General features: G+C 61.7%; 38 protein-coding genes. 21 read left to right on the forward strand and 17 right to left on the reverse strand.

What is annotated here, in order from left to right:
• The 4 genes from AACR77_RS20350 to AACR77_RS20365 form a co-directional block, all read left to right on the forward strand.
• A partial coding sequence (locus tag AACR77_RS20350; protein WP_042881095.1) for an IMP dehydrogenase occupies positions 1–595 on the forward strand: 595 nt, incomplete at its 5' end.
• 84 nt (positions 596–679) lie between these two features.
• The gene (guaA, locus tag AACR77_RS20355; protein ID WP_042863789.1) at positions 680–2269 is read left to right on the forward strand and encodes a glutamine-hydrolyzing GMP synthase; all 1590 of its coding nucleotides are present in this window, start codon (positions 680–682) and stop codon (positions 2267–2269) included.
• Between the two features lie 739 nt (positions 2270–3008).
• Complete coding sequence (locus AACR77_RS20360) at positions 3009–3491, forward strand: hypothetical protein (protein ID WP_139739438.1); 483 nt, start codon at positions 3009–3011, stop codon at positions 3489–3491.
• A gap of 133 nt (positions 3492–3624) precedes the next feature.
• Complete coding sequence (locus tag AACR77_RS20365) at positions 3625–4143, forward strand: hypothetical protein (protein ID WP_139739436.1); 519 nt, start codon at positions 3625–3627, stop codon at positions 4141–4143.
• A 191-nt stretch (positions 4144–4334) separates the two neighbouring features.
• Here AACR77_RS20365 and AACR77_RS20370 read toward each other — a convergent pair whose 3' ends face one another.
• The 6 genes from AACR77_RS20370 to AACR77_RS20395 all read right to left on the reverse strand — a co-directional run bounded on the left by AACR77_RS20370 (position 4335) and on the right by AACR77_RS20395 (position 8338).
• Positions 4335–4604: a hypothetical protein gene (locus tag AACR77_RS20370; RefSeq protein WP_139739435.1), complete on the reverse strand. Its 270-nt coding sequence runs from the start codon at positions 4602–4604 to the stop codon at positions 4335–4337.
• Positions 4597–5424 carry a bifunctional transcriptional activator/DNA repair enzyme AdaA gene (locus AACR77_RS20375; RefSeq protein ID WP_042881097.1) on the reverse strand — a complete coding sequence of 276 codons (828 nt, stop codon included), beginning with the start codon at positions 5422–5424 and terminating at the stop codon, positions 4597–4599. The genes AACR77_RS20370 and AACR77_RS20375 overlap by 8 nt, the downstream gene beginning before the upstream one ends.
• Positions 5425–5475: 51 nt before the next feature.
• Positions 5476–6240: an SDR family oxidoreductase gene (locus AACR77_RS20380; RefSeq protein WP_042881099.1), complete on the reverse strand. Its 765-nt coding sequence runs from the start codon at positions 6238–6240 to the stop codon at positions 5476–5478.
• Positions 6241–6660: 420 nt separating this feature from the next.
• Positions 6661–7032, reverse strand: coding sequence for a DUF6616 family protein (locus AACR77_RS20385; RefSeq protein WP_042881101.1), 372 nt, complete (start codon positions 7030–7032; stop codon positions 6661–6663).
• Positions 7029–7811 (reverse strand): HEAT repeat domain-containing protein, encoded by a 783-nt coding sequence (locus tag AACR77_RS20390; protein WP_042881103.1) that lies wholly within the window; start codon positions 7809–7811, stop codon positions 7029–7031. Before AACR77_RS20390 ends, AACR77_RS20385 begins: the two co-directional genes overlap by 4 nt.
• Positions 7808–8338, reverse strand: coding sequence for a MarR family winged helix-turn-helix transcriptional regulator (locus AACR77_RS20395; protein WP_042881105.1), 531 nt, complete (start codon positions 8336–8338; stop codon positions 7808–7810). Before AACR77_RS20395 ends, AACR77_RS20390 begins: the two co-directional genes overlap by 4 nt.
• 259 nt (positions 8339–8597) lie before the next feature.
• On the opposite strand from AACR77_RS20395, the gene AACR77_RS20400 reads away from it, so the two are divergent.
• The gene (locus tag AACR77_RS20400) at positions 8598–9968 is read left to right on the forward strand and encodes a leucine-rich repeat-containing protein kinase family protein (RefSeq protein WP_042881106.1); all 1371 of its coding nucleotides are present in this window, start codon (positions 8598–8600) and stop codon (positions 9966–9968) included.
• A gap of 110 nt (positions 9969–10078) precedes the next feature.
• Complete coding sequence (locus tag AACR77_RS20405) at positions 10079–10726, forward strand: thiopurine S-methyltransferase (RefSeq protein ID WP_042016094.1); 648 nt, start codon at positions 10079–10081, stop codon at positions 10724–10726.
• A gap of 284 nt (positions 10727–11010) precedes the next feature.
• Here the strand turns inward: AACR77_RS20405 and AACR77_RS20410 are convergent, their stop codons facing one another.
• Complete coding sequence (locus AACR77_RS20410) at positions 11011–13785, reverse strand: insulinase family protein (RefSeq protein WP_042881109.1); 2775 nt, start codon at positions 13783–13785, stop codon at positions 11011–11013.
• Between the two features lie 162 nt (positions 13786–13947).
• Here AACR77_RS20410 and sixA point away from each other — a divergent pair, with 162 nt between their 5' ends.
• From sixA to AACR77_RS20425, 3 genes are all read left to right on the forward strand, one after another.
• Positions 13948–14415 (forward strand): phosphohistidine phosphatase SixA, encoded by a 468-nt coding sequence (gene sixA / locus AACR77_RS20415; RefSeq protein WP_042863795.1) that lies wholly within the window; start codon positions 13948–13950, stop codon positions 14413–14415.
• Positions 14416–14548: 133 nt separating this feature from the next.
• Entirely contained in the window at positions 14549–14755 is a 207-nt protein-coding gene (locus tag AACR77_RS20420; protein WP_005324080.1) for a DUF1107 domain-containing protein, read from the forward strand.
• Positions 14756–14940: 185 nt separating this feature from the next.
• Positions 14941–15861 (forward strand): DMT family transporter, encoded by a 921-nt coding sequence (locus AACR77_RS20425; protein WP_041215261.1) that lies wholly within the window; start codon positions 14941–14943, stop codon positions 15859–15861.
• A gap of 50 nt (positions 15862–15911) precedes the next feature.
• On the opposite strand, the gene AACR77_RS20430 is transcribed toward AACR77_RS20425, so the two are convergent.
• A complete protein-coding gene (locus AACR77_RS20430) occupies positions 15912–17528 on the reverse strand; it encodes a peptide ABC transporter substrate-binding protein (protein WP_042881110.1) in 1617 nt (538 codons plus the stop codon).
• Between the two features lie 143 nt (positions 17529–17671).
• On the opposite strand from AACR77_RS20430, the gene AACR77_RS20435 reads away from it, so the two are divergent.
• Positions 17672–17914: a hypothetical protein gene (locus AACR77_RS20435; protein ID WP_139739434.1), complete on the forward strand. Its 243-nt coding sequence runs from the start codon at positions 17672–17674 to the stop codon at positions 17912–17914.
• Positions 17902–18936, forward strand: coding sequence for a class 1 fructose-bisphosphatase (fbp, locus tag AACR77_RS20440; RefSeq protein WP_029314452.1), 1035 nt, complete (start codon positions 17902–17904; stop codon positions 18934–18936). Before AACR77_RS20435 ends, fbp begins: the two co-directional genes overlap by 13 nt.
• A 492-nt stretch (positions 18937–19428) precedes the next feature.
• Here fbp and mfd read toward each other — a convergent pair whose 3' ends face one another.
• Positions 19429–22893, reverse strand: coding sequence for a transcription-repair coupling factor (gene mfd / locus AACR77_RS20445; protein WP_042881111.1), 3465 nt, complete (start codon positions 22891–22893; stop codon positions 19429–19431).
• A gap of 42 nt (positions 22894–22935) precedes the next feature.
• On the reverse strand, positions 22936–23511 hold the full coding sequence (locus AACR77_RS20450) for a PilZ domain-containing protein (RefSeq protein ID WP_042881113.1): 576 nt from the start codon (positions 23509–23511) through the stop codon (positions 22936–22938).
• A gap of 76 nt (positions 23512–23587) precedes the next feature.
• Between AACR77_RS20450 and AACR77_RS20455 the strand changes: the two genes are divergently transcribed.
• Genes AACR77_RS20455 through lolE form a run of 3 tightly spaced genes read left to right on the forward strand, consistent with a single transcriptional unit; the run spans position 23588 to position 26803 of the window.
• A complete protein-coding gene (locus tag AACR77_RS20455; protein WP_010674566.1) occupies positions 23588–24823 on the forward strand; it encodes a lipoprotein-releasing ABC transporter permease subunit in 1236 nt (411 codons plus the stop codon).
• Positions 24824–24863: 40 nt separating this feature from the next.
• Positions 24864–25562: a lipoprotein-releasing ABC transporter ATP-binding protein LolD gene (gene lolD, locus AACR77_RS20460; protein ID WP_039039044.1), complete on the forward strand. Its 699-nt coding sequence runs from the start codon at positions 24864–24866 to the stop codon at positions 25560–25562.
• Positions 25562–26803 carry a lipoprotein-releasing ABC transporter permease subunit LolE gene (gene lolE, locus AACR77_RS20465; RefSeq protein WP_039039045.1) on the forward strand — a complete coding sequence of 414 codons (1242 nt, stop codon included), beginning with the start codon at positions 25562–25564 and terminating at the stop codon, positions 26801–26803. Before lolD ends, lolE begins: the two co-directional genes overlap by 1 nt.
• A 130-nt stretch (positions 26804–26933) precedes the next feature.
• On the opposite strand, the gene yfbR is transcribed toward lolE, so the two are convergent.
• Both yfbR and AACR77_RS20475 read right to left on the reverse strand, forming a co-directional pair.
• Positions 26934–27524, reverse strand: a complete 591-nt coding sequence (gene yfbR / locus AACR77_RS20470; protein WP_042881115.1) for a 5'-deoxynucleotidase — start codon at positions 27522–27524, stop codon at positions 26934–26936.
• A gap of 84 nt (positions 27525–27608) precedes the next feature.
• Positions 27609–28043: a YccF domain-containing protein gene (locus tag AACR77_RS20475; RefSeq protein WP_039039046.1), complete on the reverse strand. Its 435-nt coding sequence runs from the start codon at positions 28041–28043 to the stop codon at positions 27609–27611.
• A 430-nt stretch (positions 28044–28473) separates the two neighbouring features.
• Between AACR77_RS20475 and tig the strand changes: the two genes are divergently transcribed.
• The 6 genes from tig to ppiD all read left to right on the forward strand — a co-directional run bounded on the left by tig (position 28474) and on the right by ppiD (position 36909).
• A complete protein-coding gene (gene tig, locus AACR77_RS20480; RefSeq protein ID WP_010674572.1) occupies positions 28474–29784 on the forward strand; it encodes a trigger factor in 1311 nt (436 codons plus the stop codon).
• 86 nt (positions 29785–29870) lie between these two features.
• Entirely contained in the window at positions 29871–30494 is a 624-nt protein-coding gene (gene clpP / locus AACR77_RS20485) for an ATP-dependent Clp endopeptidase proteolytic subunit ClpP (protein ID WP_005324106.1), read from the forward strand.
• 70 nt (positions 30495–30564) lie between these two features.
• Positions 30565–31839 carry an ATP-dependent protease ATP-binding subunit ClpX gene (clpX, locus tag AACR77_RS20490; RefSeq protein WP_010674573.1) on the forward strand — a complete coding sequence of 425 codons (1275 nt, stop codon included), beginning with the start codon at positions 30565–30567 and terminating at the stop codon, positions 31837–31839.
• A gap of 139 nt (positions 31840–31978) precedes the next feature.
• Positions 31979–34333: an endopeptidase La gene (lon, locus tag AACR77_RS20495; RefSeq protein ID WP_010674574.1), complete on the forward strand. Its 2355-nt coding sequence runs from the start codon at positions 31979–31981 to the stop codon at positions 34331–34333.
• Positions 34334–34573: 240 nt separating this feature from the next.
• A complete protein-coding gene (hupB, locus tag AACR77_RS20500; RefSeq protein WP_005315375.1) occupies positions 34574–34846 on the forward strand; it encodes a nucleoid-associated protein HU-beta in 273 nt (90 codons plus the stop codon).
• A 149-nt stretch (positions 34847–34995) separates the two neighbouring features.
• Entirely contained in the window at positions 34996–36909 is a 1914-nt protein-coding gene (gene ppiD, locus AACR77_RS20505; protein ID WP_042016078.1) for a peptidylprolyl isomerase, read from the forward strand.
• A gap of 283 nt (positions 36910–37192) precedes the next feature.
• Here ppiD and AACR77_RS20510 read toward each other — a convergent pair whose 3' ends face one another.
• The 5 genes from AACR77_RS20510 to AACR77_RS20530 all read right to left on the reverse strand — a co-directional run bounded on the left by AACR77_RS20510 (position 37193) and on the right by AACR77_RS20530 (position 43483).
• Positions 37193–38785, reverse strand: a complete 1593-nt coding sequence (locus tag AACR77_RS20510) for an ABC-F family ATPase (protein ID WP_010674576.1) — start codon at positions 38783–38785, stop codon at positions 37193–37195.
• A gap of 210 nt (positions 38786–38995) precedes the next feature.
• Positions 38996–40651, reverse strand: a complete 1656-nt coding sequence (locus tag AACR77_RS20515; protein ID WP_042881119.1) for a cation acetate symporter — start codon at positions 40649–40651, stop codon at positions 38996–38998.
• Positions 40648–40959 (reverse strand): DUF485 domain-containing protein, encoded by a 312-nt coding sequence (locus AACR77_RS20520; protein WP_039039049.1) that lies wholly within the window; start codon positions 40957–40959, stop codon positions 40648–40650. The genes AACR77_RS20515 and AACR77_RS20520 overlap by 4 nt, the downstream gene beginning before the upstream one ends.
• A 107-nt stretch (positions 40960–41066) precedes the next feature.
• Positions 41067–41693 carry a 3'-5' exonuclease gene (locus tag AACR77_RS20525; protein ID WP_042881121.1) on the reverse strand — a complete coding sequence of 209 codons (627 nt, stop codon included), beginning with the start codon at positions 41691–41693 and terminating at the stop codon, positions 41067–41069.
• 2 nt (positions 41694–41695) lie between these two features.
• A complete protein-coding gene (locus tag AACR77_RS20530) occupies positions 41696–43483 on the reverse strand; it encodes a putative nucleotidyltransferase substrate binding domain-containing protein (RefSeq protein WP_042881122.1) in 1788 nt (595 codons plus the stop codon).
• A gap of 157 nt (positions 43484–43640) precedes the next feature.
• Here AACR77_RS20530 and AACR77_RS20535 point away from each other — a divergent pair.
• The coding region (locus AACR77_RS20535) for a crotonase/enoyl-CoA hydratase family protein (RefSeq protein WP_042881124.1) at positions 43641–44383 on the forward strand (743 nt) is incomplete at its 3' end.

Genomic DNA, 44383 nt, shown 5'->3' on the forward strand with positions numbered 1-44383 from the left:
GGGTGTCAACGCCGTCAAGGTCGGTATCGGCCCGGGCTCCATCTGTACTACCCGTATCGTGACCGGCGTGGGCGTGCCCCAGATCACCGCCATCTCCGACGCCGTCGACGCCCTGGAAGGCACCGGCGTGCCGGTGATTGCCGATGGCGGCATCCGCTTCTCCGGCGACGTGGCCAAGGCCATCGCCGCGGGCGCAAGCTGCGTCATGGTGGGCTCCATGTTTGCCGGTACCGAAGAGGCGCCGGGCGAGATCGAGCTCTATCAGGGCCGCTCCTTCAAGTCCTACCGCGGCATGGGCTCTCTGGGTGCCATGTCCAAGGGCTCCAGCGACCGTTACTTCCAGACCGACAACGCCGCCGACAAGCTGGTGCCGGAAGGGATCGAAGGGCGCGTGCCGTACAAGGGCCGCCTCAAAGAGATCATCCACCAGCAGATGGGCGGCCTGCGCTCCTCCATGGGTCTGACCGGCAGCGCGACCATCGACGACATGCGCACCAAGGCCGAGTTCGTGCGCATCTCGGGCGCCGGGATGAAAGAGTCCCATGTTCACGACGTGACCATTACCAAAGAAGCCCCCAACTACCGGATGGGCTGATGAAACGGGGCTCTGCGCCCCGTTTTTCCACCTTTTTTTTATCCCGTGCTTTTTGTGACAACATCAGCCTGATGCAGGAATAAAATGACTAAAGACATTCACGCCCACCGTATCCTTATCCTGGATTTCGGTTCCCAGTACACCCAGCTCATCGCCCGTCGCGTCCGTGAAATCGGCGTCTACTGCGAGCTGTGGGCCTGGGACGTAACCGAAGAGCAGATCCGCGAGTTCAACCCGAGCGGCATCATCCTCTCCGGCGGCCCGGAATCCGTGACCGAGGCGGGCAGCCCGCGCGCCCCCGAGTACGTCTTCAACGCCGGCGTGCCGGTGTTCGGTATCTGCTACGGCATGCAGACCATGTCCGAGCAGCTCGGCGGCAAGGTGCAGTCCTCCAACCTGCGTGAATTCGGCTACGCCCAGGTCGAAGTGCTGGGCCAGTCCGGCAAGACCAGCGCCCTCTTGCGCAACATCGAAGACGCCATTGCCGACAACGGCAATGCCCTGCTGGATGTCTGGATGAGCCACGGCGACAAGGTCACCGAGATCCCTGCCGGCTTCACCACCATCGCCCAGACCGCGACCTGCCCCCACGCCGCCATGGCCGACGAAGCCAAGCGCTTCTACGGCGTGCAGTTCCACCCGGAAGTGACCCACACCCGTCAGGGTGCCCGCATGCTGGAGCACTTCGTCAAGGACATCTGCGGCTGCGAGTGCCTCTGGACCCCGGCCACCATCATCGACGACGCCGTTGCCCGCATCCGCGAGCAGGTGGGTGACGACGAGGTGATCCTGGGCCTCTCCGGCGGCGTGGACTCCTCCGTGGTCGCCATGCTGGTGCACCGCGCCATCGGCGATCGCCTGACCTGTGTCTTCGTCGACAACGGCCTGCTGCGCCTGAACGAAGGCCAGCAGGTGATGGACATGTTCGGCGATCACTTCGGCCTGAACATCATCAAGGTCGACGCCGAAGAGCGCTTCCTCTCCGCCCTCGCGGGCATTGACGAGCCGGAAGCCAAGCGCAAGACCATCGGCCGCGTCTTCGTCGACGTGTTCGACGACGAGTCCAAGAAGCTCAAGAACGCCAAGTGGCTGGCCCAGGGCACCATCTACCCGGACGTCATCGAATCCGCTGCCAGCAAGACCGGCAAGGCCCACGTCATCAAGTCCCACCACAACGTCGGCGGTCTGCCGGAAGAGATGAAGATGGGTCTGGTGGAGCCGCTGCGCGAGCTGTTCAAAGACGAAGTGCGCCGTGTCGGCCTCGAACTCGGCCTGCCCTACGACATGCTCTACCGTCACCCCTTCCCGGGTCCGGGTCTGGGCGTGCGCGTGCTTGGCGAAGTGAAGAAAGAGTACTGCGACCTGCTGCGCAAGGCTGACGCCATCTTTATCGAAGAGCTGCGCAAGGCAGACCTCTACAACCAGGTCAGCCAGGCGTTCGCCGTCTTCCTGCCGGTGCGCTCCGTCGGCGTCATGGGCGATGGCCGCAAGTACGACTGGGTTATTGCGCTGCGCGCCGTCGAGACCATCGACTTCATGACCGCCCACTGGGCCCACCTGCCGTACGACTTCCTCGGCCACGTGTCGAACCGCATCATCAACGAGATCAACGGCATCTCCCGCGTGGTGTACGACGTCTCCGGCAAGCCGCCCGCAACCATTGAGTGGGAATAAAAGGCGTGAGAATAAGCGGTTAACGCCTCTCTCCCAGCGGTAACGCAAAACCGTCAAAAAGGCGCCCTTGAGGCGCCTTTTCTTTTTCCAATCGTTTGCGAGAAAATTTTGCTCCTGGCGAAGGGGGTGAGACTCTGTTGCCAACGTTGTCGTGGTGAGTTCCGGAGTCGATCGGAAGAGCATCATCCATCGCGTCCACACAAGGCGGCAGGCTGTGGTTTCTCCGGGCAGGGGAGGGGGAGTAATCCTTGTCCGCCAGGTGCCATGCGGACAATAGAGCCGGATCTCCGCTGCTTGGATGCCCCATCTTGATGCGCGGTGGTGATGCGACCTGCTGATGCGCCCCCAAGATGGGGTAATTTCTTGATCTGGCTTGAGAAACGCCCATCTTCCGCTTTTTCTTGTCGCTCTCGCTCGCTAGGATAGTCGTCTGGGTATGGCCTCTTTGGAGTCGCCGATGCAGCAGACCAGAGACACCGAGTGGGTTAAAGGCAGCAAACTGGAGGCTGCCGTATGGTAGCTTGGCAGTTATTCGGGAATGGGGTGAATAAGGGGGGTGTCAGTTGGAGTTCAGTAAATGGAAGCGAATGCGGCCAGACACCTGTTGAAGATCGGTAATGCAATGATTTTAAATAAATTTTTTTGGATGTTATGAGGATGGAGCGATATTATACGGAAGGCTCTGGCATCGGATTAGTACCGCCTTCCATCTAATTACTGTTTGGTTTCAGGAGTATAAGTGGAATATTTCCAAACAATTTTAATAAGTGTTTTCTCTGGTGTCTTGACTGCGCTCTTTCTTTATATTGCTTCGCTTTTCATCAAGGAGGTTCTTATACCAAGATATCAAAAGGCAATTTATAAAGGTATTGACGTATCTGGTGATTGGGAGGGCGCCCATGACATGGGTAATATAGGGTTCACCATTAAGCTAGTTTTAAGTCAAAATGCTCATGATTTAAAAGGTAGAGTGACTTTTATTAAGTACTCACAAGATAACAATATCAAAAAAGTGACAGATATGTTGGTTTCAGGTGAAGTATGGGAAGGCTTTGTTTCACTAAAATGCAGAACAGTAAGTAACAAAAATCTATCCTTTGGTTCTATGTTGTGTAAAGTAGGTGATCATTCTCTAAGTGGAAAATATATCTTTCGTAATCTTGCTGGTGACTCTTCTGGAATCAAGGATGTAGATGTTTATCTTCATCGAAAAGAAGCCTAACAATTTTTTAAAGTGGATCTGCAACGCATGGCATTTTCACTATGTGTCGCGTTTGGTGTTTAAGGTGATTTGTAGCGGCTTCAGTATTTCATTGCTCATATCTTAACAGGGCGTTATGACAAGGAGATATAGGTTGAAATCAACTCTTCCCCATCGTGATAGTGACCCTGTTATGATGCTCTATGCTCACTATTTTTTGGCAAGTGAGCTCATGCAAAAAAATTATCGAAAGCTCGAAGAAAAAAGAAATAAGAACAATAGGCTTAGTCGGAATGATCGGGTAAATCTCTCAATATATTTTTGTACATGGCTTGGATTTCTAGCAGTAACTTGTGAAGGATTCAAAAAGTTGAGGGCACATATTTTGATCCAAAATGAACGCCCTCAAGATTTTATCGAGTTACTTCCTAAAATTAATCGGCTCGGCTCATTGATGAAGATGCATAGTGACCCACTAAGAAAGTTCAGAAATGATATATTCCACCTGCGAGATAACCATGGGGAGTTAGAGCGTTTTTTGAATGGTCAGCATAATCGGTTGGAATGGGCAGAAGAACTTCAAACTGCCCTCTGTGATTTTTTCTCAGAATACAGAGTGTGCTGCCAAGTCCATTACGCAATTGAAGGGCGAAAAGATGAGTTCATAATGTAATAAGTATAGGCGCCATTATTAATTGAGAACGCAAATACTTAAATCGGTTGAAGATAAATGCCAGCTTCATTTCATTCCAACCTGTGGCCTCCACTAGAATTATAATAAATATAACAAGTCGTTCGTTTTGCTCGGAACGCACATAAAGCTGCGAGCCCTGTAACTAAAATGTTAGGCTACATAAATAAGAATTATGGGAGTACAAGGTGTTCATGATTTTGGATCAGGCGTACTGTATTGACTTTTCTTTCAACATCTTTGTGTTCGCGGAATAGGCTGAACACAACCATGCCCCATGATAAAACAACAGAAGGGGCGTTCTCCTCCTTCAATACCCTATCACTCCCCCAGATATCGCCGGGCGACTGTCCGGGGATATCTGATGGTCTGTTTCTTTTCGGCCAAGTTGGCTCGATTTTACCCATAGCAAGCAGCGCATAAAGGGCAAGGAGTTTACTCATACCTTGCCGCTTCCCAGGCGTGTATCGCCTGTTTGCGGGTCTCGCCCCAGTGATAGCCGCCGAGTTTGCCGTTTTGCTGAATAACTCTGTGGCAGGGGATCATCAAGGCGACGGGGTTGGCGCCTACCGCCAGCCCCACGGCGCGGGCGGCCTTGGGATTGCCGACGGCGCTTGCCACCTGGGCGTAGCTCACCACCTTGGCAGGCGGGATCTCGAGCAGCGCCCGCCAGACACTGATCTGAAAGTTGGTGCCGCTCACGTGCAAGGAGATGGGGCGATCCGGCGCCTTGCTGCTGTCAAACATGGTGTGGATGACGCTTTGGGTGCGTGAGGGCGCTTCTCGCAGTTCTGCCTCAGGCCAACGCTGGGCGAGGGCACTCAGCGGCGTTTGTGGGGCTTGGTCATCGAGAAACGAGAAGTTGCACACCCCCCGTTGGGTCAGGGCGACAAATGCCTGGCCGAAGGGAGTGTCGTGCACCCCGTGATCGATCACCAGCCCGGCCCCGCGCTGCTTGTATTCGCCCGGCGTCACCGCCTCGAGCTGCACGAAGTGATCGTAGAGCCGCGAGCCGCTGCTAAGGCCCAGGGTGTCGGCTACCTCCAGCAGCGGGCGCGACTCCTGCAACAGCGCCTTGGCCCGCTCCAGGGTCAGCACCTGCAAGTAGCGTTTGGGTGTCACTCCGGCCCAGCGGCTGAAGAGCCGCTGGAAGTGAAAGGGGCTTAGGTGAACGTGCGCAGCTATCTCGTCCAGGGTGGGCTGGCGCGCCACCTGGCTTGCGATAAAACGGATGGCATCGGCGATGCGGGCGTAATCAGACATAGGGCGCTCTCACGATAGGTTTGCAGCCGCAGGATCTTGGGTGCGACAAGGTCATGTGCGACAAATAGATACCCCACCATCGGCCAGCAGGGCAATGCCGGTGGTAAAGCTGGATGCATCGGACGCGAGATAGAGGGCCGAGCGGGCGATCTCCTCCGGTTGGGCCAGCCGTTTGAGGGCGTGGAGTTGTTGCACAAAGGCGAGACTCTCCGGTGTATCGGTAAAGGCCCGCCCCATGGGGGTGTCGGTGCCCCCCGGCAGCAGGGCGTTGACCCGCACCCCTTGTGCCCCATATTCGGCGGCCAGCACCTGGGTCAGACCGATGAGGCCCGCCTTGCTCGCAGCATAGGCCGCCATGCCGGGCAACCCCAGGGTATGGCCGACGAAGGTGGAGGTAAAGATAAGGGAGCCACCCCCGCGCGCCTGCATGGCGGGGATCTGGTACTTGGCCCCCACAAAGGCGCTGGTGAGGTTGGTATCCAGGGTCTCTTGCCACTGCGCCAGTTCAAGCCCCGGCACGCTGCCCGGTGTCCCCGTGGTGCCGGCGTTGTTGAAGGCGATATCGAGTCCGCCGAAACGGGTCAGCGCGAGATCCACCAGGGCGCGGGCATAGGTTTCGCTTTTCACATCTCCCGCCAGGCTCACCGCCTGCCCCCCCTCATGGCGGATCTCCTCCACCAGCAGATCCAGCTCAGGCTGGCGGCGGGCGCCGACGACGACGCTGGCTCCCTCCCTTGCAAACAGGATGGCGCTGGCGCGACCGATACCGGAGCTGGCTCCCGTGATGATGGCGACCTTGTTGGACAGTAATGACATGGCAGTTCCCTCGCGAGATGTGCATGGCGCCGGGTGGTGACGCTCATGCAGGGTTGGCAGACAAGTGGATGGGTTCACCCCCCTCCTGGTTCAAACCTCCTTTGGTTCAACCCTCCTTTGGTTCAAAGCTTTGGGGGGGTCGAAAGCACTGTTGGTTTGAAAGCACTATGGCGGCGAACCTTTGTCACGACGACCCGGATCTTGCTCACTTGTGCCATCGGCGATGGGCCATCACGGCATCAGGAGATATCAGCGTTTTATGAAGGGAGTGGGAAGGAAGTGGGAAGGGAGCGGGGCTGTGGCGCCGCTTTCCCAGGTGGTGGTGACCTGGGTTTGCAAGGGCAGTGCATGGAAAACAGTGCCACCGGTGTCGGCGGCACTGACGCAAAGCCTGGTGGGATAACGCTCTTTTAGGGGTTATCAGGCCAGGGTGGGGCTGGATGTGGCGGCGCAGGGCAGGGCGGCCAACTGTGCAAGGTGCTCGCCCAGGGAGACCCCGGCGCCGGTGGCGTTGACCGTCTCGAAGTAGTCGTGCCAGCCCGATGCGGCTATTCCCTGGACGAGGGCCTCGATGGCTGCGGCATCCGGCCCGCGCCAGATGGCGAAGAAGGGGTGGGGCGTACCATGGAGGGTGGCAGCATCGGTCTCGCCCAGCGCTATGGGCTCCACCCCGAGGGCGGCGAGGTTGGCCATGCCTGTGCCAATGGCCTCGAAGAACTGCTGACGGGCCGTCTGGCTCAGTGCCAGCCAGGCGGGAGTGGGGGTGTAGAGCTCTGCCAGATAGTGGGTCATAGGGGTTCCTTCGGGAGTTTGCCCTTGCGCAAGGTGCGCAAGGCGCGTTGACAAATCCGGGTTGTCGCGGGGCTGGGGCTTTCGCGAGACCAGCGCGCGCAGAGGTCAGTGACCCACTGTGGCCTGTCTTTGCTCGCATCGTTCAGCCAGTTGGCGACGGAGTCCTGCACATAGGGGGCGGGATCGGCCTTGAGGGGTTCGAGCAGCATCAGGGCCTGCTCCGGCGCTTGTCGCAGGGACGCAAGATGGGTACACCAGACGCCGCGGGGCCGGGTCGCTTCGCTGGCAAAGCGTCGCAGCCGCTCGGACGGCTCCACCGTCCAGGGCACCAGGGCGGCAATGGCCGCCTCGAGCTGCGCAGCAATGGTCGTTCGCATTGCGAGCCAGGCCCACTCGCGCACCCCAAAGTGCGGGTCATCGGCGAGGGGGCGAATGAGGGCCAGGCGGTCGCTGAGCGACAGCCCCTCGCTCGCGCCCACCATGAAACAGGCCCAGCCCCGCACGGTATCGGAGGGATGACGGCTGAGCGCCGCAAGATCCCTCGTGCCGCTCTCGGTCAGGAGCAGCCTGGCGGCCAGAGCCATGCGCCGGGTAATGCCCTCCCCGGATGCGGCGTGCATCGATGCCAGCGCCTGGGGCCCGAGCGAAAGCAGGGTGCACTGCATCAGGGCGGCAAAATCCACCGCCAGACATTCGGTCAGGTTGCTAGCCTCAGCCTCTCCCCGGTTGAGCTGGGCGAGGCGTGAGGGGGCGATATCCGTGATGCGGCTGCGTGTCATGGGTGCTCCTCTGTGGCGGCCTCTGTGCAGCCTGCACGGGATGAGATGACGTTGAGCCAGGCCCGCTTGAGCAGGGTACTCAGGGTCTCTCGCTCTGCCTGATCGAACCCGGCAAACAGGGAGCCTATCCACTGGCTGTGCTCATCGAGCAGGTGCTGTGCCAGGGCCTGGCCCAGCTCAGTCAGGCGCACCGAGATCTTTCGCCTGTCCTGGCTGTCGCTGTGGCGAGCCAACAGGCCGTCCCGTTGCAGCCCGTCGAGCAGGCCGGTGATGGTGGCCCGTGTGACCCCCGCCTTGTCGGCAAGCTCGTGGGGGGCCAGCCCTTGTGGCAGGTCGCGCAGCAAAAACAGCAGCACGAACTTGCCTTCGGAGAGGCGGTGGGGAGCCAGGCGCGCCGCGCACGCCTGATCGATGGCAGCGGCGAGGGTCAACACCTCAAAGCAGACGCGCATGTTTTGGGTGTCCGCGTGTCCGCGGCGCTCTGCATCCTCGAGCAGGGCGAGGTGTTTCTGTTCCAGCGTGATCATGATGGTGAGTCTCGAATGTCTTTGTATGGTGCCATACTATATGGCGCCAACCAAATGATCAACCTCCCAAGCGCGCGACCGGAATGGTTCATGGCAGCGAGGAGCGGGAGTGTGGCGATGGGGGGCCTTTGCAAGAGCAGGCGTTGCAATAAAATCGGCCATCTTTGGCCGTCATTCCCTATAATGCCCCTCCTGTGTGGTCTGGGGGGAGTGCCCGCAGTGAGCCACCGCAAGCCCGAATGTTGATAGAGACGATCCCATGCATACCCTGGAACAGCTTCGCGCAGGCGAACTCTGCGGCGCCCGCCACCTCAAACTTGTTGAAAACCTCGCGGTGTTCCCTCCCGAGATCCTGAGCCTCAAGGAGACCCTGGAGGTGCTGGATCTCACCGGCAACCAGCTGAGCGAGTTGCCTGACGAGCTGGCCGAATGCAAGAAGCTGCGCATCCTCTTCTGCTCCGAGAACAACTTCACCGAACTGCCCGAGGTGCTGGGGCGCTGCCCTGCGCTCACCATGGTGGGCTTCAAGGCCAACCGCATCGCGAGCGTCCCGGCCGCCTCCCTGCCCGCCAGATTGCGCTGGTTGATCCTGACCGACAACGAGATAGAGACACTGCCCGGAGAATTGGGGCGCTGCATTGATCTGCAAAAGCTGATGCTCTCTGGCAACCGGCTACATGAGCTTCCCGAGACGCTTGCCGGTTGCCACCGTTTGGAGCTTTTGCGCATCGCCGCCAACCGCCTGCCAGCGCTGCCGAGTTGGCTGCCCTCGATGCCGCGTCTGTCCTGGCTGGCCTTTGCGGGCAACCCTTTCTGTGATGAGCAGGCGTGTTTGAACGGCACATCGGAGTTCACTACCGAGATCCCCTGGCAGGCGCTCTCACTGGGGGATGTGCTCGGGGAGGGAGCATCCGGCGTCATTTATCGCGCCGAGTGGGCGAGTGCCAAAGGGCCCGGGGCGGTGGCGGTCAAGCTCTTCAAGGGGGCCGTCACCAGCGATGGCTTGCCCCTGAGCGAGATGGCTGCGTCCCTGGCCGCCGGTCGTCATCCAAACCTGGTCGGTGTGATGGGGAGAGTGAGCGATCATCCCTCCGGCATCCCGGCACTGGTGATGCCCCTGATAGACCCCGCCTTCGCCACCCTGGCGGGCCCCCCGAGCCTGGACTCCTGCACCCGGGATGTCTATGGGGCGGATCTGCACTTCACCCCGGCCCAGGTGATGGCCATGGTGCAGGGGGTGGCTGCGGCCGCCCGGCACCTGCACGAGCGGGGCATCCTCCACGGCGATCTCTACGCACACAACCTGCTGTACTCCTTGCAGCCCGCGATGCCTCACTCGTCGCAGGAGGCGCCGGGCCGGGTGCTGCTCGGTGACTTTGGCGCAGCCTCCTGTTACGACCGCGCCGATGACGTGCTGGCCGGGCGGCTGGAGCGCCTGGAAGTGCGGGCCTTTGGCTGCCTGCTGGCCGAGCTGCTGGCGCGCTGTGATGGGGGGGACGCCGACCTCGACCCCCTTCATCGACTGGCCGGGGAGTGCGGCTTTGAGGTGCCTTCCCGGCGACCCACCTTCGCGCAGATCCTGACCCGGCTGGCAGCGATGGCGACAAGCCTGCCTGGGGTCGTGGCCTGAGGCCTGCCCATCGTGGGCCTTCTCGTGCACAGGGGCGGGATCATGGGGCTTGCGCCACTTCGGTGAAGTTGTGATAGTGATGCACCATTGCAGATGACGAGAGGAAGATGATGGAAGCGGCATTTTGGCACCAGAAGTGGAAAGAGAACCGGATTGGCTTTCATCAGGCAGATTTCAACCGCTGGCTGCAATCCTGGTGGTCGGCCCAGCAAGGGAGCGACCCCGTGCTGGTGCCCCTTTGCGGCAAGTCCCGGGACATGCTCTGGCTGCGTGAGCAGGGGCATCCGGTGGATGGCTTCGAGCTCTCCGAGCTCGCCATTACCCAGTTTTTTGACGAGAACAACCTGAGTGCAGAGAGAAGCGAGGTGGGTCCCTATCAGTGCCACCGGCACGCCGATCTGCGCATCTATCAGGGGGACTTCTTCGCCGCTCCGGAGCTTGGTCAGCGTTATCGCCTGGTCTATGACAGGGCGGCCCTCATCGCCTTGCCGGGCGCCATGCGCCGCCAGTATGCCGCCCTGATGAGCCGCCTGGTGGAGGCGGGAGGGCAGGTGTTGCTGGTGACCCTCGAGTATCAGCCCGAGCAGCAGCTACAGCCGCCGTTCTCGGTGGGGGAGATGGAGGTGCGCACCCTGTTTGAGCGCGACTTTGGTGTCGAGGTGCTGGGCCGGGGGGCTGAGCTGGATCACCCCAGGGTGCTCTCGGGGCAGCTCTCCTATTTCGACGAGGTAGCTTACCGGCTGATCCGCCGGGGTTGAGAGGGCGCGAGGCCGCTGCCAAGGATGGAAGTGGCGCTTGTTTTACCTCCTTTGACATAGATCAACGTGGAAAATCAGGGAAATGCCTAAGATGAGGCTGTTTCTCAATCACTGCTGGTGCCGACCGATGAGCTCTGGTTTGAACGCCGGTCGAACATCAACCCAGTGTCTGATTTTCACGCTCATGTTCACTTTTGGCGGCTCTGGTCGCAATTGATTATGGTTTTTCCAGCCGACCCCACAGGGTCGGCTTTTTATTGCCTGCGCGTTGCCAACAGGGGAGGTCAGCCTTCGAAGGTGGCGGCGTTGAGCCGAAACGCCCTGGGATCGTCGACAAACTGGCCGGTGATCCGCTCGTCGTGCTCGTGGCCCAGGCCATAGCTGCAGAGGATGAGGCGATCCGAGGTACGGGATCTCAGCTGGGTGATGAAGCGCACCAGATCGGCACGGCTGAGCCTGCCCACCTCCTCGCGTACCCGTTCGCGCTGATCAAAACCCAGATCCTTGTTGCCGATGCTGACCCAGAGCCGCTGGCCGCGGCTGCGCAGGTTGGCATCTCGCTCGCTGAGCTGGGCCTGCAACCCCGCCTTGCTCTCCTGCCACTGCTGCTCGGTGAACTCCAACATGGCCAGCGGGAAGAGATCGATGAACTCCTCCACCGCATCCAGCAGGATCTGCGGCCCCGCTACCGGCGACTGGATATAGAAGATGAGACCGGGATGGCGGTTGAGGGGCAGGTTGCCGGCTCCCACCACGTAACCGAGCTGCTGGCGGGTGCGCAGCTCGTGGAAGAAGGTGGATGACATGATGTGGTTGGCCAGGGTGAAGCAGGCGAGATCCCGCGCCCGGGTGGTGCGCGACTGGTAGTAGACCAGCAGCGCCGAGTCCTCGTGATCGCACCCCTGTTCGCGAATGAGGGTGCCTCTGTCCTGGATGGAGATGAGGGGGCGGCGGGTCTCGGCGCTGGGCTGGCTGTTGGCACCGAGGTGGCGCTCCAGCAGGGCAGCGAGTTCGAGGGCCTCGGCGGCCGTCCAGTCTCCGTGTACCAGGGCCTCCAGATGCACCCTGGCAAAGAGCTCGGAGACGAAGCCGGGCATCTCCCCGAGTTCGACGGTGCGCAGGTGGCGCAACAGCTGCTCGAAGGGCGGGTTGTTGGGTTGCAGCAAACTGGTGAGCTGGTTGAACAACTGGGAGATGGGGCGGGTCTTGGACTGGTTCTCCCAGTTGCGGATAAGCTGCTCCTTGATCTCGCTAAAGCGGGCCGGATCCGGATACCCCAGGGTGCGGTTGCCGAGGATCATGTCGAGCAGCAGCGGTTGCTTGTCGGCAAAGCCGCTGAGGTTGATGGTAAAGCCCCCCTGATGGGCATAAATCTGGTAGCCAAGGCCCGCGAGCTCCGCCGGGTAGGTGAGGGCGTTGAGGTGATCCGTGAGCAGTTCCACGGCCAGACGCGCCATGGCGATGTGACGCGGGCTCTTGACCGCATGTTCGCTGTCGACGGAGATGTAAAGGCTGCCCTTGGGCACGCTGAACTGATGCTCGTGCAGGTGCCAGAGCCGGAAACCGGGCCTGTCGATGAGGCAGGACGGCATGTCGGCGGGCAGCGCCGGCAGACGGGCGTCGAGGCGGGTGCTGATGAAGGGGTTGGGCGCCGGCAGGTGCAGGGCGGGATCCGGTTCACTCTGCTGCCAGCGGATCTTCTCGGCTTCGCTGATGATCTGGACGCTGTAGGGTGTCTGGTACCAGCGGGCGAGGCGATCCGTGCTCGCTTCCGGGGCCTGGATGGTCACCCGCAGGTTGTGGGGCGTCAGCTTGGCGAGGAAGCGCCGGATCAGCGGCTCATCGAACTCGCGCATCATGTAGTCGCCATAGAGCAGGTCGTCCGGCCCGTAGCTGAACAGGTTGAGCACGAGGCCGGAGACGGTGTCGAGGGCCCGGCCCCGCTCCTGGAAGCGGAAGGCGGATTCCAGCACGCTGCGCTTCTCCTCATAGCGCCAGGCCTGCACCCCGCCCCGCTCGATGAGCTTCAGATAGCCAAACAGGGCGGCGATGATCTCGTCCACATGCTCAAGCCCAAGGGGGGTGAGGCCAAAGCTCACGCCAAAGTCCTTGAAGTTGGCGCCGCTGATGCCGCCGCCGGCGGCGAGCTGATTGACCCAGCCTCGTCCCTTGAGCAGAGAGAGCAGGCTGCCTTCCCCCTCATAGCCGATGAGGTGGCTCAGGAAGGTGAGGGGTTTTTTGTCGTAATACTCATCCACGCACGGCAGCGGGAAGGTCAGCGCCAGCTTGCGGGTCTCCTTGACCGGGGTCAGCTGGATGCGAATGCCGAGATCATCGAGTCGGTAGAGAGGATGGCTCAGTACCGGAGGGCCGAGGCGGCGATCCGGAATGGCACCAAAGAAGCGATCACACCAGGCCAGCTGGATCTCGATGGGGGCCGGTGAAAGCATGACCAGCGCCATGCGATCCGCACTGTAGTGGGTTTCGTAGAACGCAATGAGGTCCGAGCGCAGATCCCGGCCGGGGAGATCCGCCAGGGTGTCGAGGTTGCCCACCGAGAATTTGGAGAAGGGGTGGTCCGGATTGACCGTCTCCTTGTGCACCTGGTAGCCGCGGCGCACGTCGTCCTGCAGCTTGAGGCGGTACTCGGAGTCCACCGCGTTGCGCTCCTTGTCGACCCACTCCGGTGCAAAGGTGGGGCAGATGAAGAACTGGGAGAACCGGTCGAGCCCCGCCTCGAAGAAGCCGTTGTCGATGTCGAAGAAGAAGTTGGTGAACTCGGTGCCGGTCCAGGCGTTGTTGCTGCCTCCGTGACGGCTCATGAATTGCTGGTATTCACCGGGTTTGGGGTAGGTGCGGGTACCGAGAAACAGCATATGCTCGAGGAAATGGGCCATGCCCTGGCGATCGGCAGGGTCGTCGAAGTGGCCGGTATTCACCGCCAGTGAGGCGGCGGATTTGTCGGTCTCGGGATCACAGATCAGCAAGACCCTGAGCCGGTTTGCCAGCTCCAGATAGTGATACCGCCGATGGTCATTGGGACTGGCATATGGGCTCATTGGGGAGGGGCTCGCGGTGAATTTATTTGAATTTAAACATGATTATCGACCCCGCTATCTTGCGAGGCAAACCCTTTTCTGAGAGGTGGCGCAATTGTTTCCCCCGGCATGGCGGGGTAAGATCCCCCCGCTATTTAAACAGGCCCCCTGGGCGAGGTTGTAATGAAAATCTACATCATGCGTCATGGCCAGGCTGGCATGAACGCAAAGACTGATGAACAGCGTCCACTGACCGAGCAAGGCATCGAAGAGTCCATCCACATGGCGAGCTGGCTGGCTCCCCAACTGGCAGGCTCCCTGAACCTGGTGATCCACAGCAACTACCTGCGTGCCAGACAGACCTGGCAGGCCATCGCCCCCGAGTTGCCCAAGGCCCTCAAGGTCGAGGAGAGCGGCGACATCACCCCCTATGGGGACCCGGCTTTCGTGGCAAGCTACCTCACGGAGCTGGCGGCGGAGCATGACAACATCCTGATGGTCAGCCACCTGCCGCTGGTGGGGTATCTGGTCCAGAGTCTCTGCCCGGCGGCAGGGGCCCCCATGTTCGCGACGTCCGGGCTGGCCTGCATCGAATGGCAAGATGGCAAAGGAGTCTTGCTCTGGCTGGAAGGACCGCATACAATACGGTAAAAGTTAATAATAAGTTACAGTTTGGTTTTTTGGGGAAGAGAGAGTCGAATTTTCCGGTTTTTTATATAAATTTAACGGAATTATTTCGCATAAGCTGCTGTCATACGGATACAACTTCAAGAGGTTGCAAACGATGAGAGTGTTCAAGAAGTACCTGCCACTGATGGTGGCAAAACATGTCAAAACCTTCTTCAAGGGGCGGATTTACATCCACGGCAGGGGGCGCTTCGATTTCCAGTCGGGCTTGCTGATGATGCCATTGCAAGCCGACATTCCCCATCGCCAGACGGTGCTCGAGGTCAATGAACTGATTTCAAGGCTCCACATGGATGCCGCCTGAGGCGCCTCAGGCTGACCCTGGTCCCCCTCATGCCCGCCCCTGTGCGGGCATGATTGTTGATGGCGCCTGGGCGCGGCGCCAACCGTTCGCGTCATGGCGCTTCTTCCTGCGTTGGCAGGCTTGCTTATCCTGATTGCCTCTCTATACTCGCGCGCAATACCCGCCTTTTTATTCTGGATATCGCAATGCCCCTTGCCTTCCTGTTTCCCTTCTCCTGCATGGCCATCTGGGCCGGCAATGGCATCGTCAGCAAGCTGGCGGTCGGGGTGTTGTCTCCTGCGGCGCTCGCCTGGTCGCGCTGGATGGTGGCGGCCCTGGTGCTGACCCCGTTTCTGGCTCACCGGGCCTGGCGCGAGCGCCGCAAGCTGCGGGCCGGTTTCTCGAAGCTGGCGATGCTGGCCCTGCTCGGCATGGTCTTGAACCAGACCTTTGGCTATTACGCGGCCCAGACCCTGGGGGCCACCGAGATTGGCCTGATGATGGGGCTGACCCCCTTGATGACAGTGCTGCTCAGCATCTGGTTGCTGCGCGAGCGGCCCACCTGGGGGGCGCTGCTGGGAGGCGCCATCTCCATTCTGGGGCTGGCGATTTTGTTGGGGCAGGGGGATCCGGCCCGGTTGCTGACCCAGGGCATCCATATCGGTTCCGTTTACATGCTGCTCTCGGCGGCCACCTATGCGCTCTACAGCGTGCTGCTCAAGCGCTGGGATCTGGGGCTGGACAACTGGTCCATGCTCTACGGCCAGGTGCTGTGCAGCCTCCTGTTCCTCACCCCCTTCTATCTGCTGGTGGACGGGCACTGGCCCGATGGCAGCGCCCTCTGGCTCATCCTCTATGCGGGGATCCCGACCTCGGCCCTCTCGCCCTGGCTCTGGATGCAGGGCATTGCCCTGCTCGGGGCGAGCCGTACCGCCATCTTCATGAACCTGTTGCCGGTCATGACGGCCGCCCTTGCCATCAGCTGGCTCGGGGAGCGGCTCACCAGCTATCACCTCATCGGTGGCGGCATGACCCTGATGGGGGTGCTGCTGGCGCAGTTGCTGGTGAGGCCCGTGACGGTGCGAAGACGCGCCCGGCTCGCGGTGGCGGGCTGTCAGGAGAAGTAGGATAAAAAAAGACCGCCCACGAGGCGGTCTTTTTGGTTCGGTGCCCAGCGTCACTGCGCCGTCAGATAGAGATCCTTGGCATAGACCAGGTCTTGCGGGTTCTGGTAGGGGTAGCCCTTGACGTTGGGTTTGAGCAGCCGTGATTTCACGTAGAAGTAGACAGGCGCGATGGGGGCCTCCTCGTCGATCAGCACCTCGGCCTGCTGATAGAGGCGGTTGCGCTCGGCGGGGTCCTTGGCGTCATGGGCCTTGGCCAGGAGGGCGTCGTACTCCTTGTTGAACCACTTGCCGCTGTTGGCGCTGCTGCTGGAGGTCATGATGTCGAGGAAGGTGGAGGCATCGTTGTAGTCTCCGTTCCAGGAGTAGCGGCTCACCCCGAAGTCACCCTCGTTCAGGGCCGACACCATGGTCTTCCACTCCATGTTGTTGAGCTCCGCCTTGACCCCCAGGTTGTGCTTCCACATGGAGGAGATGGCGAGCGCTATCTTCTTGTGCCCCTCGTTGGTGTTGTAGAGGATGTCCACCGTCAGCGGCTTGTCAGGGCCGTAACCCGCCTCGCCAAGCAGCGCCTTGGCCTGCTTGATGCGCTCTTCCTTGCTCATCAGCTCGCTGGCGGGGCGTTTGAGCTCGAAGCCGTCCACGCTCGGCGGGGTCAGGCTGAAGGCGGAGAGCTGCCCCTGTCCCAGGATCTTCTCCGTGATGGTGTCCCGGTCGATGGCAAGAGACAGTGCCTTGCGCACCCTGACGTCGTCAAAGGGCTTGCGTTGGGTGTTGAAGACGTAGTAGTAGGTGGCGAGCATGGGGGCGCTCACCAGCTCCTCCGGGCTCTGGCGCTTGATCTGCTGATACTGCTCCAGGGGATAGGTGGTGTAGTGCAGCTCGCTCGCACGATAGCGGTTGTAGGCCGCGGTATCGGAGACGATCTCCAGATAGATCACCTTGTTCAGCACGGTGTGCTCGTTGTCCCAGTAGTGGGGGTTGCGCTCGGCGATGAGGCGCTCGTTCGGGGTCCACTCCTTGAGGGCGAAGGCGCCGTTGGAGACGATGTTGGCCGGTTTGACCCACTCATGACCGAACTTCTCGATGGTGGCCTTGGGCGCCGGGAAGGTGGTGTAGTGGGAGAGGGTCTTGAGGAAGAAGGGGACCGGGTTTTTCAGGGTGATCTGCAGGGTGTAGTCATCGAGCGCCTTGATCCCCAAGGCATCCGGGCTCTGCTTGCCCTGCACCACGTCGCTGGCATTGGCGACGCCGGTCAGCTCGATGAACCAGGCGTAGTTGGAGGCGTTCTTGGGGTCCGCCGCCCGCTGCCAGCCATAGACGTAGTCCGCCGCCGTCACCGGCTCGCCGTTGGACCATTTGGCATCGGGTCTGAGCTTGAAGGTGTAGACGGTGCCCGTGGAATCGAGCTCGTAGCCAAGGGCGCCCGCCGCCTGCAGCTTGCCGTTGCCATCCAGGGTATAGAGCCCCTCGAACAGATCGTTGACGACGTCGCTGCCCGCGCTCTCTTCCACCATCTGGGGATCGATGGAGGCAGGCTCGGTGCCGATGTTGCGCACGAACACTTGCTGGGCGGCTGGCAGAAGCTGGGTGCCTTCAGGCACCTGGGCAGCGAGGACGGGGAGGGTGAGCAGAGCGGCAACCGCCCCGGCGATAAGCGACTTTTTCATTGAATATCCTTATGTTTTTTTGCTTCCAAAGCGCAGCCAGTGTGCGGGATTGGGGGGCAGATCTCAAGAGGGGAGCCTCTGGCGCAACATTGCCGGGCGCCAGGGGGAGCAAGGCGGGCAGCCGCGTCGGCCCGGATGCATTCTTGTCACGAATTAACCCCCCAAAAGATGCCGGATGGCACCCTTGTTTCACGGCGAAAGCCCGTGGTGGCGCGGCTTTCTGGCGATTTAAAGAACGGCTTAATTCGCTGCAAAAACAAAAAACAGGCGTTACATTGGGTTACAAAACAACGCTGCCGGGGATCGGCACTTTTTTTGCCGACACTTGCAAACGTTTTCAACGGCCAACGGAAACGATCTTAAAGGAACAAGAATGCGAAACATGATCACCATGGGCGAGTTCATCGTCAAAAAGCAGGCGGACTACCCGACCGCGACCGGCGAGCTGACCTCCTTGCTCAGCTCCATCCGCCTGGCCGCCAAGGTGGTGAACCGGGAGATCAACAAGGCGGGTCTGGCGGACATCATCGGTTCCATCGGCGCCGAAAACGTGCAGGGCGAGGTGCAGCAGAAGCTGGACGTCTATGCCAACGAGCGCTTCAAGGCGGCGCTGGAGGCCCGTGGCGAGGTGTGCGGCATGGCCTCTGAGGAGGAGGAGGACTTCGTCTCCTTCGATTCCGAGCTCTCTCGTCACTCCAAGTACGTGGTGCTGATAGACCCCCTCGACGGCTCCTCCAACATCGACGTCAACGTCTCGGTCGGGACCATCTTCTCCATCTACCGCCGGGTCAGCAAACCGGGCGCCGGGGTCACTCTGGAGGACTTCCTGCAGCCGGGTCACCGTCAGGTCGCGGCGGGCTACGTGGTCTACGGCTCCTCCACCATGCTGGTCTACACCACCGGCTTTGGGGTCAACGGCTTCACCTATGACCCCTCCATCGGCTGCTTCTGCCTCTCCCACGAGAACATCCGCATTCCGGAGGAGGGCAAGATCTACTCCATCAACGAGGGCAACTACATCAAGTTCCCGGACGGGGTGAAGAAGTACCTCAAATACTGCCAGGAGCGTGACGAGGCGACTCACAGGCCCTATACCTCTCGCTACATCGGCTCCCTGGTGTCGGATTTCCACCGCAACCTGCTCAAGGGGGGCATCTACATCTACCCGTCCGGCACCAACTCCCCGAACGGCAAGCTGCGCCTGCTCTATGAGTGCAACCCCATGGCCTTCCTGGTGGAGCAGGCCGGTGGCAAGGCGTCCGACGGCTTTGGCCGCATCATGGACATCCAGCCTACCGCTCTGCACCAGCGCACTCCCTACTTCGTCGGGTCCACCAGGATGGTGGAGCGGGCCGAGGCCTTCATGCGGGAGTTCTCCGCCCACGAGGATCCGGCCAACCAGGGCTGAGCCCGGGCCAGCGTCCCTTCGTCACGGGAGCCGTCAAGGCTCCCGTTTTTATTGGCGTGCAGGCGGGTGTAGCCAGGTTGATATGCTGACGGACTGACGGACTGACGGACTGACTCGACGCCTCGGCGGTCGCGGTGCAATGGCTGGTGGCCCCCTTGCCGGGATGTCTGGCCGGGATACCTGGTCTGGATACGTGGGTGGGATGAATACGGCACGGGCCATCTGCGGGGCTATCGAGGCGCGTGGAACCCGTTTTTGCCCACAATCATCCCCATATCCATCTGTTTTTCAGATGGGTTGTGAATCAATGCATCGCATTAACAGATGGATTTGGCGGCAAAATGGTGCTGCCAGGAGGGCGAACCGAGGCATCGGGAGGCAAGAAGGCGGGCCGGGGGCGAGATGCCGCCCCTTGCCAGCAACGAAACGGGAGCCCTGGGGCTCCCGTTGTTGTAGGCGGCAGGTCGCGCCCTGCTGACGTCATGCTTCCCCTCAGGGGGTGGCATGGCGGGCGAGATCCGCCAGCAGGCCGTCCACCAGTTTGAGGCGCATGGCCCTGTCCTGGGTCGGTACCTGGAAGCGCAGCCGGGTCGGCCCGTCCATCTTGTAGATGCGCGGCTGCTCCGAGAGCAGCTTGACCAGATAGGCCGGGTTGACGCGGGTTTCCTGGGTGAAGTCCAGATAGCCGCCGCGCTCGCTCATCTCCACCCGGCGAATGCCCAGCGCCGTGGCGCGCTGGCGGAAGGCGGCCAGCTCCATCAGCGTCTTGGTCGGCTCCGGCAAGAGGCCGAAGCGATCGATGAGCTCCACTTTGAGCTCCCGCAGCTCCTGCTCGTCCGCCGCACTGGCGATGCGCTTGTACATGGAGAGGCGCATGTTGACGTCCGGGATGTAGTCGTCCGGGAGCAAGGCGGGCAGGCGCAGCTCTACCTCGGTGTGCTGGCTCATGAGCTGCTCCAGCGACGGCTCCTTGCCATGTTTGAGCGCCTCCACCGCCTGCTCCAGCATCTCCATGTAGAGGGTGAAGCCCACCGATTCAATCTGGCCGCTCTGATCGTCGCCCAGCAGCTCGCCCGCGCCCCGGATCTCCAGATCGTGGGTGGCGAGCGCAAAGCCAGCGCCGAGATCTTCGAGGGACGCGATGGCCTCCAGCCGCTTGGCCGCATCCTTGGTCATCAGCTTGGGATGGGGGGTGAGCAGGTAGGCATAGGCCTGGTGGTGGGAGCGCCCGACCCGGCCCCGCAGCTGGTGCAGCTGGGCGAGACCAAGATGATCCGCCCGGTCCATGATGATGGTGTTGGCGCTCGGCACGTCGATGCCGGTCTCGATGATGGTGGTGCAGACCAGCAGGTTGAAGCGCTGGTGGTAGAAGTCCGACATCACCCGCTCGAGCTCCCGCTCGCGCATCTGGCCGTGGGCGATGCCGATGCGCGCCTCCGGCACCAGCTCGGCAAGATCGGCGGCGCACTTCTCGATGCTCTCCACGTCGTTGTGCAGGTAGTAGACCTGGCCGCCACGCTTCAATTCCCGCAGTACCGCCTCGCGCACCACCGCAGGTTCGTGCTGGCGCACGAAGGTCTTGATGGCGAGCCGCTTGGCGGGCGGGGTGGCGATGATGGAGAGATCCCGCATGCCGGACATGGCCATGTTGAGGGTGCGGGGAATGGGGGTCGCGGTGAGGGTGAGGATATCCACGTCGGCGCGCAGCGCCTTGATCTTCTCCTTCTGGCGCACCCCGAAGCGGTGCTCCTCGTCGACGATGAGCAGGCCCAGATCCTTGAAGGTGAGCTCGGCGCCCAGCAGCTTGTGGGTGCCGATGATGATGTCGACCTTGCCCTCGGCCATCTCCTTCATCACGGCGCTCTGCTCCTTGGCGGAGCGGAAGCGGCTCAGCACCTCCACCCGCACCGGCCAGTTGGCGAAGCGGTCGCGGAAGTTGTCGTAGTGCTGCTGGGCGAGCAGGGTGGTGGGCACCAGCACGGCCACCTGCTTGCCGCCGTGCACCGCCACAAACGCCGCCCGCATCGCCACTTCGGTCTTGCCAAAGCCCACGTCGCCGCACACCAGCCGATCCATGCTCTTGGCCTGGCACATGTCGCCGAGCACAGCGTTGATGGCATTGAGCTGATCCTCGGTCTCCTCGAACGGGAAGCTCGCGGCAAACTGGCGGTAGGCCTCCCGGTCGTGTTTGAAGGCAAAGCCGTGACGGGCTGCCCGCATGGCATAGACATCCAGCAGCTCGGCCGCCACGTCCCGCACCTTTTCCGCCGCCTTGCGCCGCGCCTTGACCCAGGCCTCGCCGCCGAGCTTGTGGCTGGGCGGGTTGTCGGAGCCGGTGTAGCGGCTGATCAGGTGCAAACTGGTGACCGGCACGAACAGCTTGTCGCCGCCGGCGTATTCCAGGGTCAGAAACTCGGTGGGCAGGCCGCCTGCGTCTATGGTCTCGAGCCCCAGGTAGCGACCGACCCCGTGATCCAGGTGCACCACCGGCTGGCCCTGGGTCAGCTCGCCCAGGTTTCGGATCACCGCATCCGAGCTCAGGTTCTTGCTCTTGTCCCGCTGGCGCTTGCTGCGGATCTTGCCGCCGAGCAGCTCGGCTTCGGTGATGAGGGCAAGGGGCGTCTGGCCGGGCTCTTGCAGCAGGAAGCCCCGCTCCAGGGGACAGACCAGCAGCCCGTGGCGCGCATCGCTCACCAGGAAGGCGTCGAGGGAGGCAAACTCCCGGGGTTGCAGGTTGATCCGTGCGAGCAGATCCCCGAGGCCCTCGCGCCGCCCCTCGGACTCCACCGCAAACAGGGTGCGCCCGGTAAAGCCTTGCAGGAAGCCGTCAAGGGCCAGCAGGGGTTGCTCCTTGCTGTGGTCGAGCTGCAGATCCGGCAGGGGGGCGAGGGGCAGATCGTGCTGACCCGCTCCGCCGTCAACGGTCGCCTCCTGCAGACGCACGGCGCCATAGTCCCCGAGGGCGGCGAAGAGCTGCTCCACCGGCAGATAGATCTGCTGGGGCGGCAGCAGGGGACGGGTGTTGTCCCAGCGTCTGTCTTCATAGCGCTGGCCAATGTCGTTCCAGAAGCGCTGGGCCGCGGGGTAGATCTCCCCCACGGTGAGCAGCAGGGTGTTGCCTGGCAGGTAGTCAAACAGGCTGGCGGTCTGGTTGAAGAAGAGCGGCAGGTAGTATTCGATGCCGGCGGGCCAGCGCCCCTTGCTCACCTCCTGATAGACGGAGCCCTCGGCGCGGGAGATCTCGAACTGTTCGCGATACTGGCCACGAAACAGCTCGATGGCCCCCTCGTCGGTGGGAAATTCCCGTGCGGGCAGGAGGCTCACCGACTTCACCGGCTCGCTGGAGCGCTGGGTCTCGGGGTCGAACGGGCGGATGGAGTCCACCTCGTCGTCGAAAAAATCAATGCGATAGGGGCGGCTGCTCCCCATGGGGAAGAGATCCAGCAGGGAGCCGCGGGCGGCGAATTCGCCGTGCTCCAGCACCTGTTCCACCGCCACGTAGCCAGCCTCCGCCAGACGCCCGCGCAGCTGCTGCAGGTTGAGGCGCTGGCCGCTTGTGACCATCAGGCTGTATTTGTCGAGATAAGCCTGGGGCGCCGTGCGCAGCATCAGGGTGGAGATGGGCACGATGAGCACGCCGTGGCGCATCTGCGGCAACTGGTAGAGGGTCTCGAGGCGCTGGGAGATGATGTCCTGGTGGGGAGAGAAGCTGTCGTAGGGCAGGGTCTCCCAATCCGGGAACAGCAGCACGGGGCAATCCTGATCCGCCAGCAGGAACCCCAGTTCCTGTTCAAGGCGCAGGGCGCTCGGGGTATCGGCGGTGACCAGCAGGACGGGTCTTCGGGCTTCCCGGGTGAGGCGGGCGGCAACCAGAGCCAGGCTGCTGCCGACCAGCTGGCCGAACGTTGTCTTCTGGCCCGCCTTGGCGGGCAAGGCGGGGAGGGTCATTGGCATCATCGGAGTCTTTTACTGTTGGCGTTCTTTTGACATGGACCTGGGTTAGCGCTGACGTTCCTGGGCACGCAGCTTGAGCTGTTTCGACTGCACATGCAGGCTGGCGCGCACCAGCAGCTCCCGGTCATCCTCGCGGATGCGCACGTAGTCGAGCACCACGTGGGTGCCATGCTCTCCGGCGTCCCGCTGCACGACCTCGCCGTAGCAGTAGACGGCGGAGGCCTCTTCCCGCAGGAAGATCTTGAGCCGCACGATCTGGTGCTGGGCGGGGGCCTCCCCGTGCCCCTGGTGGGGGTGCAGGTAGGTGAGCTGCCCGGCGCCAAAGCGCAGGGTGTGGAAGCGGTGCTCGGGGTGATCCTGGGCCGCCAGCACATAGCCCATGATCATGTCGATCTTGCGGGACTGCTGGTTGATGATCTCCACCAGATCGTGCATGGACTCGTTCTGGCTGCGCAGCAGCCGGCTGCTCACCAGATCGATGGAGGTGATGGCGGAGGCGATGCGAAACGGCTCGGGCAACTCGGCCTCCAGGGCCTCCAGCGTCGGCAGACGAAAGTCGGCCGGCATGGGGATCACATTGACCGGCGTGGCATGGGTGACGCTGAAGAACTGTTCCTGCATGGAGGCTATCCCTTGTTGTCATAGACGGTTTCCCTTTATTATCCGGTATCTTATTTCGTTGGCAACGTAGATATCCTTGAAGACCGGACTTTTTCAGCCACTGTCGCTGGCCATCGGCCTGCGTTATGCAGGCTCGCGACGCAGTAACCGCTTCGTCTCCTTTATCTCCCTGTTCTCCACCTTTGGCATCGCCATCGGGGTCGCCGCCCTGATGGTGGTGATCTCGGTGATGAACGGGTTCGAAGGCCAGCTCAAGGGGCGCATCCTCGGGGTGATCCCCCATGTGGTGGTGACCAATCAGGCCGGACGCATCGAGGCCGAGCCCGAAGGTCTGCCCGATCTGGCCCGCCTGCCCCACGTGGTGGCCACGGCCCCCATGCTCGACAGCGAAGGCATGTTGCAAAGCCCCGGTCAGCTCACCGGCGTGAGCGTGCAGGGGATCGATCCCGCCCGCTGGCCCAAGGATGACATCCTGCACGCCCAGATGCTGGGTGGGCGCCTTGACAGCCTGCAGGCCGGTGAATACCACATCGTGCTGGGGCAGGGGGTGGCCAGCCGCCTCAAGGTCTCTATCGGCGACCAGGTGCGTCTCATCCTGACCGAAGGTACCCGCTTTACCCCCTTTGGCCGAGTGCCGGCCCAGCGTCTTTTCACCGTCTCCGGCATCTTCGGGGTCGGCGCCGACGTGGACAGCCAGGTGGCCCTGATTGCCCTGGGGGATGCCCAGCGCATGCTGCGTCTGCCCGCAGACAAGGTGGGCGGCATCCGCCTCTGGCTGGACGATCCCTTCGCCGCCGACGAGGTGGTGAAGACCGCGTTGCCGGACGGACTGGAGTGGCAGGACTGGCGCCGCGAGCGCGGCGAGCTGTTCCAGGCGGTGGCCATGGAAAAACGGATGATGGGGCTGATGCTGGTGCTGATCATCGCGGTCGCCACCTTCAACATCCTCTCCGCCCTGGTGATGGTGGTCACCGACAAGGAAGGGGAGGTGGCCATCCTGCGTACCATGGGCATGAGCGAATCCGGCATCGTCAAGATCTTCATGGTGCTGGGGGCGTCGAGCGGCGTCATCGGCGCCCTGTTCGGGGGGCTGGCGGGGCTGGCGCTCTGCTTCGGCCTCAATCCTCTGCTCAATGCCCTTGGGCTCAACCTCTATATGGCGGCGGGGGGCAGCGGTCTGCCAGTTATCGTCGAGCCGGCCCAGGTCATGACGATCCTGCTGGGGGCCGTGCTGCTGAGTTTCAGTGCCACCCTCTACCCGGCCTCCCGCGCGGCCCGGGTCAAACCGGCGGAGGCGCTGCGTTATGAATAATTCATCTTCTGTTGTTACTGGTGCAAGTGGAGCCCCCGTTATGAATCAATCCGTCCCCTGCGAGCCGCTGCTGCGCTGCCAGGCCCTCAATCATGTCTACAAAGAGGGCAATCTGGAGACCCAGGTACTCAAGGGGATCGAGCTGGACGTCGCCCCCGGGGAGATGCTGGCGGTGGTGGGGAGCTCGGGCTCCGGCAAGACCACCCTGCTGCACCTGATGGGGGCGCTGGACAACCCCTCCAGCGGCGCCGTGCTGTTCAAGGGGCAGGACATCCATGGCTGGGACAGCCGTACCCAGGCGAGGTTTCGCAACCAGGAGCTGGGTTTCGTTTACCAGTTCCACCACCTGCTCTCGGAATTCAGCGCGCTGGAAAATGCGGCCATGCCGCTGCTGATCGCCGGTGAGTCGGTGGCCAGCGCCACCGAGAAGGCGAGCAAGATGCTGGGGCGGGTGGGGCTCTCCCACCGTCTCAACCACAGACCGTCCGAGCTCTCCGGTGGCGAGCGCCAGCGGGTGGCCATCGCCCGTGCCCTGGTCAACGAACCCAGCCTGGTGCTGGCGGACGAACCCACCGGCAACCTGGATCATGCCAGCGCCACCGCCGTCTATGAGCTCTTGTGCGAGCTCAATCGCGAGCTTGGCACCGCGTTCGTGGTGGTGACCCATGACTTGAGCCTGGCCGCCAAGCTCCACCGCCGAGTCACCCTGGTGAGCGGCATCATGGCGGAGGTCGCCTGATGTTCAAGCCGCTGCCCCTGTTCCTGGGCCTGCGTTACAGCCGCTCCCGCCGTCGCAACGGCTTCATCGCCTTCATTTCGGCCTCCTCCCTCATCGGGATCGCCCTCGGGGTGATGGCCCTCATTCTTGGCCTCTCCGCCATGAACGGGTTCGAGCGGGAGCTCAAGAACCGAGTGCTCTCCGTGGTCCCCCACGGCGAGCTCATCGGCATGGAGGCGCCACTGCCTGACTGGCCGAGGCTCAGGGACTACCTGCTGGCCCAGCCCGGGGTGGAGGCGGCTGCGCCCGTCATTCGCCTGGACGGCCTGCTGGAGCACGGCTCCGCCCTCAAGGGGGTCCAGCTGCGTGCGGTGCTGCCGGAGCTGGAAGCCAATCTCTCCGATGCGGGCAACTTCATGACGGGGCGGGGCCTTCGCGAGCTACAGGCGGGTGAACACGGGGTCATCCTCGGCAAGATCATCGCCGACAAGCTGGGGGTCAAGACAGGGGACACCGTCACCCTGCTGCTGCCCCAGGCGGGGGATGCCGCCGGCATCAAGAACCCGAAACGGGAGGCGCTCACCGTGGTGGGGCTGCTCGAGATCGGCGGCCAGCTCGACGGCCTGCTCGGCTTCATGCACCTGGCGGACGCCCAGGCCATCACCGGCATGGGCAGCGCGGTGGAGGGGTTCAGCCTCAAGGTGAGCGACGTGCTCAAGGCCCAGTCCATCACGGTGGCGGCGGCCCAGAAATTCCCGCACTACGTCTATATCAGCAGCTGGATGAGCCGTCAGGGTTATCTCTATCAGGACATCCAGATGGTGCGCACCGTGATGTACGTGGTGATGCTGATGGTGGTGGCGGTGGCCTGCTTCAACATCGTCTCCACCCTGGTGATGGCGGTGAACGAGAAGCGCAGCGAGATCGCCATCTTGAAGACCATGGGGGCGAGCCCGGGCCAGATCCGGCTCACCTTCGTCATCCAGGGGATGGTGAACGGGGTGGCGGGAGCCCTGCTAGGCGCCCTGCTGGGCGGCCTGCTCTCCAGCAAGCTGACCCAGATCCTGAGCGCCATCGAAGGGGTGATCGGGCACCGTTTCCTGAATCCCGACATCTACTTCATCGACTTCCTGCCGACCGAGCTGCACATGCAGGACTTGCTCATCGTGACCGGCGCCGCCATCCTGATGAGCCTGGTGGCGACCCTCTATCCCGCCTGGCGGGCGAGCGGCCTGGTGCCGTCCCGGGAGCTGGGGCATTGATGCCCATGGATGTGATAAAGGGCCCTGCGGGGCCCTTTTTACTGTCACTCTTTTGTGGGGACACCCCCGACGTGGCGGTTATCGAGGCAATACGCAGGAGGAGATGATGCCCGGTGCCGTGTTGATGGCATCAATGGGCATTCAACTCATCGAGAGGCAGTGAAAAACTCCCCACGAAGACATCGATGAAGTAGCGCATGGCGGGGTTCATCCTGGCGTCCAGCATCTGCTCGAGGCGCTTTCGCGCGGGCTCGAACTCCCGGTTGCCGACGCTCAGCTCCTCCAGACACTTGGTGTAGGCACAGAGGGTGTCTGCATCCTTCACCAGGCTGGTGAGGGCCTCGTCCTGGGCGCCGGAGTCGAGCAGGGGGCGAAAGTCCTCGACCAGCTCAGGCGGCAACATGCCCAGCAGGCGCTGCTCGGCGGCAAGCTCAATCTTTTTGTATTCGCGGGCGATTTCGGGATTGAAGTACTTGACCGGGGTGGGCAGATCCCCGGTCAGCACCTCGCTGCTGTCGTGGTAGAGGGCCATGACGGCGGCCCGGTCGGCATCCACCCGAGCGCCGAACAGGCGATTGCTGATAAGGCCGAGGGCGTGGGCCACCATGGCGACCTGCAGGCTGTGCTCGGCGATGTTTTCGGGCTGGATGTTGCGCATCAGGGGCCAGCGGTAGATGAGGCGCATACGGGCGAGGTTGGCAAAAAAATGGCTGGGCAGCATGGAAGACCTCGAATGGGGAAATGAAAAAGGGCAGACCCTAGTCTGCCCTTTTTTCCACCCGCAAGGATAGCCTGAGATGGGCCCTCAGCGGATGTAGCGGCCCGATTCCGCCTCGTGGTTGGTCACTATCATCTGGCCGATGGGGGCCAGGCTGATGAGGGCCAGCTTGAGGTGCTGGATGCCGAACGGGATGCCGACGATGGTGACGAAACAGGCCAGCGCCGAGGCGATGTGGCCGATGGCCAGCCAGACCCCGATGAGCACAAACCAGAGAATGTTGCCAATCAGCCCCAGGGCGCCGGTGCCAATGTCGCTCTGGCCCGTCATGCTCTTGCGGCTCACCGCCTGCTTGCCAAACGGGAAGAAGGTGAAGGTGCCGATGACGAAGCAGGCGCGTCCCCAGGGGATCCCGATGAGGGAGACGAAGCAGAGCAGCCCCGCCAGCCACCAGGCCAGCCCCATGAAGACGCCTCCCAGGACGAACCAGAGCAGATTGAACAAGAAGCGGAAAAAGGACATGTGGGTGACTCCAGCAGCACGTGAATTGGCTGTCACCATAGCGAGCCCGGCCGGGGGACGCAATGGCACAGGCGAGAAGGTGGACAATTTGGGTCGCAGCACGCCATTTTTGTGCCCGATTGGCGGCGGATGGCGATCAAAATGGCCCGTTTACCGTGAAAAAGAGTGAGCCAGTGCAAATTATTGCGGATGGAACGCTTGAACTCGGTGCAAGGCTTCTCCATATAGGAGAAAGTCTTGCGCAAATTGTGCTGTCTGTGCCCCGGAGGGGGGATGTGCGGCTCGACGCGACCACTGCACGCCGCTATAATGTCGCGTCATATTTTCTCATCACAAAGACAGTCGTTGTCTTTATAAACAGGAAGACTCCGGGCTTGCCCGGGGGCAATAAAGGGTCAGCACGCAGTGCTGAGTTGAACGAGGTAAAAGAATGCAAGTTTCTGTAGAGACAACCCAGGGTCTGGAACGCCGTCTTACCATCACTGTACCGGCCGCTACCGTTGACGCCGCCGTGCGCAAAGAATTGAATGGCCTGGCCAAAACCCGTCGCATCGACGGTTTCCGTCCTGGCAAGGCTCCGGTTGCCATCATCAAGAAGATGTTCGGTGCCATGGCTCATGCCCGCGTTGCCGATGAAATGATGCAGAACAACTTCATCAAGGCCATCATCGAGAACAAACTGAGCCCGGCTGGCGCCCCGACCATGGATCCGAAAGAGATCAAAGAAGGTCAGGATTTCGAATTCACCGCCACTTTCGAAGTGTATCCGGAGTTCGAAGTTGCCGGTCTGGAAAGCATCAAGGTCGAGAAGCCGGTTGCCACCGTGAAGGACAGCGACTTGGAAAACATGATCGACACCCTGCGCAAGCAGCACGCCACCTGGACTGAAGCCGCTGTGGCTGCCGCCAACGGCATGCGTGTGACCATGGACTTCGTCGGTTCCATCGACGGTGAAGAGTTCGACGGTGGCAAGGCTGAAGGCTTCACCCTGGAACTGGGCGCTGGCCGCATGATCCCGGGCTTCGAAGACGCCATCCTGGGCAAGAAAGCGGGCGACGAGTTCACCATCGAGGTGACTTTCCCGGCTGACTACCACGCCGAAGCCCTGAAGGGCAAGGCTGCCAAGTTTGCCTCCAAGCTGCACAAGGTTGAAGAGCAAGTGCTGCCCGAGCTGACCGAAGAGTTCGTCAAGCGTTTCGGCATCGAGAGCGGCAGCGTTGAAGAGCTGAAGGCTGAAGTGCGCAAGAACATGGAGCGCGAACTGGCCCAGGCCCTGAAAAACAGCGTGAAAGAGCAGGTACTGAACGGCCTGGTTGAAGCCAACCAGATCGATCTGCCGAAGGCTGCCGTTGCCCAGGAAATCGACACCCTGCGTCAGCAGGCTCTGCAGCGCTTCGGTGGCTTCCAGGGCGGCAACGCCCCCGAGCTGCCGGCCGAGCTGTTCCAGGCCCAGGCCGAGCGCCGTGTCCGCGTTGGTCTGCTGCTGGGTGACGTCATCCGCACCAACGAGATCAAGGCTGACGACGCCCGTGTGACCAGCATCATCGAGTCCATGGCCACTGCCTACGAAGATCCGAAAGAAGTGATCGAGTACTATCAGCAGAACGAGCAGATGCTGAACGGCGTGCGCAACCTGGCCATTGAAGATCAAGCCATCGATCTGATCCTGTCCAAGGCGCAAGTCACCGAGAAAGAAGTTGCCTTCGACGAAGTGATCAACAAGTCCGGTGCCGCTGCCTAAGAACATTTGACTTAAGGTCAAAACTGTTAAGTATAATGGCTCGTGTGATCTCCACTCGGGCCATTTTATTTTAGGGACAATGCCTTATGTACAAGAACTATAACGATGTGACTGAATCCCCACGCAATGCGCTCATCCCGATGGTGGTAGAGCAAACCGCGAAAGGGGAGCGTTCCTACGACATCTATTCCCGTCTGCTGAAAGAGCGGGTGATCTTCCTGACCGGTCAGGTCGAGGATCACATGGCGAACCTGGTGGTGGCCCAACTGCTGTTCCTGGAGTCCGAGAATCCGGATCAGGACATCAGCATCTACATCAACTCGCCGGGTGGGGCCGTCACTGCGGGTATGTCCATCTATGACACCATGCAGTTCATCAAGCCGGACGTGAGCACCGTCTGCATGGGGCAGGCCTGCTCCATGGGGGCCTTCCTGCTGGCCGGTGGCGCCAAGGGCAAGCGTTTCTGCCTGCCCAATGCCCGAGTGATGATCCACCAGCCGCTGGGCGGCTTCCAGGGGCAGGCTTCTGACATCCAGATCCATGCCCAGGAGATCCTGAAAATCAAGAATACCCTGAACGATCGTCTGGCGTTCCATACCGGTCAGGACATGGCCACCATCGAGCGCGACACCGACCGTGACAACTTCATGTCCGCCGAGCAGGCCGTTGCCTATGGTCTGGTTGACGGCATCCTGAGCCAGCGCGGCTGAGCAGGGTACCCCGTCCTGTTGTAAACTCAACAGGACGATCCATCCTCTATTGATAAAACGAGGTCGCTGAATGACAGAGAAACGCAAGGGTGAGGGCGACAAGCTGCTGTATTGCTCTTTCTGCGGCAAAAGCCAGCATGAAGTGCGCAAGCTGATCGCTGGCCCTTCCGTCTACGTATGTGATGAGTGTGTCGAGCTGTGCAACGACATCATCCGCGAGGAGATCCGCGAGATCTCTCCCAAGCGCGATGGTAGCGAGCTGCCGACCCCTCATGAAATCCGCGCCCATCTGGACGACTACGTGATCGGTCAGGAGTACGCCAAGAAGGTGCTGGCAGTGGCTGTCTACAACCACTACAAGCGTCTTCGCAGCGGCAGCGAGTCCGGTGGCGTGGAGCTGGGCAAATCCAACATCCTGCTGATTGGCCCCACCGGCAGCGGCAAGACTCTGCTGGCCGAGACCCTGGCTCGTCTGCTGGATGTGCCCTTCACCATGGCCGATGCCACCACCCTGACCGAAGCCGGTTACGTGGGCGAGGACGTGGAGAACATCATCCAGAAGTTGCTGCAAAAGTGCGACTACGACGTGGAGAAGGCCCAGCGCGGTATCGTCTACATCGACGAGATCGACAAGATCTCCCGCAAGTCGGACAACCCCTCCATCACCCGCGACGTGTCCGGGGAAGGGGTGCAGCAGGCACTGCTGAAACTGATCGAAGGCACCATCGCCTCCGTGCCGCCCCAGGGCGGTCGCAAGCACCCTCAGCAGGAGTTTTTGCAGGTCGACACCTCCAAGATCCTCTTCATCTGTGGTGGTGCCTTCGCGGGGTTGGACAAGGTGATCGAGCAGCGCTCCGTCAAGGGCACCGGCATCGGTTTTGGCGCCGAGGTGAAATCCAAGAATGCCAAGGCAACCCTGAGCGAGAATTTTGCCAAGGTGGAGCCGGAAGATCTCATCAAGTACGGTCTCATCCCCGAGTTCATCGGTCGTCTGCCGGTGGTCGCGACCCTGACCGAGCTTGACGAGGCGGCCCTCATCCAGATCCTGAAAGAGCCGAAGAACGCGTTGACCAAGCAGTATGCAGCGCTGTTTGCCCTGGAAGAGGTTGAGCTGGAGTTTCGTGATGACGCGCTCAATGCCATTGCCCGCAAGGCCATGGAGCGCAAAACCGGTGCCCGGGGTCTGCGTTCCATTGTCGAGGCCGTGCTGCTCGACACCATGTATGACCTGCCCTCCCTGAAAGGGGTCAGCAAGGTGGTGATCGACGAGACGGTGATCAAGGGAGACTCCGCGCCCCTGATGATCTACGACAATCCCGAGACTCAGGCCGCAGCCTCAGAGTAACTGTCTGATTTTTAATCACATAAAGGGGCTTTTTGCCCCTTTCATGCTTTTTAGGGCCAAGGCGATTGAATCTCATCTTTGCGCCCCCATATACTCAGCCAAGCCTTTGCCAACGGTATAACAAGCCGAGAGGACATATATGAACCTAGAGCGTTCAGAACGCATCGAGATTCCCGTCCTGCCTCTTCGTGACGTGGTGGTCTATCCCCACATGGTCATTCCACTCTTTGTGGGGCGGGAAAAATCTATTCGCTGTCTGGAAGCGGCCATGGAGCAGGACAAGAAAGTCCTGCTGGTGGCCCAGAAGGATGCGTCGACTGACGAACCGACGGTGGAGGAGATCTTCTCCGTCGGGACAGTGGCCAATATTCTGCAGATGCTCAAGCTGCCGGACGGCACCGTCAAGGTGCTGGTGGAGGGGGGCCAGCGTGCCCGCCTTGAGCGGATGATCGACGATCGCGACTTCTTTGTCGGGGAGGCCCAGTACATCGCGTCCGCCCCCATCGAGGAGAAGGATCAGGACGTGCTGGTGCGCTCTGCCATCGGCCAGTTCGAAGGTTACATCAAGCTCAACAAGAAGATCCCGCCCGAGGTACTCACCTCGATTTCGGCGATCGACGATGCGGCGCGCCTGGCCGATACCATGGCTGCCCACATGCCGCTCAAGCTCGAAGACAAGCAGAAGGTGCTGGAAATCGCCTCCGTGTCCGAGCGCATCGAGTTTCTGATGGCCATGATGGAGTCGGAGATCGACCTGTTGCAGGTCGAGAAACGCATCCGCTCCCGGGTCAAGAAGCAGATGGAGAAGAGCCAGCGGGAGTATTACCTCAACGAGCAGATGAAGGCCATCCAGAAAGAGCTGGGTGAGCTGGAAGACAGCCCGGATGAATTCGAAGCCCTCAATCGCAAGATTGAAGAGGCCGGGATGCCGGAGGATGCCCGCGAGAAGGCCCAGGCCGAGCTCGCCAAGCTCAAGATGATGTCACCCATGTCGGCGGAAGCCACCGTGGTGCGCAGCTATGTGGACTGGATGGTGCAGGTGCCCTGGAAGGCCCGCTCCAAGGTCAAGAAAGACCTGGGCAAGGCCCAGGAGGTGCTGGATGCGGATCACTATGGCCTGGACAAGGTCAAGGATCGCATCCTCGAATACCTGGCGGTGCAGGCGCGGGTGAACAAGCTCAAGGGCCCCATCCTCTGCCTGGTCGGGCCTCCCGGGGTGGGCAAGACCTCCCTGGGCCAGTCCATCGCCAAGGCTACCGGCCGCAAGTATGTGCGCATGGCCCTGGGTGGGGTGCGTGACGAGGCGGAGATCCGCGGTCACCGTCGTACCTACATCGGCTCCATGCCCGGCAAGCTCATCCAGAAGATGGCGAAAGTCGGCGTGAAGAACCCCCTGTTCCTGCTCGACGAAATCGACAAGATGAGCTCGGACATGCGTGGCGATCCCGCTTCCGCCCTGCTGGAGGTGCTGGATCCCGAGCAGAACAGCAGCTTCAACGATCACTATCTGGAAGTGGATTATGACCTGTCGGACGTGATGTTCGTGGCCACCTCCAACTCCATGAACATCCCGGGTCCGCTGCTGGACCGGATGGAAGTGATCCGTCTGTCCGGTTACACCGAGGACGAGAAGCTCAACATTGCCAAGCAGCACCTGGTGGCCAAGCAGATCCAGCGCAACGGCCTGAAGCCTTCCGAGATCACCATCGAGGATTCGGCGCTGATCGGGGTGATCCGCTACTACACCCGCGAGGCGGGTGTGCGCAGCCTGGAGCGTGAAATCTCCAAAATCTGTCGCAAGGCAGTCAAACGTATCCTGCTGGACAAGAGCATCAAGCATGTTCAGGTCAACCAGGAGAACCTCAAGGAGTTCCTGGGGGTACAGCGCTTTGACTATGGCAAGGCCACCGACCAGAACCAGATTGGCCAGGTGTGCGGGCTGGCGTGGACCGAAGTGGGGGGCGATCTGCTCACCATCGAGACCACCAACATGCCGGGCAAGGGCAAGCTCACTTATACCGGTTCCCTCGGTGACGTGATGCAGGAGTCCATCCAGGCGGCCATGACAGTGGTGCGAGCCCGTGCCGAGAAGCTGCGTATCAACGGCGACTTCTACGAGAAGCGCGACATCCACGTGCACGTGCCGGAAGGGGCGACCCCGAAAGACGGCCCGAGCGCCGGTATCGCCATGTGTACCGCCCTGGTCTCCAGCCTCACCGGCAACCCGGTGCGCGCCGACGTGGCCATGACGGGGGAAATCACCCTGCGTGGCGAGGTGTTGCCCATCGGTGGTCTCAAGGAGAAACTGCTGGCGGCCCACCGTGGTGGCATCAAGCGTGTGCTGATCCCGAAAGAGAACGAACGTGACCTCGAGGAGATCCCGGCCAACGTCAAACAAGATCTTGAAATCTATCCGGTTCGCTGGATTGATGAGGTGCTTGCACTGGCGTTGCAGGACAATCCGCAAGGTTTCGAACGCGTTTCTGTCGTGTAAATGTTGATGCGCCGCAAATTTGGCGCATTCGGGGGGTGGTTAAGGCTTGCATGCACCGGACAACGGAAGTAGCCTTGACCACCGATCGGGTACTCATGATGAGTCGCAATGCGTGATGTGGCGCGGGTTTGCGCCAGATTGTCACTTGCAACTGATCAGGAGGCTTGTTATAAAACCTCCACTTGTTGTGGCCAGGGAAATCAGCGCCGCAGCGATGTTCGATAAAAGGGGAATATAAGAGTGAATAAATCTCAACTGATTGACAAGATTGCAGACGGTGCTGATATCTCCAAAGCTGCCGCTGGCCGTGCGCTGGATGCCTTCATCGATGCCGTGGGCGAAGCCCTGAAAGAGGGTGACCAGGTTGCTCTGGTTGGTTTCGGTACTTTCGCCGTTCGCGAGCGTGCAGCCCGTTCCGGCCGCAACCCGCAAACTGGTGCGACCATCGAAATCGCTGCCGGTAAAGTTCCTGCCTTCAAAGCCGGCAAGGCCCTGAAAGACGCGGTCAACTAAGCCGGTCGCTGATATCTATCGGCACCGTCCTTGGTCTCTGACCAGACAAGTGAGAGGGCTCTCCCTCATACTGCTTGACCAAGGCGCATCGCAATCGGTGCGCCTTTTCATTATTTACGCCCATCGAGTTCGGGAGCATAAGTACAAACATGATGTTGGATAAACTACGCGAAGGGGCGCAGGGCAAGGTAGCCAAGGTTATCTTGGGCCTGATCATCCTCTCCTTTGCCTTGGCCGGCGTAGGCAGCTACCTCAATGGCCCGGCACGTACCGCCCCCGCCACCGTCAACGGCAATGACATCAGTGCCCCCGCACTGGAGAATGCCTACCGCAATGAGCGGGCCCGCATGGAATCCCAAATGGGTGAGGCCTTCAACCAGCTGGCCGCCAATCCCGATTACATGAAACAGTTCCGCCGTGGCGTGCTGGACCGTCTGATCGATCAGGCGCTGATCGATGACAAGGCCCGCTCCCTGGGTCTGCGCGTCAGCGATGAGCAGATCAAGCAGGCCATCGTCGCCATGCCCGAGTTTGCCGAGAACGGCAAGTTCAGCAATGACCGCTACCTGCAGCTCATTCGCCGTGCCGGCATGACCCCCGAGATGTTCCGCGACTCCCTGCGCCAGGACATGGTGCGCCAGCAATTGATGGGCGCCGTGCTGGGATCGGAGTTCGCCCTCAAGGGTGAAGCCGAGCAACTGGATCGTCTCTACAACCAGACCCGTGACCTGCGCCTGATCCGTCTGGCCGCTTCCGCCTATGTGGACGGGATCGAGGTGAGCGATGCCGAGGTGGAGCAGTTCTACAAGGCCAACAGCGCTCGCTTCATGAACGACGAGACGGTCAAGGTTGACTATCTGCTGCTCGATGCCGCGAACCTTGGCAAGAACATCAAGGTCACCGAGCAGGATGCCCAGGATTATTACGACCAGCATCAGGATCTGTTCCAGCGTCCCGAGCGCCGTCAGGTGGCGCACATCCTGATCCCGTTTGGCAAGGATGAAAAGGCCGCCGAGCAGAAAGCCGAGGCCGTGCTGGCCAAGGCCAAGGCGGGTGACGATTTCGCCGCGCTGGCCAAGGCCGACTCCTCCGATACCTTCTCCGCGAAGAAGGGCGGGGAGCTCGACTGGTTCGAGAAGGGGGTGATGGATCCTGCCTTCGAGAAAGCCGCGTTCGCGCTGGCCAAGGCCGGCGATCTCTCCGCCGTGGTGAAGAGCCCGTTCGGCTTCCACATCATCAAGCTGCTGGGAGTCGAGCCTGCCAAGACCAAGCCCTTCGTGGACGTGATGAGCGATACCATCGCCCGTCTGCAGTCTGAGAAGGCCAAGGAGCAGTTCTTCGCCGAACAGCAGAAGATGGCCGACAGCAGCTTCGAGAACCCGGACTCCCTGGACTTGACCGCCGAAGCCATGGGCCTCCAGGTGCAGTCCACCGGCTATTTCAGCCAGGCAGATGCGCCGGCACCGCTCAATGATCCCAAGGTGCTCTCCGTGGCGTTCTCCGAACAGCTGCGCGATGACAATACCAACTCCGACGTGATCGAGCTGGCCGACGGCAAGGCGCTGGTGCTGCACATCATGGGTCACCAGCCGAAGGCGGCCAAGCCGCTTGCCGAGGTGAAAGAGCAGGTGATCACCGCCATCAAGCACGACAAGGCCAGTGAAGTGGCCCGTGGCAAGGCCCAGGGTCTGCTGGACAAGCTCAAGGCCGGTGAGAACGTTCAGGCCGACCTGACCGCGCTGGGTCTGAAAGTGGATACCCATACCGGCGTATCCCGTTTCGCCCAGGAGATGGATCAGAACCTGGTGACCCAGGCGTTCCGCATGCCCCATCCGACCGATGGCAAGCCGAGCGTCGAGCTGGTGACCGAAGCCAACGGTGATCGTGTGGTGGTGGCGCTGGACAAGGTCAACGTCATCAAGGAGCCGTCCCAGATGGTGAGCCTGCTGCAAGGTCAGCTGGGTCAGGGCAAGGCACAGGCCGACTACAAGTCGCTGATCGACGAGCTGCGCAAGGCGGCCAAGATCGAATACTTCACCGACGTGGAAGCCACTGTCGAGTAAGTCAGCCTCACGGCCCCAAGTGTGAAAACGGCTCCATGATGGAGCCGTTTTTTTGTGCCATCAACAGCCAGGCAGAGCGGGCGGGCGCAGGAGGGAAGGGGCCAGGCACGGGCTTGTGCTACCTATCCTGGCTGGGGATGAGCGGGACAGGTGTATGACAGCGCGCTGTACTCTTGCTCTCCTTATCCCCAATCCTTCTCTTGCTGTGGGGCGTGATAAAGGAGGCATAAAAAAACCGGCGCACGAGGCGCCGGTTCTGATCGCTTTGCTTGAAGGCGGGGGATTACACCACACCCTGGGTGCGCAGGTAATCCTCGTAGGTGCCGCCGAAGTCGCGGATGCCGTCTTCGGTCAGCTCCAAGATGCGGGTCGCCAGGGAGGAGACGAACTCGCGGTCGTGGGAGACGAAGATCAGGGTGCCCTTGTACATCTCCAGCGCCAGGTTCAAGGATTCGATGGATTCCATGTCCAGGTGGTTGGTCGGTTCATCCATGATCAGGATGTTGGGGCGCTGCATCATCAGCTTGCCGAACAGCATCCGGCCCTGTTCACCACCGGAAAGCACCTTGACCGGCTTCTTGATGTCGTCCTGGGAGAAGAGCAGACGACCCAGCACGGAGCGCACCGCCTGCTCGTCTTCGTTCTCCTGCTTCCATTGGGCCATCCAGTCGAACACATTGAGATCGGTGTCGAAATCTTCGGCGTGATCCTGGGCGTAGTAGCCGATCTGGGCGTTCTCGGACCACTTGATGGTGCCGGTATCCGGTGCCAGGGCACCGACCAGCGTCTTGATCAGGGTGGACTTACCGATCCCGTTGGTACCCAGGATGGCGACCTTCTCGCCCACTTCCAGCATCATGTTGAGCCCCTTGAACAGGGGACCGTCGCCATAACCCTTGGAGACGCCTTCGATCTCCAGGATGTTGCGGTAGAGCTTCTTGTCCTGCTCGAAGCGGATGAAGGGGTTCTGACGGCTGGATACCTTTACTTCCTCAATCTTGATCTTGTCGATCTGCTTGAGGCGGGAGGTAGCCTGGCTGGACTTGGAGGCGTTGGCGCTGAAGCGGGAGACGAAGGATTGCAGATCGGCGATCTGGGCCTTCTTCTTGGCGTTGTCGGCCAGCAGGCGCTCGCGGGCCTGGGTGGCAGCCAGCATGTACTCGTCGTAGTTGCCCGGGTAGACCCGCAGCTCGCCGTAGTCCAGATCCGCCATGTGGGTGCAGACGGAGTTCAGGAAGTGACGGTCGTGAGAGATGATGATCATGGTGCTTTCACGATCGTTGAGCACCTGCTCCAGCCAGCGAATGGTGTTGATGTCCAGGTTGTTGGTCGGTTCGTCCAGCAACAGGATGTCGGGGTTGGAGAACAGCGCCTGCGCCAGCAGTACCCGCAGTTTCCAGCCCGGGGCCACTTCGCTCATCGGACCGTTGTGCTGCTCGATGGGAATACCGGCACCCAGCAGCAGCTCGCCTGCGCGGGATTCGGCGGTGTAGCCATCATATTCGGCGACCAGGCCTTCCAGCTCGGCGGCCTTCATGTAGTCGTCGTCGGTGGCCTCCAGGTTGGCGTAGATGGCATCGCGTTCGGCGATGGCGGCCCACAGCTCGGTGTGGCCCATCATGACCACGTCCAGTACGCGCATCTCTTCGTAGGCGAACTGATCCTGGCGCAGCTTGCCGATGCGCTCGTTGACATCCAGGCTCACATTGCCGCCGGTGGGTTCGAGATCGCCGCCGAGGATCTTCATGAAGGTGGACTTGCCACAGCCGTTGGCACCGATGAGGCCGTAGCGGTTGCCGCCGCCAAACTTGACGCTGATGTTCTCAAACAGCGGCTTGGCGCCGAACTGCATGGTGATGTTGTTGCTTGAAAGCACTGGAATGTCCCGGTTGGTCTGTCAAATGGCGCGCATTATGGCACAGATCCCCCGAAAGTTTTAGCAGGAACTGTGATCTGGCCCCATTGCAGGGGGGAAGGTTTCACGACCAGGCAGGCAACGGGCTCCGGCCTCTCTTGCAGAGGGGAGGCGAGGGGGCGGTCATTAAAAAAGCCGGCACTGGGCCGGCTTGGATGCGTGGGATGCCACTTAGTGGGCGGAGGCGCCGGAGGCACCGAGCCCGGTCTGGGAGCGGACGAACTGCGGGAAGAACTTGGCATGCTCGTCGGAGGCTGCCTGGGACTTGTCGGTGACCGAGAAGAACCAGATCCCGATGAAGGCCAGCCCCATGGAGAAGAGCGCCGGGTATTCGTAGGGGAAGATGGCCTGGGCATGACCCAGTACTTTCACCCAGACGGTGGGGCCCAGGATCATCAGGGTCACGGCGCTGATGAGACCGAGCCAGCCGCCATAGACGGCGCCACGGGTGGTCAGGCGGGACCAGAACATGGAGAGGAAGAGCACCGGGAAGTTGCAGCTCGCCGCGATGGAGAAGGCCAGGCCCACCATGAAGGCGATGTTCTGCTTCTCGAACAGGATGCCAAGGCCGATGGCGACCACACCCAGCACCAGGGTGGTCATCTTGGAGACGCGCAGCTCGTCGGCCTCGTTGGCCTTGCCTTCCTTGATGACGCAGGCATAGAGGTCGTGAGAGACCGCGGAGGCCCCCGCCAGGGTCAGCCCGGCCACGACCGCCAGTATGGTGGCAAACGCCACGGCGGAGATGAAGCCCAGGAACAGGCTGCCACCCACGGCGTCGGCCAGATGGACCGCCGCCATGTTGGTGCCCCCTAGCAGGGCGCCGGTGGCGTCCTTGAAGTCCGGGTTGGTGCTGACCAGCAGGATGGCGCCAAAGCCGATGATGAAGGTGAGGATGTAGAAGTAGCCGATGAAGCCGGTGGCGTAGAACACCGATTTACGGGCTTCCTTGGCATCGCTCACGGTGAAGAAGCGCATCAGGATGTGGGGCAGACCGGCGGTACCGAACATCAGGGCCAGCCCAAGGGAGATGGCGGAGATGGGGTCGGCGACCAGGCCCCCCGGGCTCATGATGGCCGCACCATTGGCATGCACCTTGACCGCTTCGCTGAACAGGGTACCGACGTCGAAGTTGACGGACTTCATCACCATGATGGCCATGAAGGAGGCACCGGAGAGCAGCATCACCGCCTTGATGATCTGTACCCAGGTGGTGGCCAGCATGCCGCCGAACAGCACGTAGAGCACCATCAGGATGCCGACCAGCACCACGGCCACATGGTATTGGAGGCCGAACAAGAGCTCGATGAGCTTGCCGGCACCGACCATCTGGGCGATGAGGTAGAGGGCGACCACCACCAGGGAGCCGCTGGCGGAGAGGCTGCGCACCGAGGTCTGCTTGAGGCGGTAGGAGGCCACGTCGGCAAAGGTGTACTTGCCGAGGTTGCGCAGCCGCTCCGCGATCAGGAACAGGATGATGGGCCAGCCCACCAGGAAGCCGATGGAGTAGATGAGACCGTCATAGCCCGAGGTATAGACCAGGGCGGAGATGCCGAGGAAGGAGGCGGCGGACATGTAGTCACCGGCGATGGCCAGACCGTTCTGGAAGCCGGTGATGCACCCGCCGGCGGCGTAGTAGTCGGAAGCCGAGCGGTTGCGCTTGGAGGCCCAGTAGGTGATGAACAGGGTGGCGGCCACGAAGACCACGAACATCACGATGGCCGAGATATTGAGGGGTTGGCGTTGCACCTCGCCGCTGATGGCGTCGGCCGCCAGCAAGGGGGTGGAGATCAGACCTGCCAGCGGCAGCAGAGACTTGCCTTTCATGATTGCGCTCCCTTGAGGATCTTCTGGTTCAGTTCGTCGAACTCGCCGTTGGCACGAAATACGTAGATACCGGTCAGCACGAAGGCCGATACGATGAGGCCAATCCCGACCGGGATGCCACGGGTGATGCTGGAGCCTTCGCTCAAGGGGGTGCCAAGCCAGCCAGGTGCAAAGGCGATGAGCAGGATGAACGCCAGGTAGAGCCCCAGCATCAGGATGGAGAGGGTCCAGGCAAAACGCTGGCGTTTGGCGACCAGTGCCTGGAAGTTGGGATCCTGCTGGATCCGAAGATACGGTTGCTGTTCCATTGCAGTTCTCCATGACAGTGAATGTCAGCGGTGGATGAGGGGTTCCCTACCGGACAGCACGGCTGTCCATGTAATCAAAATGTGAATTAAATGTTATTTCCGAACAATTAGACTTTGGGATAAGCCAGCGGGCCGCCCTGATGCAGGCGTACAAAGACAAGGGCGGCGGTGACGGCATCGCTCAGGGCGTCGTGGGGGGGCAGGGCTGGCAGCGCCAGATGGCGACAGATCGCGGCCAGGTGCAGATCGATGGCGGCATCGGGATAGCGGCGATAGAGGTGATCGTGATAGAGGCGGCTCACCTCGATGCCGTGCTGGGGCAGGGTGAGCCCCCACAGCCGTTGGCAGGCGAGGTTGAGAATGCGCAGGTCATAGGCGATGTGATACCCCACCAGCTCACGGGGGCCGATGAAGGCCAGCAGCGCGCGCAGCGCGGGCTCCAGTGCCATTCCCTGTTGCAGATCCTGATGGCGCAGGCCGTGGATCACCACGGACCCGGCGCTCAGGCTGGCGGGAGCCTGGACCCGGATGGCAAGGGCATCGCCCGTCTCTATCCGGTTGCCCCGAATGCGCACCGCCCCGATGGAGACGATCTCCGCCAGCGCCGGATCCAGGCTGGTGGTCTCGAAGTCCAGTGCCACCCACTCGTCGCCAGCAGGGCGGGCAAAGAGCGGGGCAAACACCCCCTCCCGAAACGTCCTGCCAAGCCAGCGGCGGCGCCAGTGCATCCACATCGCTATTGCCTAAGACGAAAGTGCAAGGTGAGCCACTGCTGGAACTTCTTCACCTGGTGCAGGGCATGGCGCAGCAGATCCCGCTCTGCGGGGCCGAGGTCGGCCACCCGCACCCGTCCGTCTCCCTCCTGCAACTGGCTGCGCAGCCGAAGCCGCATGAACAGCCGGAAGGCCTCCGCCAGATTGGTGCCATAGTCCCGGCTGAGGCGTCCCTGGCCCACCAGGGCCTCGATGCGCCCCGTGGTCGAGGTCTCCAGGATCCCCGCCTCCAGGGAGAGCACCCGGACGCCGTGGACAAGGGGGAAGAGGCCGCCCCGCTTGAGATCCAGCCCCTCCGGGGCTTGCTCCAGTCTGCCAAAGAGGGTGAGGGGGGCGTGAAAGGCGACGGCGGCCCTTGCCATCTCCGCCAGCAGATCCGGCCGGTCGGCGAGGCAGGCCCGCAGGTGGCGGGCGACGGGGGCGAGCCGGGCGCGATCTCCCGTGATGGCCTGGGCATCGGCCAGGGTGGCGAGCCAGAGCAGATCCGCTTCGCTGGCGCGCACACAGGCCTGCTCTATCCCTTGCAGCCAGCCGTCAAGCGGCTTCACCCAGGCCGGGTTGTTGACCATCACCCTGCCCGGGCAAGGGGGATAACCCAGGCGCGCCAGCAGGGCGCTGAAGGCGGCCAGATCCGCCGACTGGGTGGGCCACGGCAGGCCATCCGGCAGGATCAGGGCATTGTCCTGATCGGTTTTCTGGATCTGCTCGCCACGCCCCTCCGACCCCAGCATCAGCAGGCACACCTGCTCTTGCTGCGCCGCGGGGATCACCAGGGAAAAGGCCTTGGCGATCAACTGCTCGTTGATGGTGGCGATGAGCTTCATCAGGAACAGGGTGTGGATCCCCTGGGCAAACAGGGAGCGAATGAGCTGCTGCTGCTCCCGGGCGACCGCCTCGAGGGTGGTCGGGGAGTCGGCGCGGGCGATGCGCAGGGTCAGCACATGGGAGTGGGTGGAGAAGAGCCCGAGCACCTGGGTCAGATGCAGGATGCCTGCCACCTCCTGCCCCTGCCAGATGACCAGGCGCTTGATGCGGTGGCGGGTCATCAGCAGCAGGGCATCGAACAGATAGCTCCCCAGTGGCAGACCCGTCAGCGGGGTGGGGGTCAGCACCGCCAGCGGCGCACTGAGCGGCAATCCCTTGAGGGTGAGGGCGTGGAGCAGGGTCTTGCGGGTGGCGAGGCTCAGGCTGCCGTCAGCGGCGGGATAGAGCAGGCAGTCGGTGCCCCTGGCCACCATGGCCTCGGTGGCGGCCAGGAGCGAGAGGCTGCTTTCCACGATGAGCGGCGCCTGCAGATGGTCGGGAGCGATGCGGGTCAGGATGAACTCCGCCAGGTTCTGCTGCCCAAGCTGACTGCGCCGCTCCTGCTCCCGCTGGCGCTCCGCCAGGGTGGCGGTGAAGTAGCGGGCGATATGGGGGTGCGCGTCGCACAGGGCCAGAAAGACGGGGCGGGGAATGAGCTGACAGAGGGTATCTTCCAGGGCGGCGAAACGGTGGCGGCAGTGCCCGTCAAACTGGGCACGGACGTCGAACATGTCCCCCTCGCCATAGTCGCCAAAGGATTGATGGGGGGCTGACTCTTCCACGGCCCCCTTGATGATGAGGTAGAGCCCGGCGGGCTCCTCCCCGGCGTGCTGCACCGTCTGGCCCGCGCGAAAGTAGCAGATGCTGAGGTGCTGACCGAGCCGCTGGCGTGCCTCCTCGTCCAGGCCGTCGAACGGTGGACGGGCAAAATTGAACAGAAGTGACATGACAGGCTCCACCGTGACCATGGGGCCAGTCTGACAAAGGCTCCACCACCGGGCCAGCCGACTTTAGTCGCAGGCCCGGGGCGGCCTCCCTGTACCTGCCCATAACACTCTGGTAACGTTGTGGTATGACCAGTTGAATCAAAGGACGAAGACGGAGATGGAAAAGCCAAGGGTCAAATGGGTGTTTCAGGAGGGGATTGCCGAGGTGATGCTCTGCCGGGGGGACAAGCTCAACGCGCTGGATCGGGCCATGTTCGACGCCATCGACGAGACGCTGAACGCGGTATCCCGGCAAAAAGGGCTGCGGGCCGTGATCCTGCACGGGGAGGGGCGGGCGTTCTGCGCCGGGCTGGATGTGAAATCCATGCTGAGGCAGCCGGTGGCGGCGCTGGAGATCCTCAAGCGCGAGGCGGACGAGGCGACCAACCTGGCCCAGCGGGTGGCCTATGGCTGGCATCAGTTGCCGGTACCCGTGATTGCGGTGACCCAGGGGGTCTGTTTTGGCGGCGGCCTGCAGATAGCGCTCGGCGCCGATTTTCGCTTCAGCACCCCGGATTGCCGCTTCTCGGTGATGGAGATCAAGTGGGGCATCATCCCCGACATGAGCGGCAGCGTCACCCTGCGCAACCTGATGGGGATGGATACCGCCATGGAGCTTGCCATGAGCGGGCGCGAGCTGGAAGCCAGCGAAGCCAAGTCCCTCGGCCTGGTGAGCCGGGTGTGCGCGGATCCCCTGGAAGAGGCGCGGGCCTTTGCCCGGACCCTGATCACCAAGTCGCCGGATGCGCTGGCGGGGATCAAGCAGCTCTACACCCAGGCCTGGGCTCGCAGTGACGAGACAATGCTCAAGGAAGAGACCCGGTTGCAGAGGCAGATCCTGGGGCGCCCCAACCAGTGGCG

This window comes from Aeromonas sp. ZOR0002 (assembly GCF_963866995.1).
In the GTDB taxonomy this organism is placed as follows: Bacteria; Pseudomonadota; Gammaproteobacteria; order Enterobacterales; family Aeromonadaceae; genus Aeromonas; species Aeromonas caviae.

Coding starts and splice junctions, on each gene's coding strand:
- AACR77_RS20425 (WP_041215261.1), top strand. CDS start 14,941: ATGCCCCTTGCCTTCCTGTTTCCCTTCTCCTGCATGGCCATCTGGGCC.
- lon (WP_010674574.1), top strand. CDS start 31,979: ATGAACCTAGAGCGTTCAGAACGCATCGAGATTCCCGTCCTGCCTCTT.
- mfd (WP_042881111.1), bottom strand. CDS start 22,893: ATGATGCCAATGACCCTCCCCGCCTTGCCCGCCAAGGCGGGCCAGAAG.
- AACR77_RS20400 (WP_042881106.1), top strand. CDS start 8,598: ATGCATACCCTGGAACAGCTTCGCGCAGGCGAACTCTGCGGCGCCCGC.
- fbp (WP_029314452.1), top strand. CDS start 17,902: ATGCGAAACATGATCACCATGGGCGAGTTCATCGTCAAAAAGCAGGCG.
- AACR77_RS20410 (WP_042881109.1), bottom strand. CDS start 13,785: ATGAGCCCATATGCCAGTCCCAATGACCATCGGCGGTATCACTATCTG.
- clpP (WP_005324106.1), top strand. CDS start 29,871: ATGTACAAGAACTATAACGATGTGACTGAATCCCCACGCAATGCGCTC.
- AACR77_RS20390 (WP_042881103.1), bottom strand. CDS start 7,811: ATGACACGCAGCCGCATCACGGATATCGCCCCCTCACGCCTCGCCCAG.
- guaA (WP_042863789.1), top strand. CDS start 680: ATGACTAAAGACATTCACGCCCACCGTATCCTTATCCTGGATTTCGGT.
- clpX (WP_010674573.1), top strand. CDS start 30,565: ATGACAGAGAAACGCAAGGGTGAGGGCGACAAGCTGCTGTATTGCTCT.
- AACR77_RS20375 (WP_042881097.1), bottom strand. CDS start 5,424: ATGTCTGATTACGCCCGCATCGCCGATGCCATCCGTTTTATCGCAAGC.
- AACR77_RS20430 (WP_042881110.1), bottom strand. CDS start 17,528: ATGAAAAAGTCGCTTATCGCCGGGGCGGTTGCCGCTCTGCTCACCCTC.
- AACR77_RS20530 (WP_042881122.1), bottom strand. CDS start 43,483: ATGTCACTTCTGTTCAATTTTGCCCGTCCACCGTTCGACGGCCTGGAC.
- AACR77_RS20450 (WP_042881113.1), bottom strand. CDS start 23,511: ATGCAGGAACAGTTCTTCAGCGTCACCCATGCCACGCCGGTCAATGTG.
- sixA (WP_042863795.1), top strand. CDS start 13,948: ATGAAAATCTACATCATGCGTCATGGCCAGGCTGGCATGAACGCAAAG.
- AACR77_RS20385 (WP_042881101.1), bottom strand. CDS start 7,032: ATGACCCACTATCTGGCAGAGCTCTACACCCCCACTCCCGCCTGGCTG.
- AACR77_RS20380 (WP_042881099.1), bottom strand. CDS start 6,240: ATGTCATTACTGTCCAACAAGGTCGCCATCATCACGGGAGCCAGCTCC.
- tig (WP_010674572.1), top strand. CDS start 28,474: ATGCAAGTTTCTGTAGAGACAACCCAGGGTCTGGAACGCCGTCTTACC.
- AACR77_RS20420 (WP_005324080.1), top strand. CDS start 14,549: ATGAGAGTGTTCAAGAAGTACCTGCCACTGATGGTGGCAAAACATGTC.
- ppiD (WP_042016078.1), top strand. CDS start 34,996: ATGATGTTGGATAAACTACGCGAAGGGGCGCAGGGCAAGGTAGCCAAG.
- AACR77_RS20475 (WP_039039046.1), bottom strand. CDS start 28,043: ATGTCCTTTTTCCGCTTCTTGTTCAATCTGCTCTGGTTCGTCCTGGGA.
- AACR77_RS20515 (WP_042881119.1), bottom strand. CDS start 40,651: ATGAAAGGCAAGTCTCTGCTGCCGCTGGCAGGTCTGATCTCCACCCCC.
- lolE (WP_039039045.1), top strand. CDS start 25,562: ATGTTCAAGCCGCTGCCCCTGTTCCTGGGCCTGCGTTACAGCCGCTCC.
- AACR77_RS20395 (WP_042881105.1), bottom strand. CDS start 8,338: ATGATCACGCTGGAACAGAAACACCTCGCCCTGCTCGAGGATGCAGAG.
- AACR77_RS20405 (WP_042016094.1), top strand. CDS start 10,079: ATGGAAGCGGCATTTTGGCACCAGAAGTGGAAAGAGAACCGGATTGGC.
- lolD (WP_039039044.1), top strand. CDS start 24,864: ATGAATCAATCCGTCCCCTGCGAGCCGCTGCTGCGCTGCCAGGCCCTC.
- AACR77_RS20525 (WP_042881121.1), bottom strand. CDS start 41,693: ATGTGGATGCACTGGCGCCGCCGCTGGCTTGGCAGGACGTTTCGGGAG.
- AACR77_RS20370 (WP_139739435.1), bottom strand. CDS start 4,604: ATGAGTAAACTCCTTGCCCTTTATGCGCTGCTTGCTATGGGTAAAATC.
- yfbR (WP_042881115.1), bottom strand. CDS start 27,524: ATGCTGCCCAGCCATTTTTTTGCCAACCTCGCCCGTATGCGCCTCATC.
- AACR77_RS20520 (WP_039039049.1), bottom strand. CDS start 40,959: ATGGAACAGCAACCGTATCTTCGGATCCAGCAGGATCCCAACTTCCAG.